Below are 54,515 nucleotides of genomic sequence, written 5' to 3' on the forward strand. Positions count from 1 at the left end.
GAAGTTCGGAATCGCGATACCGACCTGCGCCATGCCCATGAGCCCGACGTCGCCGAGCTTGTTGTGGCGTGCGGCAGCCGTCACGCCCACCAGCAGCGCGATGACGACAGTCAGGGCCATCGCCATCATGGCGAGCGGCACGGTGAGTGCGAGGCGTTCGAGGATCAGGTCGAGCACGGGCGAGCTGTAGGCGTAGCTGTCACCGAGGTTGCCGGTCAGCAGCCCACCGATCCAGTGCCAGTAGCGTGTCCATGCGGGCTGGTCGAGGCCGAGCTTGGTGGCCAGTGCCGCAACGGCTTCGGGCGAGGCATCGGGGCCCATGAGCATCTGCGCGGCGTTGCCCGGCAGGATCTCGAGCACGAGAAAGACGATGACCGAGGCGCCGATCAACGTGCCGATCAGCGTGGCGAGGCGCTTGAATAGAAACAGGCTCATGGGGCGGGGCGCAGCATAACTGACTCGTGCAACAAGTGTGCCGCGGATGTGGCCTTTGCCATTCATCGGCAGCCCGTCCGTCCGGCCCCGCGATAATCGGGGGATGGCCCTCATGATCACCGACGAATGCATCAACTGCGATGTCTGCGAGCCCGAGTGCCCGAACGATGCGATCTACATGGGTGCAGAGTTCTACGAGATCGATCCGCACAAGTGCACCGAGTGCGTCGGCCACTTCGACGAGCCGCAGTGCGTGCAGATCTGCCCGGTGGCCTGCATTCCCGTGAATCCCGAGCACGTGGAAAGCCGCGAGACGCTGATGCAGAAATACGAGCGTCTCACGGCGATCAAGGTGACGCCCGTGTCGAGCAGCGCCTAGCCGGCCGATTTCCGTTTCTTTTTCTTGCGCTCCGAGGCGTCGCCGGCCGCCCTTGAACTCTGGCCGCCGCTGAAATTCAGGCTGGACCTGCGCGGATCGCTGGCCGCCTTGCGTGCGCGATCCTTCTCCCTTTGCTCGGACAGGGCAAGCCGTCTTTCCGCCAGCGCGGCGCTCCTGGCCTCCCGCGCGGCCCGCTGATCGCGGTCGTTGGCCGCCTTTTCCTGGGACAGCCGAGTGCGTTCCAGGTGGTCGGCGTAGGTCTGGACGCTGCGTGTGCCGGCGTCGGCAGCCCGGCGGTCCTGGTCGCTGCGGTGGTCGTTCACCTTCACCGTCGTGCCGCCTTCACAAGGCTGATCGGAATAGGTGTTGCCGCATCGCCAGGTTTTTGTGGCGTTTTGGGCGGACGCGCCTATGGAGAAGGCACATGTTGCTATTGAAAATATAGCAATCACGATGCTCCTCGCTCTCGTTCTTTTTCTTTTCTTCTCGCTCATTTTTTATTTCTCTCCCTCCTGCACTCCGATGGCCGGCTAGGTGGCGGCAGGCGTGCCTCCGTCGCCGGGCTCCCGCCGCGGCGGTTTGGGCCGGGGCGGTTTGCTCGTGTGAATGACCAGCGTCGCCTTTTCCATCTCGCCCGCCACCAGCGCAGGCAGCGCGTGCAGGGTGCGGACGATGGCGTCCTCTATCGCTTCACGTTGTTCCTTGAGCGGCTTCTTGAGCACCCAGTTGACGACCTCCGACTTCACGCCAGGGTGTCCGATGCCCAGCCGCAGGCGCCAGTAGTCGCCGGTGCCCAATTGCGCGTGGATGTCGCGCAGTCCGTTATGACCGGCATGGCTGCCGCCGAACTTGAGCTTGACCTGGCCCGGCACCACGTCGAGTTCGTCGTGCGCCACGAGGATTTCCTCGGGCGCGATCTTGAAGAAACGGGCGAGGGCGGCCACCGACTTGCCCGACAGGTTCATGAAGGTCTGCGGCTCCAGCAGCCAGATGCTCTGGCCGCCGATGTTGGCGCGCGCGGCAAGGCCGTGGTAGCTGCGCTCGGGCACGAGGTTGAGTTTCCATTCGCGCGCAACGGCGTCGATCCACCAGAAGCCGGCGTTGTGCCGCGTGGCTTCGTACTCGGGGCCCGGGTTTCCGAGGCCGACAAACAGCTTGATCATGGTCGTGGATTATCTGATCCGCCAAAAGCAAAAGGCCCGCACGGGGCGGGCCTTCGAAAAGACAGACGCGAGAAGTGGATTACTTCTTGGCGGTCTTGGCAGCCGGGGTCTTGGCGGCGGGAGCAGCCTTGCCACCCTTGCCGGCCGGAGCGGCAGCTGCGTCGGCAGCGGCTGCGCCTTCGGCGGGAGCATCGGCTTCTTCGGCAGCCGGCGTCACGGCCGAAGCCAGCACCGGGTTGACCTTGCCGTGGCTGACCCACTTCACGCCCTTGGGCAGCTTGATGTCCTTCAGCGTGACGGTGCCGTTCTTCTTCAAGCCCGACAGGTCGACTTCGATGAACTCGGGCAGATCGCTCGGCAGGCAGTTCAGTTCGAGTTCGGTCGTCACGTGGTTGACCAGGTTCAGGTCGATCTTGACGGCTTCGGATTCTTCTTCACCCTTGAAGTGCAGCGGCACCTTCATGGTCATGCGGGTCTTGGCATCGACGCGCTGGAAGTCGATGTGTTGCACCAGCTGGCGGAACGGGTGGTATTGCACGTCGCGCAGCAGAACCTTGCTGACGGCGCCGCCGATTTCCATTTCGAGCACGCTCGCATGGAAGGCTTCCTTCTTCAGGGCGTGCCACAGCGCGTTGTGATCGATCTCGATCAGTTGCGGCTGGGTGTCGCCACCGTAGACGATGCCGGGGGTCTTGCCCGAGATGCGGAGACGGCGGCTCGCACCCGTGCCCTGCTTTGCGCGCTCAAAAGCGACGAATTTCATAACTAGCTCCTGTGAGAGTCCACCGCGACCAGTGCGACTCCGGTTCAAAAAGGCCTCCCGCAAAGGAGGCCCGCTTCATGCCCCGGTCAGAACAGGTTGTCCTGATCCGAGAACAAACTCATCACCGACTCGCCCTTGGCAATGCGCTGGATCGTTTCGGCGATCAGCGGTGCCACGGAGAGTTGGCGGATCTTTCCGCAGGCGTGGGCCGCGTCGGAAAGGGGAATGGTGTTGGTCACGACCACTTCATCGAGCGCGGAGTGGGTGATGCGCTCGATGGCCGGGCCCGAGAAGATCGGGTGCGTGCAGTAGGCGTAGACGCTCTTGGCACCGCGCTCTTTCAGCACTTCGGCAGCTTTGACCAGCGTGCCGGCCGTGTCGATCATGTCGTCCATGATCACGCAGTTGCGGCCGTCGATCTCGCCGATCACGTTCATGACTTCGCTGACGTTGGCCTTCGGGCGGCGCTTGTCGATGATGGCGAGGTCGCAATTCAGCTGCTTGGCCAGCGCACGCGCGCGAACCACGCCGCCGACGTCGGGCGAGACCACGATCAGGTCTTCGTAGTTCTTGGCGCGCAGGTCGCCCAGCAGCACGGGCGAGGCGTAGATGTTGTCGACCGGGATGTCGAAGAAGCCCTGGATCTGGTCGGCGTGCAGGTCCATCGTGAGCACGCGCTCGACACCCACGGTTTCCAGCAGGTTGGCCACCACCTTGGCCGAGATCGGCACGCGGCTCGAACGCGGGCGGCGGTCCTGTCGGGCATAGCCGAAGTAGGGAATCACGGCGCTGATGCGTCCGGCCGAAGCGCGCTTGAGCGCGTCGACCATGATCAGCAGTTCCATCAGGTTTTCGTTGGTCGGAGCGCAGGTCGACTGCACCACGAACACGTCGCGGGCACGGACGTTCTGGTTGATCTCGACGGTGACTTCCCCATCGGAGAAGCGACCGACGCGTGCGGCGCCCAGCGAGGTGCCGAGGTTGTGCGCGATTTCTGCGGCAAGGCCCGGATTGGCGTTGCCGGTGAAAACCATGAAATCAGGGTGATTAGCCTGCATGAGCGCGTCCCGGCAGTGCGAATTGGCTTAGGAAGCCGCCAAAGGTTTGTGATGCATGGCGGCCGGTGAGCCGCCGATTATTGCAGCGGGTGGGCTGCAAAAGAAGACTGCGGCCGTTGGGCCGCAGTCTTTGAAGATTTGGCAGGGGAGAAAGGATTCGAACCTTTGCATGCTGGAATCAAAATCCAGTGCCTTAACCAGCTTGGCGACTCCCCTACACGGGTCGATGGTTTTCACCATCAACCGATATATGTCGCATCGAACCGAATGAACGGTCCGATCATCTTCAAGTTGCCCACCCGCACAGCGGATGAACTTCCAGGTTGCTGCATTGACGAACCTGCCAGCCTTCGGGGGCTTCGAGCAGTTCCGCTTCCTGCGGCGCTTGCGGCATCTTCGCGAACACCGAACTTCCGGAGCCGGTCATCCGGGCCTTCAACCCCTGGGCGCCGAGCCATTCGATGGCGTCGGTGACGGCGGGGCAAAGTCGCTGGGCAACCGGCTGCAGGTCGTTGTGGCCGAAGTCGAAAACCGAAGAGCTCAAAACCGAGCTTTCCAGGTTTTTCGCTTCAGACAATTCGCTATCTGCAGCAAAGCCCGAGATTATAGCAACAGGCGTGGCGCGTTGAAGATCGGAAGCCGAAAAAATTAATCGGGTATCGAGTCCCTCGGGTGGTTTGACCACCGCGAAACGCGCCGAGGGCAGTGTAACCGGTCGGATCTGCTCGCCGATGCCCTCGACCCATGCGTTGCGCCCGCCAAGGAAGAAAGGCACGTCTGCGCCCAGCTTCAGGCCGATGCGGGCCAGCCGCGACAGGGGCAGGTTCAGCCCCCAAAGGCGGTTCAGCGCGAGCAGGCAGGTGGCCGCGTCCGACGATCCGCCGCCCATGCCAGCCTGCGCCGGCACATGCTTGGCCACGCCGATGTGCGCGCCCTGGCCGGGTGCGGCAAATGCCTGCAGGGCGCGGGCGGCGCGCAGGATCAGGTCGTCGGCGGGCAGTTCGGTCGTCAGGTCCTCGCGGCTCAGCTGGCCATCGCGCCGCAATTCGACGTGGAGCGTGTCGCACCAGTCGATCAGCATGAAGACCGATTGCAGCAGGTGGTAGCCATCGTCGCGCTGGCCGGTGATGTGGAGGAAGAGGTTGAGCTTGGCCGGCGCGGGAAGGTCGTGGATCGCCTTCATGACCGCTCGAACACGATGCGCAGGTCGGCCCTCGGACTCGGCGATTCGCGCACTGCCTGCAACCGCCCGTTGCCGAGTTGCGCAAGATCGGGCTTCCAGCCGGGAACGGGGTCGTTGCGGCCCGCGAGCCAGCCGAACAGCGCGCCGACCGGAATGGCGGCGCCGGTGGCGGCCTCGATCAGCGCATCGACGGAGTCGAAGCGCCGCGTCTTGCTGCCGTCTTTCAGCAGGGCCTCGCCCGGCGCCCAATGCAGTTGCGCCAGCGTGCTGCCGATGGGCGTCGTGAGCGTCAGGTCGCCGGTCTCGGCGGAGCCGCGCAGCTCGAACAGCGCAGCGAAGGTCTGCACCGGCTCGCTGTCGATGCGCAGCGACATGCGGCCGCTCCAGCTGTCCGAGGGCGTGCGGGTTGAAGGGCCACCCGAAAGCTGGGCGCAGCCCGCCACCGCAAGCAGGGCCACGCCACCCATCGCCAGAATGGCGCGCCGGCTACCGCCTTCGGCCTGCCTGGGGGCGAGCATCATCTACGGCTTCACGCGCAGGCGCTTGAGCGTTTCCTGCAGCGTCTCGTTCTCGGCATCGCTCAGCAAGGCTTCCTTCCAGACCGTGACCGCGCGGTCCTTCTGGCCGGTGCTCCACAGGACTTCGCCGAAGTGCGCACCGATCTCCGGATCGGGCCGCGTCTTGTAGGCCGCCTCGAGGATGCGGATCGCCTCGGTCGTGTTGCCGAGCCGGAACTCGACCCAACCCAGGCTGTCGGCAATGAACGGATCTTCGGGCGCCAGTTGCACCGCCTTCTGGATCAGCGTGCGTGCTTCGTCGAGCCGGATCTTGCGATCGGCGAACGAGTAGCCCAGCGCGTTGTATGCGTTCTGGCTCTCGGGCTTGAGCTCGATGAGCCGGCGCAGCAGGCGCTCCATGTCGTCGAGGCGATTGAGCTTCTCGGCGACCATGGCCTGGTCATAGACGAGGTCGCCGTCGTCCGGCGACTTCGCCGAGGCCTGGGCGAGCATGTCGTAGGCCGCCTGGTACTGCTTCGCGTCGCGCAGCAGCTGCACTTCGGCAAGGAATTTCTGCTTCTTGTCGTCAGGCGTGCGCTCGGGCAGGCCGCGGATGATTTCGCGCGCCTGGGGCAGCTTGCCCTGGCGCGCCAGCAGGGCCGCGCGGCGGGTCTGCGCGGCCACCAGCTCGTCGGCCCCGTCGACGCGCGCGAGCCAGCGCTCGGCCGCCGTGAAGTCCTTGCGCCGCTCCGCCAGTTGCGACAGCGCAAAGTACGCCTGCGTCACACCGCGCTTGCGGTCGGCGGCGTCGTCGGCATCCTTGTTGGCGCCGCGGTTGCCCGACAGCTCGATGAAGCGCTTGATCGAGGTCTCGGCCGCAGCGTCCTGCCTGGCCTGCATCTGGAGGCTGCCGAGCAGCAGCCACGGCTCCGGCAGTTCCGGGCGCGACGTAGTCAGCACCTGGAGTTGCGCGGCGGAATCGTTGTAGCGCCGGTTCTCGACCAGCACGCGCGCATAGGCAACGCGCAGGTCGGGCGCGGCCTTCGGGTTGCTGTTCAGGTAGCGCGTGACGATCGGTTCGGCAAGCGGCTGTCCGGGGTCGATCATTTCGAGCGCCAGTGCAGCGGGTGCATCGGAGGCGGGGTCGATCTCCTGGCCCTTGCGCGCAGCCTCCAGAGCGCCGGAGGCATCGCCTGCATTGAGGCGCAGGCGGCCGACGGTGGCCCAGGCCAGTCCGCCGCTGGTCGGGCTTTTCAGTTCGTCGACCAGGGCCTGCTCGACCACAGAGGCGGCCAGCTTCTTGTCCGAGGCGCGCGAGTAGTTGCGTGCGATCACGGCCATGAGCAGCGGGCGTTCGACTTGCGAGGTTGCAGCCACTTCGGCGCGCAGCGGCTCGACGGTTTCGCCGATGCGGTTCAGCGCAATCAGGATCTGAAGCTCGATGCGGCGTGCGTCGCGCGAGGTCGGCAGGGCTTCTTGCCAAGCCCGCGCCGCGGCGAGCGCCGCATCTCCGGAGCGCGATTGCAGGGCGATCTCGACTGCACGCTGGAACAGCTTGCCGTCGCGTAGCCGGCGGGCGGCATCGAGCACCAGCGCGTAGCCGGAGCCGGGGTCGCCGGAGCGGGCAGTCATCTCGCCCATCAGGATTTCGTAGAACAGGTCGGCCGTCAGCGCAGACGGCTGCGGTGCGGGTTCGCTGGCCGGCTTGGCCGCAGTGACCTTGGGCTTGGCTGCGGGCTTCGGCTGTGCCGAGTATTCGATGGTCAGCGCAGGGCCGTCGGGGGCTGCAGGGGCGGCGGATTGTGCGTGAACCGCACAGGCCAGCAAGGCGAGGGACGCGGCCGCCGCAAGGCGGTGTCGGCGGGGCGAAAGATTCATCCGACCATAATAATCGAGGCTCCCGAATGAGCGCCCCGTGGGGCCTCGTTGCCGCTGGCGTTTGCCGGAGATTTACTTTCCATGCCTGAACTACCCGAAGTCGAAGTCACCCGCCGTGGTTTTGCCGACCGCATCGCGGGCGCGCGCATCGACGCGGTGCGCATCGGCAAGCCCCTGCGCTGGGCGCTGATGGTGTTGCCCGAGGCGCTGGTCGGGCGGCAGGTGCGCGAGGTGCGGCGGCGCGGCAAATACCTGCTGATCGATCTCGACCGCGGCATCCTTCTGCTGCACCTGGGCATGTCGGGCAGCCTGCGTTTCGACGCGGCGCTGCCGCCGCCCGGGCCGCATGATCATTTTGACTTGGTCACCGACCGGGGCACACTGCGGCTCAACGATCCGCGCCGCTTCGGCGCGGTGGTCTACGTGGACGACGAGGCCGCCCCATGGGCCATCAAGCTGCTAGGCGGGCTGGGCATGGAGCCGCTGGGCGATGCCTTCGACCTCAATGCCTTCCATGCCGGCCTCAAGAAGCGCAAGAGCGCCGTCAAGCAGGTGCTGCTGGCGGGCGACGTGGTGGTGGGCGTGGGCAACATCTATGCGTCGGAGGCGCTGTTCCAGGCGGGCATCCGGCCGACGTTGTCGGCCGCGCGCATCAGCCGCCCGCGGGCGGCGAGGCTCCATGCGGCAGTGCGCGAGATCCTGGCGCGGGCCGTGGAGAAAGGCGGCAGCACGCTGCGCGATTTCTCCAATGTGGATGGGCAGAATGGCTATTTCCAGCTCGAAGCGACCGTCTATGGCCGCGCGGGCGAACCCTGTCGGGTTTGCGCAACGCCGATCCGCCTGCTGCGCCAGGGGCAGCGCTCCACCTATTACTGTCCCAAGTGCCAGAAGTAAGCTTCACAATCCGACGAGAGAAACAATATGGAAACGGTTGTTTCTTGTTCCCGATGCTATATTTGTAAGTTGTTTCTTACATATTTCCCTTGAGCCGCTCCTTCAACCAACAACTCGATCAGCACGGCGCGTGGCGGAGCAATTTCGCCCACCGGCTGCAGTGGCTGTCCCGCTGGCTGACCGAGAACGAGCTGCTCGACCAGGCCGTGGCGGAGCGCCTGCGCGGCCTTGAAACGCAGATCCGCACCAGCAAGGTCATGGTCGCCTTCGTGGCCGAGTTCTCCCGCGGCAAGTCGGAGTTGATCAATGCGATCTTCTTCGCCGGCTACGGGCGGCGCATCATGCCGGCCAGTGCGGGCCGCACCACCATGTGCCCGACCGAACTGGGCTACGACGCCGCGCTCGCGCCCAAGCTGCGCCTGCTTCCGATCGAAACCCGCCTGGAGCCGCACTCGCTGGCCCACTGGCGCGAGAAGTCCACGCGCTGGACCGAAGTCTCCATCGACGTCGGCAACGCCGAGCAACTGGCGCAGGCCATGAGCAAGGTGGCCGAGGTGCGCTGGGTCGCCAAGGACGAAGCGCGCACGCTGGGTTTCTGGAACGACGACACGCCCGACGACAACCCGGCGCAGGACGCGCAGGGCCGCGTCGAAATTCCGCGCTGGCGGCATGCGGTGCTGAACATGCCGCATCCGCTGCTGGAGCAGGGGCTGGTGATTCTCGATACCCCGGGCCTGAACGCGATCGGCGCCGAACCCGAACTCACGGTGAGCCTGATTCCGCAGGCCCATGCGGTGGTCTTCATCCTGGGCGCTGAAACCGGCGTGACGCGCTCCGATCTCTCGATCTGGCGCGAACACCTGATCACCGAGGACGAAGGCAACGACACGCGCTTCGTGGTGCTCAACAAGATCGACACGATGTGGGACACGCTGAGCACGCCCGCGCACATCGAGCAGCAGATCGAGCGCCAGCGCGAAGGCGCGGCCCGCCTGCTCGAAGTGCCGCTGGCGCAGGTGCTGCCGGTGTCCGCGCAGAAGGGGCTGCAGGCCAAGATCCAGCACGACGGACAACTGCTGCAGACCAGCCGCCTGCCGGCGCTCGAGTCCCTGCTGGCCGAAGGCGTGCTCGGCAAGCGCGAAACCATGCTGCGGCTGGCGGTCGACGCGGGCATGACCGCGCTGCGTGCCGAGGCCGAGCGCATTTTGAAGGTGCGCCAGCGCGACCTGTCCGAGCAGGCGCTCGAGCTGCAGGGGCTGCGCGGCAAGAACGTCTCGGTGATCCGCCACATGCGCGCGCGCATCGACCAGGAGCACACCGAGTTCGAAGGCAGCAACACGCGCATCCTGGCGCTGCGCTCGGTGCAGGGAAAGCTGCTGCGCGAGGTGTATGCCGTGCTCGGCCGCACCGCACTGAAGGCCGACATGGTGAAGCTCTCGGCCGCGCTCAAGCGCCCCGGTGTCAAGTTCAACGTTCGCAAGGTGTACGCCGAGACTTTCGACGCGCTGCGCAACAACCTGCGCGAGGTGCAGGCGACCACGGCGGAGATCCAGTCGATGCTGCACGCCACCTTCCGCCAGCTGAATGCCGAGCAGGGCTTCACGCTTCAGGCACCGGCCGAGCCCGATCTCACGGGCTTCGAGCAGGAGCTGGGCCAGATCGAGCGCAGCCACATCCATTACCTGGGCGTGGGCAACCTGCTGAAGCTCGCGCAGGCCGACTTCTGCGACAAGCTGGTGCGTGCGCTGGCCAGCCGGCTGCGGCTCGTCAACGAGGCGGCCATGACCGAGGTCGAGCGCTGGAGCAAGGGTGCGAGCGCGCAGATCGATGCGCAACTCAAGGAGCGCCGCCGCAATTTCAGCAAGCGCATCGAGGCGATCGAGCGCATCCAGAGCGCGGCGGGCAACCTCGACGAGCGGTTGGTCGAACTTGCCGCGCAGGAGAGCAACCTCACCGAGCTTCATGTGCAGCTGCGCGAGTTCACATCGATGATCGCGCAGCACGGAAGGCCGCAGGCCGCGGCCACTGTCGGCGAGCTGCGTGCGGCCTGAAGTTTCCGTCTCCACGGCGGCTGCGACCCTGCCATTGCCCCCCGATTTCGCCGCGCAGATCGTGAGCTGGCAGCGCAGCCACGGGCGCAGCCAGCTGCCGTGGCAGAACACCCGCGACCCGTACCGCGTCTGGCTGTCGGAAGTGATGCTCCAGCAGACGCAGGTGTCGACGGTGCTCGGCTACTTCGCGCGCTTTCTCGAACGCTTTCCCGACGTGAAGGCGCTGGCCGCCGGCACCGAGGACGAGGTGTTCGGGCTCTGGAGCGGGCTGGGCTACTACAGCCGGGCGCGCAACATGCACCGTTGTGCGCAGGATGTCGTCGCGCGCTTCGGCGGCGAGTTTCCGCGCACCGCCGCCGAGCTCGTCACCTTGCCCGGCATCGGCCGCTCGACCTCCGCGGCCATTGCGGCGTTCTGCTTCGGCGAGCGCGTGGCGATCCTCGACGGCAACGTCAAGCGCGTGCTGACGCGCGTGCTCGGTTTCGCGGGCGACATGTCTTCGGCGGCGCAGGAGCGTGCGCTGTGGGACCTCGCGACGCAATTGCTTCCTCCGGCCGACCAGAAAGAGGCCATCGCGCACTACACCCAGGGCGTGATGGACCTCGGCGCAACGGTCTGCCTGCCGCGCAAGCCGAGCTGCATGATCTGCCCGATCCACAAGACCTGCGCGGCCCTGCGGGAAGGCGCACCGGAGCGCTATCCCGTCAAGACGCGCAAGCTCAAGCGCAGCGCCCAGTCGCTCTGGGTGCTGCTGGCGCGCGATGCGCAAGGGCGGGTGTGGCTGGAGAAGCGGCAGTCGAAGGGCATCTGGGCAGGGCTTTATTGCCTGCCCGTGTTCGACAGCCGCGAAGACCTTCTGGCCGTGCTGCCGACGACCGCGCAGCGCGGCGTGCAGGACCTTCCGGCCTTCGTGCATGTGCTGACCCACAAGGACCTTCACCTGCACCCGTTGAAGCTCCAGGGCGGCCAGCCGCAAGGCGATGGCGCGCGCTGGGTCGATGCGGACGAGTGGAGCCGGCTGGGCCTGCCGGCGCCGATGCGCAAGCTGCTCGAGGGCAGCGAGGCTTAGACAGTCAGATCGCGTCTAGCTCGCGGTGCCGCTTGAGCGCACCCCAGCGCGCACCGAACGAGCGCGCCAGCTGCTCGACCAGGAATACCGAACGATGCTGCCCGCCCGTGCAGCCGATGGCCACCGTCACGTAGCTGCGATGGTCGCGCGCCAGCGCATCGAGCCAGTGCGCGAGGAACTGCTCGATGTCGTCGTACATGCGCGCCACGTCGTCGTGCTCGCGCAGCCATTCGATCACCGGCTCGTCGCGGCCCGTGAGCGGGCGCAGCGCGGGCACGTAGTGCGGATTGGGCAGCATGCGCACGTCGAACACGTAGTCCGCATCGAGCGGCACGCCGCGCTTGAAGGCGAACGATTCGAACACCAGCGTCAGCGCGCTCTGCGGCGCGGAGATCAACGACTTGATGTAGCTCTGCAACTGCGCCGGCCGGATCAGGCTGGTGTCGATCACGTCGGCGCCGTCGCGCAGGTCGGCCAGCAGCTCACGTTCGAGCTCGATCGCCTGCATCAGCACACGGTGCTGCTCGGGCACGTCGGTGCGGCCTTCCTGGCGCGAGAGCGGGTGGCGGCGGCGGGTTTCCGAATAGCGGCGCAGCAGGGCGTCGGTGGTCGCGTCGAGGAACAGCGAACGCAGCGAAATCTCGCCGTCGCGCTGCAGCGCGTCGAGCTGATGCGGAACGATCGGCAGCGAGACGCCGCTGCGCACGTCCATGGCGATGGCCACCCGCGTGGCCTGCTGCTCATGTTGCAGCGCGATGAAGGGGGTCAGCAGCTCGGGCGGCAGGTTGTCGACGCAGTAATAGCCAGCGTCCTCCAGCGCGTGCAGGGCCACCGACTTGCCGGAACCCGACATGCCCGTGATGAGCACGAGGTCGAGGCTCATGGCGCGGTCGCCGCAGTCTTGTGGCCGAGCATCTCGCGTGCGTGCGCGAGCGAGGTCTGCGAGACCTTCTCGCCGCCCAGCATGCGGGCGATTTCCCTGGCGCGGTTGTCGTCGTCGAGGCGCGACACACCGCTTTCGGTGCGCGGGCCGTCCTTGCCCGCCGCCGCCGTCTGGCGCTTGGCCACCACGAGGTGATGGTCGGCGCAGGCGGCCACCTGGGGCAGGTGGGTCACGGCGAGCACCTGGCGGTCGCGGCCGAGTTGCTTCATGAGGCGGCCGACGGTCTCGGCCACTGCGCCGCCGACGCCGGCATCGACCTCGTCGAAGATCAGCGTCTGCGCGGCGCCGAGCTGGCTGGTGGTCACGGCGATGGCCAGCGCAATGCGCGACAGTTCGCCGCCCGAGGCCACCTTGCCGATGGCCCGGGGCGTGCTGCCCGTGTGGCCGGCCACGAGGAAGGCCACGTCTTCGAGGCCCGCGCGGCCGGGCTGCGCCAGCGGCTGCAGTTCGACGTCGAAGCGTCCGCCCTGCATGCCGAGGCCCTGCATGGCGTTGGTGACGGCCTGGGCGAGGCGCGGTGCGGCCTGCTTGCGGGCCTTGCCCAGCGCCTTGGCTTCCTTCATGTAGGCCTGTTGCGCGCCTTGCTCGGCACGCTCCAGGCCTTCGAGATCGCTTTGCGCATCGAGCGCCTGCAACTCGGCCTGCCAGCCGGCCAGCAGCGCCGGCAGCTCGGCGGGTGTGCGCTTGTAGCGGCGCGCAAGCGACATCCACAGGCCCATGCGTTCGTCCAGCTCGGCCAGGCTTTGCGGATCGGTGTCGGCGTTGCGCAGGTAGCCGTGCAGCGTGTGGGCCGCGTCGGAAGCCTGCGCCACGCACGAGGCGAGCACCTCGCCCAGCGCGCGGAACTCGGGCTCGATGTGCTCGCAGTTCTGCAGCAGCGTTGCCGCCCGCGAGAGCGCGGGGAGGGCACCGCTGTCGTCGTCTTCCAGCGCCTGGCTGGCGCCCTGGGCCGCGTCGATCAGCGCTTGCGCGTTGGAGATGCGCGAGTGGTTGGTCGACAGCTCCTCCCACTCGTCGGCGCCCGGCGCGAGCTTGGCGACTTCGGAGATCTGCCACTGCAGCCGCTCGCGTTCGCGTTGCAGCGAGTCTTGCGCCGAGCGTGCATGTTCGAGCGCCGAAAGCGCTTGCCGCCAGCCCTGCCATGCGGCGTCGAGCGCGTCGGTGCGCACGCCGGCATAGGCGTCGAGCAAGCCGCGCACGGCTTCGGGGCGGGTCAGGCTCTGCCAGGCGTGCTGGCCGTGGATGTCGAGCAGGCGGTCGCCGAGTTCGCGCAATTGCGTGGCCGTGGCCGGGCTGCCGTTGATCCAGCCGCGGCTGCGGCCCTGCAGGTCGACGGTGCGGCGCAGCAGCAGCGCGTCGCCGGCTTCGAAGCCGCCCTCGTCGAGCCATGTGTCCAGGGCTGGGTCGGCGTCGAACTCGGCGCTCACGTCGAGCCGCTCGGCGCCTTCGCGCACCGCGCCGGCGTCGGCGCGGTTGCCCAGGGCCAGTTGCAGTGCGTCGATCAGGATGGATTTACCCGCGCCCGTTTCACCAGTCAATACCGTGAAGCCGCCGGACAGGTCGAGTTCGAGTGATCGCACGATCACGAAGTCGCGCAGTGCGATGCGTCGCAGCGCCATTTCAGGAGCCCCCTTCGTTCCAGTGAAGTTTTTTGCGCAGCGTGTCGAAATAGCTCCAGCCGCGCGGGTGCAGGAAGCGCACGCGAAAGTCGGAGCGGCGCACCACCACGCGATCGCCGATGGCGAGCGAGGCCAGCGATTGCATGTCGAAATTGGCGCTGGCGTCGCGCCCGCCGACCAGTTCAATCACGATCTCGTCGGCATCGGGCAGCAGCACCGGGCGGTTCGACAGCGTGTGCGGCGCGATCGGCACCAGCACCCAGCCCGGCACCGCCGGATGCAGCAGCGGCCCGCCGGCCGACAGCGCATAGGCGGTCGAGCCCGTGGGCGTGGCGATGATCAGGCCATCGGCGCGCTGGTTGGCCACGAAATGGCGGCCCACCGACACGCGCAGCTCGACCATGCCCGAGGTTGCGCCACGGTTGACGACCACGTCGTTCATGGCCAGCGCGTCGAACACCGAGGCGCCGTCGCGCACGACCTGCGCATGCATCAGGCTGCGGTGGTCCTCCTCGTATTCGCCGGCCAGCATCGGGATCAGCGTGGCCTGGTAGTTGTCGAGCGGAATGTCGGTGATGAAACCGAGCCGGCCGCGGTTGATGCCGATCAGCGGAATGCCGTAGCTGGCGAGCTGCCGGCCGATGCCGAGCATGGTGCCGTCGCCGCCGACCACCAGGCCGAGGTCGCAGCGCTGGCCGATTTCCTCGACGCTCAGGGCTTCGTAGCGCGGATGTGCGGGGGCGCCGTCATCGTCGTCTTCGCAGGTCGAGCGCTCGACGAACACCGTGCAGCCTTGCGATTCGAGGAAGGTGCCGATGCCTTCCATGACGCCGTCGCGCGCATCCGCCTGCGCTCGGGCGCCGGACGCCTGGTATTTGCCGATCAGGGCGACGTGACGAAAGCGAGAGGTCATATCTCACAAATTACAACACTAAAATCTTGCAATGCTGGACGACCGTGCCAAGTTGCTGCTCAAGACGCTCGTCGAGCGCTACATCGCCGACGGGCAACCCGTCGGCTCGCGAACGCTTTCGCGGTCCTCGGGGCTCGACCTGTCGCCCGCGACCATACGCAACGTCATGTCCGACCTCGAGGCGCTGGGGCTGATTGCCAGCCCGCACACCTCGGCCGGCCGCATCCCGACGCACCGGGGCTACCGCCTCTTCGTCGATACCATGCTGACCGCCGAGCGCGAGCAGATGAGCACGCCAAGCCTGGCGCCCGACCAGCCGCAGAAGGTGATCGCCAATGCGGCGAACCTGCTGTCGAACCTGTCGCAGTTCGTCGGCGTGGTGATGGCGCCGCGGCGCGCCTCGGTGTTCAAGCAGATCGAGTTCCTGCGGCTCTCCGAGCGGCGCCTGCTGGTCATCATCGTCTCGCCCGATGGCGACGTGCAGAACCGGGTGATCTTTCCGGAGGCCGACTATTCGCAGTCGCAACTGGTCGAGGCCTCGAACTACATCAACGCGCACTACGCGGGCCTGACCATCGAGCAGGTGCGCGATCGGCTTCAGTCCGAGATCGAGAAGCTGCGAGGCGAGATCGCTGCGCTGATGCAGGCTGCGGTGCAGGTCAGTTCCGAGGTGCTGACCGAGGCGCAAGAAGACGAAGTCGTGATCTCCGGCGAGCGCAACCTGCTGTCGGTGAGCGATTTCTCCAGCGACATGGGCCAATTGCGGCGCGCCTTCGAGCTTTTCGAGCAGAAGGCCCAGTTGATGCGTCTGCTCGATGTGTCGAGCAAGGCCGAAGGCGTGCGCATCTTCATCGGCGGCGAAAGCCAGGTAGTGCCGTTCGAGGAGCTTTCCATCGTCAGTGCCAACTACGAGGTTGACGGGCAGGTCGTGGGCACGCTGGGCGTGATCGGCCCGACGCGCATGCCCTACGAACGCATGATCCAGATTGTCGATATCACGTCGCGCCTGGTCGGCAATGCGCTGAGCCATCGCAAGTAGGCGCTACGGCGCGAATAGAATCGTGCCGCGTGGGCCGTTAGCTCAGTTGGTTAGAGCAGCGGACTCATAATCCGTTGGTCGATGGTTCAAGCCCATCACGGCCTACCACCAATATAGAACCTCGTAAGTTGTTGATCCAAAAGGGTTTTCTTCTTGCGAGGTTTTTGCTTTTGCGCTCGGTGAAATCCCGCTGTGGTGCCGGCAACCTGCATGAAGCCGACAACACGCTGGTGTTGAGGAGCCTGCCGTCGGTGGCGTCGCCCGGAATGCCGCTCCAGGTGAATGCGACGACGGCCGGAAAACTGCCCTGCGCCGCGGCCGTTACGGCCGTGTCGACCAGCAGCGTGCTGGGCTGCCAGAAGTCGAGGAAGCCGGCCACCACGCGCACGCCGCCATTGGTCTCCCTGGTCGCATAGCGCGCATCGCCGCGCTGGTTGGTCGCAACGTTGTCGACGAGAAGAGGCAGGGCAGGCTGGACCGACCGATGCGGGCGGCGCAATCTATAGATGCAAGAAGTCGTTTCAATGACTTGCCTGTCCGCTTCGACTTCCGGGTTCCACGTCATCGCATCGCCTACTGCGCAGCAGGCTTCAAATAGATTTCCACACGGCGATTCTGCGTGCGGCCTTCTTCCGAGGCATTGCTTGCCACCGGCTGAATCTGGCCTCGTCCTTCGGCGGTCAGGCGGGCCTTCGCCACGCCACGGTCGGCCAGGTAGGCTTCCACGCTTTGCGCGCGGCGTTGCGAGAGGGCCATGTTGTGCTCCGGATTGCCGGTGCTGTCGGTATGGCCGACCACGCGCGCGTTGATCCTGGGCTCCTGTGAAATGGTCTGGGCCACGCCGTCGAGCACGTTCCGGAACGAAGGCTTGATGGTCGCGCTGTCGGTGTCGAACGTGACGTTGCTCGGAATGTTGACCATCAGCGAGCCGTCCGGCTGATCGGTGATCTGCGTGCCCGTGCCGGCCGTCTGGCCGCTGAGCTTGTTGCGGATGTTGGTCCAGTTGTAGCCCACGCCGGCGCCGACCGCCGCGCCAACCGCTGCACCGATCGCCGTGCTCTTCTTGTCACGCCCGATGAGGTTGCCGACCCCTGCGCCGACAACGGCGCCGGTACCTGTGCCAACGGCTGTGTGAGTCCCTTGTTCGGTTGCGCAGCCTGCGGCGAATGCAGCTGCGAGTGCAAGCGAGATCAGCCCGAGTTTCATGATGGTCCCTTTCAGTTGTTTCATTGGATCGACGGCCTTGGCTGATGCTTTGCCAAGTGCGATCTGGAGAAGACAACTCGCGAACGGAGACAAGGGCCGACAGGCACAACCGCTTCTCTGGCTGTTGGCCCGGATCAGGTTCAACAATCGTGAAATAGGTCGCGCCAGGAACGGCTCGTTACAGGTTCGGGGTGCCGCTGGAGCAGGCGGCCCCAGCTCTCACGTGATGCTCATCTCCAAGGGCGTCGTCTGGAAGGCCAGCTGTCGCCACCTGCCTTCTTCGAACGTCCAGACCTGCATCACGCGCGAGTCGATGCGCACCGTTCCGCTGCCGTCCTTGCGAACGGCCACCAGCAGTTGGCGCCCGGTCATCAGTGCCGAGGTGCCCAGCACTCGGACCTTCAGGTCTGAACGATCGATCTGCCGGTAGTCCACGTGCGTACCACCCGAGCGGAAGTAGCTGTCGTAGTCGTCGAGTTGGCCCTTGGCGTGCACGTGCGTGAGGCCCGGGTGCAGGATCTCGCGCAGCCGCGCGAAGTCGGCGCGCTTCATCGCGTCGCAGCGATGCGCCTCCAGGGCGAGCAGTTGCGCCTCGGCGTCGGAAGAAGGGGGTGTGGGGATCATGCGGGGGCCTCGGAAGACAAGAATGAAAAATCAATCGAACGCCACGCCCAGCCGGGCGCAGGCGCGCTGCAGCAAGGCCTGGATATCGGTGGCGTCCGCCGCCACGCCGTAGACGACGTGGTCGGGCCGCACCAGCGCAGCGCGGCACCCGTGCTGTTCGAACCAGCGCGCGAGCAGGCCGCCCGCTTCCGAGAGCGCGAGCACGTCGGGCGGGATGGCACCGCCACCGGTCTCGGTGCCGATGCAGATCACCTGCGCGCCCAGCGCCGCCAGCGCGCGGGACCATGGCTGCAGATGGGCGGCGGCGGGTGCGTCGCGCAGGACCAGCAGGAAGCCGGGGCGTGCGAGGTCGTCCATCATCTGCGCGTCCACCGCGTTGGCGCCAAGGAGGCGCACGATGGGCTGGGGGAACGGCGTGCCCTCTGGCGTTTCGCCGGTGTCGAGCAGGCCGTGGCTGATTCTCGGCAGCAGGCTCTGGCGCAGTTGCACCTTTACCTGGTGGTCTTGCTGCGTGCGCAGCTCGTGATCGCGCTGCGCGGCGCGCTCCGGGTCCCGTTCGCAGATGATCTTTCCCAGGCGCTTGACGGTGGTAGTGACCTCCTCGACCTGAGGGCCGCGTTCGGCACCGTAGCTGTCGAGCAGGCTGTCCGGCACGCGGCCCTGCAGCACGCCGTCGAGCTTCCACGCGAGATTGAGCGCATCGCGAAGCCCCTGGCACATGCCTTGCGCCAGGAAGGGCGGCATCTGGTGCGCGCTGTCTCCGGCAAGCAGGACCGGGCCCTTGCGCCATTGCTCCAGCACCACGGCGTGAAAGCGGTAGGTGGCAGCGCGCCAGATGCGCGCCTCGGTTGGCGCAAGCCACGGCGCCAGCAATTTCCATATTGCATCGTGCGGCATCTCGCGCTGCTCGGCTTCGTCGGGCATCAGCAGGAATTCCCAGCGTCGGTGCGTGCCGGGTCCGACCACGTACGTGCAGGGCCGCGACGGATCGCAATACTGGATGTTGGTGGCGGGCAGCTCCGCCAGCTTGGACTCCTGCACGTGCATGTCCACGACGATCCAGGGCTCGTCGAAGTCGAGGCTCTTCAGGGACAGCCCGAGCCGCTTGCGCGTGGGGCTGGTCCCGCCGTCGCACGCCACGACATAGCGCGCACGCACCTGCGTGACTTCGCCCTGCGGCGCGCGCACGGCCAGCACGGCGCCGCCATCGTCCTCCTGCACGTCGGTCACTTCGTGGCCCAGGTGAACCTGCACGCTGGGCAGCGCCGCAACGGCGTGGCGCAACGCGGCTTCGAGCGCCGGCTGGTTGAAGGTGTAGGAGGGCGCCCAGCCGAGCAGATAGGGCGAAGGGCCCATGTCGAAATGCTGTATCGGCTCGCCGTCGCACCCTTGGTAGAGCGTGGGCCGGTACGGCGTCATGTGCGCGGCCAGCGCGCCCGCAATGCCGATCTGCTGGAAGGTGCGCATCGCTTCGTGGTCGAGGGCGAACGCGCGGGGCAGCGGATAGACCTGGTCGGACTTGTCGAAGACGGCCACGCGCCGTCCCCGTTGCCCCAAAAGGGCAGCGAGCGAGGCGCCCACGGGGCCGAAGCCGACGATGGCGACGTCAAGGGTGTCGTTTGTGGAGGAGGACATGGCTGTGGTTGTGCAGAATACATAAATTGTGCATAAAACATTCGAACATGCATTGAGGGTTCATCCTGATGCGGCTCGATTTCCTCGGAAGAAAATGCACAAAGTTGAACTTGTGCATTTTCAAAAGGAGACAAGATGCCGATGATGAAAGCAGCGCGCCTGCACCGGGTGGGCGCCCCGATGGAGATCGAACAGTTGCCCATTCCGCAGCCGGCGGCCAACGACGTGCAGGTGCGGGTCAGGGCTTGCGGCATCGTGCCGAACCTGGGCAACATCCTGGCCAACTGGACCACCTGGTTCCCCGAACTGCCCCTGCCGCCGCTGCCGGCCGTCTTCGGGCTGGACCCGGCGGGCGAGGTGACGGCGGTGGGCTCGCACGTGCATGCGTGGAAGCCGGGCGACCGCGTGTACGTCAACCCCAGCCTCTACTGCGGCGGCTGCCGGGCCTGCCGCAACGGCGACCTGATCAACTGCACCCACTATGCCTTCAGCGGCTACTTCGGTTTCTCGGAGAACTCGCTCAAGCTCTACAAGAACTATCCCAACGGCGGGTTGGCTGAATACATGATCGCGCCGCAGTACGCGCTGGTGAAGCTGCCGGACAACGTCAGCTTCAACCAGGCCGCGCGCTTCGGTTACCTGGGCACCATGTACTCGGCCATGCGCAAGGCGGGCATCGGGCCGGGCAAGAGCATGCTGGTCAACGGCATCAGCGGCACGCTGGGCATCGGCGGCGCGCTGTTCGGGCTGGCCATGGGCGCCACCCGCATCCTGGGCACCGGCCGCAACGCCGAACTGCTTGCGCGCGTGAAGGCGCTGGCGCCCGAGCGCATCGAGGTCTTCTCCAATGCGCAGGGCGAGCCCATCGACCATTGGGTCAAATCGCGCACCGAGGGCCTCGGCGTGGATGCCTTCTTCGACGCCCTCGGCCCGGGTGCATCGCACGAGGTGCTGCAGCAGGGCGTGCGTTCGCTCAAGCGCGGCGGCCGCGCCTACAACATCGGGGCCATCGCGGGCATGGTCGGCATGGACCTGCACACGATGATGGACGAACAGCAAAGCATCGAGGGCTCCGCCTGGTTCACCGCCGGAGAAGGCCAGGACATCGCCGACATGGCCGAGGCCGGCACGCTGGACCTGTCCGTCTTCGAGCACGTCTGCCATCCGCTGGACCGCGTGAACGAAGCCATTTCGGGCATTGCGGCGCGCAACGGCGGCTTCAGCAACTTCGTCATCAATCCCTGAGAGGCGCTCATGAAAATCAGACGTGTGGTGGCAGGGGTCGCGGCCGATGGCCGCTCCCAGGTGTTTCAGGATGCGCTGGCGCCGCGCGCCGTCGAGTTCGAGAGCGCGCCCGGTTTTGCGGCGACCCTGCTGTGGGCCACCGGCGCCGCCGAGCAGGTCGAGCGGGGCGCGCCGCAAGACCGCACCGCATCGGCCGCATTCGTGCCGGGGCAGGGAGAGACGCTGCTCATGTTCGTGACCTTCCCGCCCGACAGCGTGATGATGCGGGCCGACTTCGACGGCGCGGCCTTCGGCGCGGAGTTCGCGCAGAAGGTGCCCGGGTTGGCCGAGACTTTCGAGGTGGAGCATCCCGGCATGCACACCAGCGAGAGCATCGACTACGACGTGGTGCTCGACGGAGAGATCACGCTGGAGCTGGACGATGGCGTGCAGGTTGCGCTGCGCAGGCACGACGTCGCCGTGCAGCACGGCAATCGCCATGCGTGGCGCAACCTGAGCGACAGGCCTGCCACCATGCTGTTCGTCCTTATCGGGGCGAAGCGCTCGGGTTGAGCCGTGCACCGGCAAGCAGCGCGATCTCGTCCAGCAGTTCTTCGAGCGCGGCACGGATGAAATCGAGCGTCGGCGCATCGACCAGCCGGCCGTCCTGGATGCGCGAAGCCACGTTCGCGATGGCCACGTGCTGGCGCACCAGCGGGCGCGCGAGCGTGGCGGCCAGCGCGTCGCGGATCTGTGCCTGCGCCCGCACGCCGCCCGCGGTGCCGGGCGACGCCGTCATGATGAGCGCTGGCTTGCCCTTGAGCGGCGAGGCGAAGCCCGGCCTGGAGGCCCAGTCGATGGCGTTCTTCAGCACGCCTGGCATGCCGTAGTTGTATTCGGGGGAGCACAGCACGAGGCCATCGGCTCCGGCGACGGCGCTCTTGAGCCGCGCTACCGGCTCGGGGGGCGCTTCGCCGTCGAGGTCCGCGTTGTAAGAGGGAATGTCGTCCAGCGGGACGATCTGCAGTGCCACGTGGGGCGGGAGCAGGGGCTGCAGGCTGCGGAGCACTGCGGTGCAGTTCGATGCGCGGCGAATGCTGCCGGAGATGGCGACAAGCTGCGTGGTGGGTTGTTGATCGGGCTTCAATGCGTTCGACTCCTGTTTTTTGCGGGGTGAGTTTATGCATAAAATCCAAAACATGTACAAAAATGAATCGACCGCCGCGCGGGCGCTTCCGCTCGTTGATCAGGCCTTCATCCGGCTGCGCCAGGACGTGCTCTCGGGCACGTACGGCGCGGGCGCAAAGCTCAAGCTCGACGAGCTTCAGGCGGCCTACGGTTTTTCGAGCAGCCCGTTGAGGGAGGCGCTCAGCCGGCTGGCGCAGGAGGGGTTGATCCGTGCCGACGAGCGCCGCGGCTTCCGGGTAACGGACATCTCGCCGGAGGATCTCGCGGACATCACGCGCATGCGCGTGATGCTCGATGTCCCGGCCCTTCGCGAGTCCATTGCCAATGGCGACGATGCCTGGGAGGCGCTGGTGGTCGGTGCCTTCCATCGCCTCGAGAAAGTCGAGAGCCGCCTGAGCGACGGGCCGGTCGTGCTCGACGATGACTGGACGCAGCTCCACTCGGCGTTCCATGCGGCGCTGCTGGCGGCCTGCCCGTCGGAACGCATGCGCACCTGGAGCGCCAGCCTCTTCGACCAGGCGGAGCGCTATCGCCGCTATTCCGCACGCTTTCGCAAGACGGCGCGGCGCAAGTCGAACGAGCACCGCAAGATCATGGATGCCACCTTGCGCCGTGACACAAAGACGGCCTGCGCGCTGCTGGAAGAACACATCCTCAGCACGCAGCGCAACGTCATGGCCGTGCTCGGCACCGCCGCCGAGCGCGCAAGCAGAAGCTGAGCCTGCGCTGAGCCGCAACCATCGCGTGCAACTGCCTGCACGCTGAAGAGATGTGCGCGCCCGTTCGCGGCGTTCGATCGACCGGTGCTCCGCGCCGGACTCCTCCCAAGCAATTTCCTGTTCGCACCTTGGCGCTTGCCGCGCAGGGGCCGTCGGCCGTGCGCGCTCGCATCGCCACTCGGTAAAAACCACTATGCATCAAACAAGTTTTATGCACAAAAATACCTTCATGCATTAATCTGTGCATCGAGCCGGGTCGGATGCCGACCCCCTGTGCAACGTATTCCATCCGAAAGAAGCAACGCATGAAATTGATGTCCTACTCACTCGCCGGCCGCGAAACCTGGGGCGCCGTCGTCGACGGCGGCGTGGTCGAACTGGCTGCACGCACCGGCCACGCCACGCTGGCCGACTTCATCGCCAGCGCGGACTTCGCGCGCCGCGATGCACTGGTTGCGGGGCTCGCTGCCGATGCGCAGCTGTCCGACGTGCGCTACCTGCCCGTTATTCCGAAGTCCGAGAAGATCGTCTGCGCCGTGCGCAACTACATGGACCACCACCAGGAGGTGCTGGCCGCCGGCATGCACCGTGAACTCTCCGAGCAGCCGCCGATCTTCCTGCGCGTGTGGCGCTCGCAAACGCCGCATGAAGGGCCGATCGTCCGCCCCCGCGTGTCCGAGTCGCTCGACTGGGAGGGCGAGCTGGCCGTGATCATCGGCGAGGGCGGCCGCGACATCCAGGAGGCCGACGCCTGGAAACACGTGGCCGGCTACAGCTGCTACAACGACGCCAGCGTGCGCGAGTGGCAGTTCCATGCCAAGCAGATCGCGTCGGGCAAGAACTTCGAATCGACCGGCGGCTTCGGCCCGTGGATGGTGACCGCCGACGAGATCGCGCCGGGGCGCGAACTCAAGCTGGAGACGCGCCTCAACGGCGAGGTGGTGCAGTTGAGCCACACGGGCCACATGATCTTTTCGATCCCGCGATTGATCGCGTACTCGTCCACCATCTTCACGCTGGTGCCTGGCGACGTGATCGCCACCGGCACGCCGGCCGGCGTGGGCTGGAGCAAGAAGCCGCCGCGCTTCATGAAGCCGGGCGACGTCGTCGAGGTCGAGATCGAAGCCGTGGGCCTGCTGCGCAACCGCGTGGTGGCGCAAGACTGAGACCTCAACACTCCGATCCAGCATCGTGCGAGACGCCCGCAAAGGGCGCCACTTCAGGAGACAAACTTGAAACGAAGATCCCTACTCGCCGCCTGCGCGGCGACGGCTGCTGCATGGCCGCTCTCCGGGGCCTTCGCCCAGGGCTACCCTGAGCGCGCAGTGAAGCTCTACCAAGGCTTCGCGCCCGGCGGCAATGCCGATGCGATCGCCAGGGCGATCGGTGTCGAGATGGGCAAGGCGCTCGGCCAGCCGGTCGTGGTGGAAGCGCAGGCGGGCGCGGGAGGCACCATTGCGGCGGCCACCGTGGCGCGCGCCAAGCCCGACGGCTACACGCTGCTGCTCGCCACCGGCGGACACGCCGTGGCGGGGGCGCTGTACAACACGCTGCCGTACAAGACCGTGGGTGACTTCGAAGGGGTTTCCACCGTCACGTACTTTCCCTTCCTGATCGTCGTGAACGCCAGCTCGAAGGTGCAGGGGCTCGCCGAGATCATCGCGTCGGCCAAGGCCGCGCCGGGCACCATCGCCTATGGCACCGCCGGCATCGGCTCGACGCACCATCTGGCGGGCGAACTGTTCGCGAAGATGGCGGGCATCTCCCTCATGCATGTGCCGTACCGCGGCGACGCCGCCGCCCTCACCGCGCTGCTCGGCGGCGAGGTGCCTTTCATCATCGCCCCGCCGACGGCGGTGATCTCGAACATCCAGGCCGGCAAGCTGCGGGCCATTGCAACGACCGGGCCGCAGCATTGGCCGGGCCTGCCGAAAGTGCCGACGGTGGCGGAGCAGGGCGTGCCAGGCTACGACGTGCGCTCGTGGGCAGGCGTCCTGGCGCCGGCGGGCACTCCGCGCCCGATCGTCGAGCGGCTCAATGCCGAGACCTTGCGCGCGCTGCAGGCACCGTCAGTGCGCCAGCGGCTCGAGGACATGGGCGGCGAGGCGCGCGGCAGTACGCCCGAGGAGATGAAGGCCCTGGTCACCCGGGAGCTCGAGAAGTGGACCCAGGTGGTCGCCGATGCAAAGATCCCCAGGCAATGAAGAACGAACGTATGAACGAAGGAACCACGCCATGTCACTGATCGCGCTGCGCAAGCGAAGCCTGACCATCGAGACCGTCTTCCACGAGGGCGGCCCCCCGCCCGACAAGCCGCTGCGCATAGCCGCCGCCTGCGCGGTGATCCGCAACCCCTACGCCGGGCGCTACGAGCCCGACCTGATGCCCTTCATGGCGGAGTTGCGAAGCCTCGGCACGTCGCTGGCCGAGGAGCTCGTGGCCACGCTCGGCAAGGACAACGTCGAGGCCTACAGCAAGGCTGCCATCGTCGGCGTCAACGGCGAGCTCGAACACGGGGCGGTCTGGCACGAGGCGGGCGGCTGGGCCATGCGGCAGGTGCTTGGCGAGCCCAAGGCCATCGTGCCGGCAGCCAAGGCCGTGGCGGCCACCGGCTACCGGTTGATGGTGCCGCTGCACTACATCCACGCCGCCTATGTGCGCAGCCACTTCAACACCGTCGAGGTGGGCATCCAGGACGCGCCGCGGCCGGACGAGATCCTGTTCGCGCTGGTGATGGCCGACGGCGGACGCATCCACTCGCGCCTCGGCGGCCTGACCAAGGATCGGGTTTCGGTGAACGACGGGCAGCGCTGAGCATGTCGATGCACACCATGCGCGCCGTTCAGCTGTCCGAAACGGGCGGCCCCGAAGTCCTTCGGCTGGTCGAGCTGCCGTTGCCCGAGCCGGGTCCGGGGCAGGTTCGCGTCAGGGCCGCGGCCATCGGTGCCGGAGGCCCCGACGTGCTGATCCGCAACGGCACCTACAAGTGGATGCCGCCGCTGCCGGCCATTCCCGGCAACGAGATGGCGGGGACGGTCGATGCGGTCGGGGCTGGCGTCACGCGGCTGTCGGTGGGCGAGCGCGTGCTCGTGAGCGCTCGCGAGCTGTCGCAGCGCGGCGGCTGCTATGCCGAGTGCATCTGCGTGAGCGAATCGGCGCCCTTCGTGCTGCCTGCGTCGCTGGGCTTCGAGGATGCGGTGAGCTTGGGCAATTTCCAGCTGGCCATTGCATTGCTTGCGAGCAACGGGAATCTGCCGGCACGAAGCATCCTCGTGCCGGGCGCCGCGGGTGGCGTTGCCACCGCGCTGGCGCAGGTTGCGCGCGCACGGGGCCTGCGCGTGATCGGCACGGCCTCGTCCGCGCAGAAGCGCGCCTTCGCGCTGGAGAACGGCGTGAGCGAGGTCATCGACGGCGACCCCGCGACGCTTCCCGAACGCGTGAGGGCGCTGACCGATGGACGCGGCGTGGACCTGGCGTTCGACCACGTCGGCGGCGCGCTCTTCATTGCCTGCCTGCGATCGCTTGCGCCTTTCGGCATGGCGGTTTCCTACAACATCCTCGCGGGTCCGCCGGAGAGCGATGTCTTCGATGAACTGCGCAAGCTGCTGGGCAGGAGCCTGGCGGTCCGCACCTTCTCCATCCACACCGTCGACAGCGACATAGCGCAGCGCCGCGGACTGATGGAAGAAGCCATCGCCCTGATGGCCGAGGGAAAGGTGCGCGCCCCGCGCGCCACCCGCATGCCGCTGGCCGATGCGCGGCGCGCGCACGAACTGCTCGACCATGGCGGCTCGCTCGGCAAGCTCGTCCTCATTCCCTGACACCTGACACATGAACCCGGCAGAGGCCATCTTGAACGCTCCCTACATTCCCAACCTGTCGCACTGCGGCATCTTCTGCCGCGACCTGACGGTGATGAAGCGCTTCTACACCGGTGTCTTCGACATGCAGGAAACCGACCGCGGCGTGGGCGGCACCTTCCGGTACGAGCTCGTGTTCCTGAGCGGGCGCGACGACCAGCACCACCAGCTGGTGCTGGCCGGCGGCCGGGCGGCGGACGCACCGAGCACCGTGATGCAGCTCTCGTTCAAGGTCAAGACCATCGACCATCTGCGCGAGGCGCGCCGGCGCGCGCTGTCGCTCGGCGCGTCGAAGATGCGGGGCCTGAACCACGGCAATGCACTGTCCATCTACTGCATGGACCCCGAAGACAACACGGTGGAGGTCTATCTCGATACGCCTTGGTACGTGAGCCAGCCTCACGGTGACCCGCTGGATCTCCAGGAGAGCGACGAGGCAATCTGGGCCCAGACCGAACGCGTGGTCCGATCCGATCCCAGCTTCATGCCGGCAGAGGAATGGGCCGCGCGTTTTGCGCAGCGCGGCGCGGCGTTGAGGGCGGCGGGCTGAGCCCAGAAACACGCTACAATGGAAGGCTTAGCGGCTGTAGCTCAGTTGGATAGAGTACTTGGCTACGAACCAAGGGGTCGTGGGTTCAATTCCTGCCAGCCGCACCATCACTGGAAATGCCCGGAAGATTCTTCTTCCGGGCATTTTTCTTTGGTGCCTCCGCGATGGATCGACCGGTGAAGCCCGAAAGGTCGATAAAACCGGGCTATAATTGCAAGCTGTGCGGCTGTAGCTCAGTTGGATAGAGTACTTGGCTACGAACCAAGGGGTCGTGGGTTCAATTCCTGCCAGCCGCACCACTACAAGGAAAGCCCGCAACGCAAGTTGCGGGCTTTTTTCATTTGGAGGATTTTGCGATGAGCAAGGCATTCACCAAGGAAACCGACTCCGACGCAGACGACGACGGCGCCGATGGCGCGTCACCTCCGCTGCCTGCAGGCAGCAAGAACTACATTACCCCCGAAGGCTATGCGCGCCTGCGCAACGAACTGCTGCAGCTGATGGACGAGGAGCGGCCGAAGATCGTCGAAACCGTGCATTGGGCGGCCAAGAATGGTGATCGCTCCGAGAACGGCGACTACCTCTACGGCAAGAAGCGCCTGCGCGAAATCGACCGCCGCATCCGCTTTCTCACCAAGCGCCTCGAAATCGCGGAGGTCACCGATCCGTCGGTGCACCACGGCCGCGACCAGGTCTTTTTCGGCGCGACCGTTCGCTATGTCGACGAGACGGGTGACGAGCGCAGCGTCACGATCCTCGGCATCGACGAAGCGGAAAGCGCGAAGTCGCAGGTCAGTTGGATCTCGCCGATTGCGCGGGCACTGCTCAAGTCGCGCGAGGGCGACGTGGTGAAGCTTGTGACGCCCGGCGGAGCGCACGAAGTCGAGATTCTGTCCGTGAGCTATCCGGCGCCGCGCCCAGCGGCGGCGTAGCAGTCCTCAGGGGGCTGGAACCGTCCTGGAGGCGGTCAGCACCGACGCGGTGCGCCGGGCCGCGCGCAGCACCGCGTCCAGATGCGTGCGGTCGCGCACGGCGATCACGAAGCGCAGGTCGGTCGAGTCCTGCGGGGTTTCGTCGGCCATTTCCACGTGGGTGATGTCAGCTTCCGCATCGGCCAGCGTGGCAGCGACGCGTGCCAGCACGCCCTTGTCGTTGCGCACGGTGATGATCACCCCGGTCTCGAAGGCTCGCGTGGGTTCGTCCGCCCACTCGACCGCGAAGAAGCGTTCGCTGTCCTTGTGGCGCAGCCGCTGGCCGACGCCGCAGTCTTCCGTGTGCACCACCAGGCCTTCGCCATGGCCGAGGTAGCCGACGATCTGGTCGCCCGGAATTGGCCGGCAGCACAGCGCAAACCGCACCGAAGAGTTCTCGCTGCCATCCAGCGTGACCGCGCCCTGCGACACGGTTTCGTGCGAGATGAAGCGCTCGCGGCTCAGCAACAGCGCATCGGGCCGTTCGCCCAGTTCGGAAAGCATTGCCACCAGCCGCTTCGCGACGATGCTGGCGATGCGCTTGCCCAGGCCGATGTCGGTCAGCAGTTCGGAGCGGGTGCGGTTGCCGGTGAAGCGCAGCAGCTTTTCCCACAGCGCCTGGTGTTCCTCGTCTTCCTCGGGCAGCTTGCTCAGGCCTTCAGCGCGGAGTGCTTGCGCGAGCAGCTTTTCGCCAAGGCCTTCGGACTCGGCGTGCGCCAGCGTCTTCAGGTAGTGGCGGATCTTGGAGCGTGCCCGGCCGGTTCGCACGAACCCGAGCCAGGCCGGATTGGGCGTCGACACCGGCGCGGTGATCACCTCGACCACGTCGCCGTTCTTCAGCTCGGTGCGCAGCGGCACCTGGTCGCCGTTGATGCGCGCGGCCGAGGTGTGATCGCCGATGTTGCTGTGGATGGCATAGGCAAAGTCGACCACCGTGGCGCCGCGGGGCAACGCCATGATCTGGCTCTTCGGCGTGAACACGTACACCGCGTCGGGGAACAGGTCGACCTTGACGTGGTCCCAGAACTCGGCGGCGTCGCGCGTCTCGTCCTGGATGTCGAGCAGCGACTGCAGCCATTTGGTGCCCAGCCGGTCGTTGCTGGCCGCATTCGGTTCGGCCGCCTTGTACAGCCAATGCGCGGCCACGCCGGATTCCGCCACCACGTGCATCGCCTCGGTCCGCAGCTGGAACTCGACGCTCACGCCGGCAGGGCCGACGAGCGTGGTGTGCAGCGACTGGTAGCCGTTGAGCTTGGCGATCGCGATGTGGTCCTTGAACTTGCCCGGCAGCGGCTTGTACATCTGGTGCAGGATGCCCAGGCCGGTGTAGCAGGCGATCACGTTCGGCACGATCAGGCGGAAGCCGTAGATGTCGGTCACCTGGGCGAAGCTCAGGTGCTTTTCTTCCATCTTGCGGTAGATCGAATAGAGCGTTTTCTCGCGCCCCGCGATCCGCAGCGGCATGCCGGCTGCGGCAAAGGCGGTTTCGACTTCGCGCTGCACCTTCTGGATCAGGTCGCGCCGTCGGCCGCGCGCCTTGGCCACGGCTTTGGAGAGGGTCGCGTAGCGCCAGGGCTTGAGATGCCGGAACGACAGTTCCTGCAGCTCGCGATAAGTCTGGTTCAGCCCGAGCCGGTGCGCGATGGGGGCGTAGATCTCGAGCGTTTCGCGCGAGATGCGGCCCCATTTTTCACGCGGCGCATCGGCCAGCGTGCGCATGTTGTGCGTGCGGTCCGCCAGCTTGACCAGGATGACGCGCACGTCGCGCGCCATCGCCAGCAGCATCTTGCGGAACGACTCGGCCTGGTTTTCCTCACGGGTGTTGAACTGCAGCTTGTCGAGCTTGGTGAGCCCGTCGACCAGTTCGGCGACCGGGGCTCCGAAACGCTCGATGAGTTCGGGCTTGGTGACGCCGCAGTCTTCAATGGCGTCGTGGAGCAGGGCGGCCATCAGCGCCTGCGCGTCCAGTTTCCACTCGGCGCATTGCGCTGCCACGGCAATCGGGTGCGTAATATAGGGCTCGCCGCTGTTGCGCAGCTGGCCCAGGTGGGCTTCGTCGGCGAAGCGGTAGGCGCGCCGGACCAGTTCGGTGTCTTCGGGGCTCAGATAGTCGAGGCGCGCGGTCAATGCCGCAAAGCTCGCGGCGGCCGCGTTCAGCGCCGCCGGGCTCGGCTTCGGCGTGCCCTTCGGGGCATGGGACTGATGTTTGGCTACCGCGCTCATGGCTACCACTTTAGCGTGACCGCTGTGTGGACGCGTCCAGACATAAAAAAAGCACCGCTTCGCGGTGCCTTTTCGTTGCAGGGCTGCGTCAGATCAGCCCGGCACCTTCTTGAGCATTTCGAGGCCGATCTTGCCTTCGGCGATTTCGCGCAGGGCAGTCACGGCGGGCTTGTTCTTGCTCTCGATCTTGGGGGCATGGCCCTGGCTCAGCATGCGCGCACGGTACGTGGCGGCCAGGACGAGCTGGAAGCGGTTCGGAATATTGACGAGGCAATCTTCGACGGTGATGCGGGCCATGATGAGAATCTTTCGGTCTGGGAGCGGTGAACTCGGATATCAGGGGATGTTCAGTGCGGCAAATGTGTCGGCACGTGCACGGCGCTGTGCGGAATACCGGAGCCGCTGAGCGTGGACGATCGCCTTGAGATCGAAAAGCGCGCGCTCAAATAACTCGTTGATTATAACGAAGTCGAATTCCCCCGCCCGGGCCATCTCTTCGGCGGCGTTTTTCAGCCGCAATTCGATGACCGAGGCACTGTCTTCGCCGCGCCGCTCGAGCCGCGAGCGCAGTTCTTCCCAGCTGGGGGGCAGGATGAAGATCATCACCGCGTTGGTAAAGGTCTTGCGGATCTGCAGTGCGCCCTGGAAGTCGATTTCGAGAATGACGTCCGCGCCCTGGGCGATCCGTTCCTCGATGGCCCTCTTGGACGTGCCGTACCGGTGGCCGTGCACATGCGCCCATTCCACGAAGCCGTCGGCCGCGATCAGCGCGTCGAACTCCGTCGGCGATGCAAAAAAGTACTCGCGGCCATGCTTTTCCTGCCCGCGCGGCGACCGGGTCGTATGTGACACCGAGGGCTGCACGGCCGAGTCGAGCTCCATGAGCGCCTTGACCAGGCTCGATTTGCCGGCGCCGCTGGGCGCCGCCACCACGAAGATGTTGCCGGGGTAGTCCATTCTGTCGCTCGCCGTCATTCGATGTTCTGCACCTGCTCGCGCATTTGCTCGATCAGGACCTTCATGTCCACGCCGATGCGCGTGAGCTCCAGCGCCGCCGACTTCGAGCCCAGGGTGTTGGCCTCGCGGTGCAGCTCCTGGATCAGGAAGTCGAGGCGCTTGCCGATCTCGCCGCCCTTCTTGAGCAGCCGTTCGATCTCGTCGAGGTGCGAATTCAGCCGCGTGAGCTCCTCGGCCACGTCGATGCGGATCGCAAAGGCGGTGGCTTCGGTCAGCGCGCGGTCTTGCGCCGCTTCGGGCAGCGTGCCGCCCGTGCCGGCGGTCAGGCCCATGGCTTCCTGCCAGCGCTCCAGGAAGCGGGTGCGCTGCTGCTCGACCAGCTGCGGCACCAGCGGGCCGGCCTGCTGTACCAGGGTGCGCAGTTGGGCCAGGTGGGCTTCGAGCATCTTGGCCAGCCGGGCGCCTTCGCGCTGGCGGGCCGACATCAGGCCCTCGAGGGCCTTGCCTGTGACATCGAGCAGGTCGGGGCCCCAGTCGCCGCGGGCGGCGCTGTCGCCTCCGGCCAGGCGCAGCACGTCGGCCACGCTGAGATCGCGCGCGCCGGGTAGCCAGGCCTTGATGCTGTCCTGCACCCCGTTGAGCCGCTGGAGCAGCTTGACGGAGGGCTCGACCACGCCGGCCTGGGCCGTGTTCTCGATGGCGGCCCGCACCTCGACCTTGCCGCGCTTGAGCTTGCCCGTGAGCAGCTCGCGCAGCGCGGTTTCATGCTGGCGCAGCTCCTCCGGCAACTTGAAGGTGAGATCGAGGAAGCGGCTGTTGACCGAGCGGATTTCAACCCCGAGCCGGCCCGCGGCGGAGGGCCGTGCTTCGGCTTCGGAGTGGCTGCCTGCGGACCCATTTTGGCCGCTAGCGTAGCCGGTCATGCTGTAAACTGGCATTGCGCCTCACTGTGGTTTTGCTTGCAAGCACCGAGGCGTCGGCACGGCGTTCGCTTGCCGCACCATCGCCTTCGGGCGAAACTCCCGGATTATGTCAAAGGTCAAGCCTACGCCCCTGCTGCCCGATACGGTCATTGGTGGTTACCGTGTTGTACGCCGACTTTCCGCAGGCGGTTTCGGTGTCGTCTATCTCGCCATCGACCCCAGCGGACAGCAGGTGGCCATCAAGGAATACCTGCCGTCGTCGCTCGCCACCCGAGGCCCAGGCGAACTCGCGCCGCAGGTGCCGCCTGAGAAACTGTCGCTCTACCGGCTGGGGCTCAAGAGCTTTTTCGAGGAGGGCCGCTCGCTCGCGCAGATCTCGCATGCCTCGGTGGTCAGCGTACTCAATTTCTTCCGCGAGAACGAGACCGTCTACATGGTCATGAACTACCTGGAGGGCGCGACCCTGCAGGATTTCGTGGTCACGGCGCGAGACCTGAAGAAGCAGAAGGTGTTCCGCGAATCGACCATCCGCTCGCTGTTCGACGAAATTCTGCGCGGCCTGCGCATCGTGCACCAGTACAAGATGCTGCACCTGGACATCAAGCCGGCCAACATCTTCGTCACCGACGACGACCGCGCCGTGCTGATCGACTTCGGCGCTGCGCGCGAAGTGCTCAGCAAGGAAGGCATCTTCATCCGCCCGATGTACACCCCCGGCTTCGCGGCCCCCGAGATGTACCGGCGCGACTCGTCGATGGGCCCCTGGACCGACATCTACGCCATCGGCGCCTGCATCTACGCCTGCATGCAGGGCTACCCGCCCAACGACGCGCCGCGGCGCATCGAGAAAGACCGGCTCAGCCTGTCGCTGTCGCGCCTGCGCGGCGTGTATTCCGACAACCTGATCGAGGTGGTCGAATGGTGCATGTCGCTCGACCCGCTCTCGCGCCCGCAATCGGTCTTCGCGCTGCAGAAGGAACTGAGCCGCGAAGGCGAGCGCCGCTACACCAAGCTCACGGTGGGCGAGAAAGTGCGTCTCTCGATCGACAACATCCGCTCTTTCGACAAGAAGAGCCTGCCCAAGGCCGCTGCGCCCACCACGCGCCCCGCATGACATCATGAAATTCTCCGTCTTCCAGGTCAGCCGCAAGGGCGGGCGTCTCAAGAACGAAGACCGCATGGGCTATTGCTACACGCGGGAATCGGGGCTGTTCGTGCTGGCCGACGGCATGGGCGGCCACCCGGAAGGCGAGGTTGCGGCACAGCTGGCGCTGCAGACCATTGCCGCGCTCTACCAGCGCGAGGCCCGTCCGACTGTGAAGGACGTGAAGGCCTTCCTGGCCGAATCGGCCATGGCCGCGCACCAGCAGATCATGCGCTACGCGAGCCACAAGGCCATGCTCGACACGCCGCGCACCACCGTCGTCGCGGCCGTGCTCCAGGGCACCACCGCCACCTGGATGCACTGCGGCGATTCGCGCCTGTACGTCGTGCGCGACGGCCGCCTGCTGGTGCGCACGCGCGACCACTCGCACGCCGAACGACCCAAGCCGCACGGCTCTGACATGCCCGTCAACCGCAACCTGCTGCTGACCTGCCTCGGCTCGCCGACCACGCCGCTGTTCGACATTGCGCCGCCGCTGCAGCTGCAGCGCGGCGACCGCATCATGCTGTGCTCCGATGGTGTCTGGGGCGTGCTCGACGACGAACTGATCGTGCACACGCTGTCTTCCGGCAAGCCTGTGTCCGACGCCGCTCCCGACCTCGCCGAGATGGCCCTGCGCAAGGGCGGCGCCCACAGCGACAACGTCACGCTCATCGCGCTCGAATGGGAAATGCCCGACAACACGGGCGACGACCGCAGCGGCGTGTCCACCGAGACCATCGAGGACGGCGTGTTCGCCTCGACCATCCAGGCCGGCATGCCGGCGTCGGACAACGAGATCGACGACCTCGACGAAGATGCCATCGAGCGCTCCATCGCCGAGATCAACGAAGCCATTCGCCGTTCAGCGGCACGCAAGACCTGAGCGCGCCGCTCGCTCCCTTTCTTTCTCTTTCGAGTTTCAACAATGACTGCTTTCACACGAAGCGGCGGCCGCGCCGCCGACCAGCTGCGTCCGGTGCGCATCACCCGTGGCTTCACCATCCACGCCGAAGGCTCGGTGCTGATCGAGTTCGGCCAGACGCGCGTGCTGTGCACCGCCTCCGTCGAAGAGAAGGTGCCGCCGCACAAGAAGGGCAGCGGCGAGGGCTGGGTCACTGCCGAATACGGCATGCTGCCGCGCGCCACCCACACCCGCAGCAGCCGCGAGGCGGCCAAGGGCAAGCAGACCGGCCGCACGCAGGAAATCCAGCGCCTCATCGGCCGTTCGATGCGCGCCGTGTTCGACCTTGCCGTGCTCGGCGAGCGCACCATCCACCTCGACTGCGACGTGCTGCAGGCCGACGGCGGCACGCGCACTGCGGCCATCACCGGCGCCTTCGTGGCGGCGCAGGACGCGGTCAGCAAGCTGCTGGCCAGCGGCGCCATCAAGGCATCGCCCATCAAGGGACACGTGGCCGCCATCTCGGTGGGCATAGTCGGCGGCACGCCGCTGCTCGACCTCGAATACACCGAAGACTCCGCCTGCGACACCGACATGAACGTCGTCATGACCGGTGCCGGCCACTTCGTCGAAGTGCAGGGCACGGCCGAAGGCGTGGCCTTCACGCGCGAGGAAATGAATATCCTGCTCGGCCTTGCCGAGAAGGGCATCGGCGAACTCGTGACCCTGCAGAAGCAGGCACTGCTCTCGAACTGACTCATGAAACTGGTTCTGGCTTCCAACAACGCGGGCAAGCTCGCCGAACTCCAGCAACTGCTTGCGGGGTTGAGCGTCACCTTGGTGCCGCAGTCGGCGCTGGGCGTAGGCGAGGCTGAAGAACCTTTCCGCACCTTCGTCGAGAACGCGCTGGCCAAGGCCCGCCATGCCAGCGCCGCCACCGGCCTGCCGGCCATTGCCGACGACGCGGGCCTGTGCGTCGACGCCTTCGGCGGCCTGCCGGGCGTCGACACCGCCTTCTATGCCACACAGTTTGGCTACGCCAAGGGCGACGCCAACAACGTGAGGGCGCTGCTCGAACAGCTCGACGGCGTCGCCAACCGCCGCGCCGCCCTTGTAAGCACGCTGGTCGCGCTACGCAGCCACGACGACCCCGAGCCGCTCATCGCCATCGGCCGCGTCGTCGGCGAGATCGCGCCTGCACCCGTTGGCGACAACGGCTTCGGCTTCGACCCCGTGATGTACCTGCCGGCCTTCGGCAAGACCTTTGCCCAACTGCCGCCGGAGGTCAAGAACGCCAACAGCCACCGCGGCCGCGCGGCGCAGGCCATGCTGGCATTGATGCGGGAGCGCTGGCTGTAATGGCCACCGTCTTCCCCATCCAGCCGGCGCAGTCCACGGGCGCGCCGCAGGCCAACGACGTGCTGCACTGGATGCGGCCCGGTCCGCTGCAGCTCAGCGCGCTGCCGCCGCTGTCGCTCTACATCCACCTGCCGTGGTGCCTGCGCAAGTGCCCGTACTGCGACTTCAACTCGCACGAATGGCGTGCCGCGAGCGAAGCGGAGGTCGACGGCATTCCCGAACAGGCGTACATCGATTCATTGGTGGCCGACCTCGATGCCGCACTGCCGCTCATCTGGGGCCGCACCGTCCACACCATCTTCATTGGCGGCGGCACGCCGAGCCTGTTTTCGCCGCAAGCCATCGACCGCCTGCTGGGCGACGTGCGCGCGCGCCTGAAGCTCACGCCCGATTGCGAGATCACCCTCGAAGCCAATCCCGGCACCTTCGAGCGCAATCGCTTTCGCGCCTACCGCTCGGCTGGCGTCACGCGCCTTTCGGTGGGTGTGCAGAGCTTCAACGACGAGCACCTGAAGGCGCTGGGGCGCGTGCACGATCGCGCGCAGGCCATCGCCGCCTTGGAAGAGGCCGCGAGCACCTTCGACACCTTCAACCTCGACCTGATGTACGCGCTGCCGGGCCAGACGCTCGAAGACCTCGACGCCGACCTGTCGCAGGCACTGGCGCTCGCGCCGCCGCACATCTCGGTGTACCACCTGACCATCGAGCCCAATACCTGGTTCGCGAAGTTTCCGCCCGCGCTGCCAGAGGACGACATCGCCTACGCGATGCTCGACCGCATCACCGAGCGCACCAGCGCCAGCGGCATGTCGCGCTACGAGGTGTCGGCCTATGCGCGCGAAGGGCACCAGTGCGCGCACAACCTCAACTACTGGCAGTTCGGCGACTACCTCGGCATTGGCGCCGGCGCGCACAGCAAGCTGAGCTTTGCGCACCGCATCGTGCGCCAGGTGCGCTTTCGCGAGCCGCGTCTGTACATGGAGAATGCACGCGCGGGCGCAGCGGTATCTCAGAGCGACGAGGTGGCGCTGGCCGATTTGCCATTCGAATTCATGCTCAATGCGCTGCGGCTGAAGCAGGGCTTCACGCTGCCGCATTTCAGCGAGCGCACGGGGCTGGCAATGACATCGATCCAGCGTGGATTGGAAGAAGCCGAACGCAAGGGCCTCGTGGCCCGCGACCTGTTCCGCGTATGGCCGACCGAGCGCGGGCTGGATTTTCTGAGCGATCTGCAGGCGATGTTCCTGCCCGATGAAGGGTAGGGGGGCGTCGTCGGCATAAAATCGACGGTTCCGGAGAGTTGGGTGAGTGGTTTAAACCAGCAGTCTTGAAAACTGCCGACGTGAAAGCGTCCGTGAGTTCGAATCTCACACTCTCCGCAGTCTCTTCATTAAAATCAACAAGTTACGTTGATTTTCTGAAACTGTCCCACATAAAATCCCACAAAAAGCCGCAGTTCAAGACTGCGGCTTTTGTTTTTGTTGTGCTGAGGAACTTGGCCTTCCCCGGCTCAGCCGCAGGGGACTTCGCGTAGATCGTTGAGGTCTGGGCGGATCTAGAACGTGGGCGAGTGCGCGGTGGCAACCTCATAGGCGTCAATGCCATTGCTGACGGCTGTCCAACCAGTACCAGAGCCTTATCGATGCTTTCGGGACCTGTGGCTTCCATGAAAAAGCTGCGCTCCCGACGCTTGCAGTCTGCCCGTATGACTGGCGCAAAGACAATGCGCTGGCGGCGCACTTGTTGGCCATCAAGGTGGCGGAGATGTACGAGCGCCACGGATCCGACTTGGTGCTCAATCTCGTCGCGCACTCAATGGGAGGCCTGGTCTGCCGCTACTTTCTGGAATCCGGGCAGTTCTCGCAGGCCTCACATCCGGGCTTCGCTTCGGTGCGACGGCTGATCACCATCGGCACACCCCATCGCGGCGCACCGTCAGCGCAGGAGGGCCGCGCCTTCGTTGCAAAGCATGGTCGACGCTCTGGCCCTCCTTCCATGACTAGCGTCCGGTAGCTGTACACGCACAAAAAAAAGAGGACCCAAAGGTCCTCTTTCTTATTTCGCCTTGACCGCACAACCGGTGGTCGGGTCGGACCAACGGTAATAGCACTCGATCGGGAAGGTTTCCTGATATCGGCCCCGAGCATCGATCGAGACCTTGTCCTTGAAGATATCCCGAAGCGAAGCTTCCATTTCCTTCGGGTTGTAAAGAAACGAAGGCATCAGGATGCTGGCGGCAACGGAGCGATCGTCCAGAAGCCACTCGATCGCCGACGGTGTGATGGCCGACTTGTTCGTGACGGGAAACTGGATCCTCAACTTGAACGGGTGAGCCCGGCCGTAGTGGTCGCTGATTTCCTTCTCGACGCTGTCCCTGGTGTTCTTCACGGCGTCGGTGTACTTCTTCTCCCAAGAGGCGGCGCTATCCAGTTCCTGTTGGGCTTTCGCGATCGCGCCTTCGGCCTGCAGCTTGTTGGCTGGTGCTTCTTTGTCGATCTGGACTTTCAGGTCCTCGTACCGCTGCTGCATTTGCGCCAGTTGCTGCTGCGCCATTCGTTTCCATTCCGGGTTGTTGATGGGGCTTTTCATCACCGCATCGACCTCCGCCTGGTAGCCCTGCAAGGCCGTGCCCGCCGCCTCGAGATTTTTCTTCTGCTCCAGGCTCATGCCATCGCCCGAAGCCTTGGCGGCGATCAGCTTTTGCTGAAGCGCGCTGATCATTTCCGGGTACGCGCTTGCCTTTTCCCGGGCGACGATCTCCAAGTCGGCCAGGCTCTTCTTCCTGGCTTCCTGCGTGATGTCGTCGAAGGCTTGCGCCGTACAGATGTAGGTCACCACGGGGCGGCCGTTCCCATCGTCGTGGCGCTCCCACGCGGTGTCCTTGCAGCCCTTGGCGTTGTCCAAGGCCTCACCGAAAGTGAAGTCGCTGCGAGCCAGTGAGGCCTGCTTGACTGCCGTGATGTTGGAGTCGGTGCAAGCCGACAGTGCGGCGCAAAGGACGCCGAGAAGGACAAGCGTTGCTGCTCTGGTCGATTTCATATGAGATAAAAAGATGTGGCTGTCGTTGATATGAGTCCAAGCGTTCGTGGAGCTGCGGCTCCTCGGTGCGCTAGCAGCGGTGCTTGGGATTGCGAGGCCGGCGCGGATCGGTGCCGAGCACGGCCCCCTCCTTGGTCATGCACACGCCATCGGCGCAGACATACCCGGGTGTCTTCAGCACGGCGAGATCGGCGTCGCCGATCTCGCAGCGCAGTTCGTCGAAATCGAACTCCTTGTAGGCCTTCACGCGGTCGGTGGTTGTGTAGTACACGCCGTTGCCACCTGCCTGCACCTGAATCGGGTAGACCGGGTACTTGAGGTCGCGGCTCCAGCCCTGGATCTGGATCTCCATGGCCGAACGCTCGATGTGATGCCGAACGGCATCGGGATTGATGAGTGGATCAATGCCGTTGGCGAGCGCCAAGGGCGTGAAGACGATCGCGGCGAGCACCGCAAAGACGGTGCCGAGCATGGCTTTCATGAGGAGACCTCAAAGAAGATGGAATTGAAGCGGGGAGGACCGGGCCAGTCGAGCTGGGCCGAGATCGTTCAACCAAGCTTGGTGTCGGCAGGCTTGGGCGCAATCAGCTGCGGGATATTCCAGTCGGCCGGAAAGGTGTCGACAGGCATCCAGCCGTTCTTCACATAGGAGCGAGCCGAGATCCGGTTACCGAAGTGACCGACCAGGCCACAAGCGATGAGGATCGCCCAGGTCTGTGCCACCCAGTCTTCGGCCGGGTCGAGCACCAACAAGATGGCGAAGCCGACGACGAAGAAGGTCACATACAGGAAGACCGCGCACAACAGTGCCAGCGGCCATTGACCACGCATCAGGAATGCGATCGGTCCAAAGAAGAAGAGCTGCCACGAGAAGCCGTGCTTGACGAAGCGAGTTTGGTTATTTTTGTGGAAATGGATGTTCATGGTCGAAGTTCTGGAAAGAGGGCACTCCCTGCCCCCTGTACGTTGTTGAATGACGCTGCATCGGTTCCGGATGAGCTAGAGAGTTCTCACTGACGCTCACGCTCGAACCGCATTTCCCGCATCCGCGCCGATTCTTATAAAGATGTGTTTGAGACTCCTTTTTGATCGAAGAAGAAGCACTGACCTGAGAAGACAGGGTGTCCTTTCCCTCGGTCGGGTTGTTGGAAAAAGGTGCATCCGAATGTTAAAGGGTTTCAAACACCGTGGTTTCAAACACCTCGTTTTTCGAGTATCGACGGCATGCCCCGTGTCGCGCCTGCTCACCTTTCCCTTCGCCTCGTGTTTGCCCGCAACATTCGACTCATGCGGATTCATGCGGGCATGTCCCAGGAGCGCATGGCCGCCGAAGCGGGGCTGGACCGGGCCTTCGTCGGCACGCTGGAGCGCGGCCAGCGCAACATCTCCATCGACAACATCGAGTTGATTGCCAAGGCCATTGGTGCACCGGCCCATGAGCTGATGGACCCGGACTTGCCTCGGCAGCGAGACCTCGATGTGACGCTGACGCGGGCCCCGCGCACCGCTCGGCCCTACCCAGCGGCAAAACGGAGCAATCGCCGTTAGGGATTGGCTGGTGTTTCCGCCGCCGTCACCGGCGCAGCCTCGGCCCTTCGGACAACTGTCAGCTTGTGTGCCAGCTTGCCGGCGAGATCGGCTTTGCGTTCGAGTCCTGCTGGTGGTCCGGGGTCGCCACCAGACTCGGGGGGAAAAAATTCCTCCACGACCGCAGCCCCTTCTTCCTCGGATTCCTCGAACGCCCCCTGCGCGAAGCCCTGCCGTGCAGCGTCGTCCAGAGCGGCCTGATCGAAGCCAGATGCCTTGCGGGCGTCGTGCTCCGTCCGCGCAGCGTTCACGGCCTCGACCAGCGACATCCCCTCGCGAACGGTGAGGTCCACGTAGTAGATCGGCGCGCGGTGCGACTGCGTCGTCGACTTCCCCCGCAGCCGAAGCTCCAGCGGCAGGGTCGACAGCAGCCCGCCCGACACCGCATTGAAGTAGTTCAGCCTGGCCGACAGCGTCCGGATGCTGTTGAAGCCCGTCGTGCGGAAGAGGAAGCTGCCGAGTTCGTCTCCATTTCCTGTCTCCGCTCCCGCCCCTGCGATCCGTACGTTCAACCGGCCGCAGGGCTTGCACACCCCGCCGCGGGCCAACTCGCAACCCTCCGGCGCAGGACAAGGCAGCGTCTGCATGCCCGAGGGCGTTGAGCGGCGACAGGTCTCGCCGTTGCCCGCGCAAAGCGGGCGCCCGGTCTTGCGGTCGAACAGGCTGTAATTCGCCCGCAAGTTCAGATCAGGCGCATCGAAGAGCATTCGCACCGGAATCTGGCGCAGCTTGGCGCCGGGTGCCTTGCGCAACGTCTCGTCCAGCGGATGGGTGATCCAGCCGTCGCGGCCCTGTACCTGGCTGGTGACGGTGAACCCGTCGTCTTTCTCTGGAAGGCGTCGGCCGTCCTTGACGACGACCTTGCCGATGGCGATGCGCCCGATGACGGGCGGCGTCAGGGCCAGTCCCTTGAGCATGTTGCTCTCCTTTAAAAAATGAATGAATGGATGAGTGCGCGGCTGTCAGCCGAGCCGTTGCGCCAGCTTCCGGCACACCTCGACGGCGCAGCCGTGCCAGGCATGGCCGCTGACCAGGCCGGTGTCCAGGTCTTCCGGTCTGGCGGCCGAAACCAGCCTCGCGTACCGGTCGATGGCATGGACCACGAAGGCCTGGATCAGCGCACCGTGGTTCGAGTGCTCCATCAGGTCGGTGATGAACTCGACATTGGTTTGAGGTTGGTTCACGGCGCCTCCGCTGGCGAGACCGGCGTGATCTCCGCGCCGAACGCCAGTGCCGGGTTGTCCAGGCCGGCCGGACCGTTCTGGCGAACCCACCAGGCGGGCGGGTTGTACGGCATGGACATCACGCCCAGGTAGCCGCCATCCGTCGCGTAGCCGACGACCTTGGCGCGGCCAACGCCATTGAGCCAGATTACGACGTCCTCGCCGATGGCCGGGACCTCGAATTCCGCGGACCACTTGAACTGGTTCTTGGACATGAGGTCGCGGGTGTAAGCAGGCACGGTGACATGCCTTTGGAAATGAAGGTTCATGAGAAATTCGTGAACAGCCCGCCCCTTCAATCCGCATGGGGCGGGCCGATGTGAAACCCCCTGCGGAAACGGGGTGGGGCCATCGAGCCGGCCGACTCGATGGCGATGTGGAGACCTGGTGGCGTGGGCGTCGGTCTCAGTAACGCGCCCGAAGCGAGTCCGTGCGGAAGTGATCACGGAAATGCCACCCCAGCCCGAAGCCGAAGATGAGTCCTGTGGCAAGCACCATTGCGAAGGCCGTCAGGTACTCGATAGGGCCAAAGAAGACGTTCATGGCACCATGGTCCTATTCGTCAGCCGCTGGCGGAAGGTCGGCCGTCGCCAGCGCCTCATGCGGCTTGACCGTGAACCGCCGCGATCCGGGCCGAGTCATGCCGTACGCGTTCGCGAGCCCAGGCTGGTCCGCCAGCAGGCGATCGATATCGACGGCTGCCGAATCCTTGCTGCGCTTCCAGCGCACCTCGCCCGCGTCGAAACGCGCCGTGGTGGCTTCTCCCATGCGCTGCTGGATGCGCTGCTTCACCTGTGCCTCGCGGGCGATGGCGTCGGCCAGGATCTGGCGCAGCGCCAGCAGATCGAAAAAGGCGGACGACATCGCCATGTCGCCCGTGAAGTCCAGCACCTGTCCGTTGTCCCGGGGCCAGAGCGCCCGCAAGGCGATGTCCGCCGACTCGGAGCCGTCGGCCGACGGCGCGGTGTCCGTCTCGACGTGATGCCAGAACCGCCTTTCCAGCGCGATGAGCTGGGCGATCATGGTCTCGTCTCGCTCGATGCGATGGATGCGCAGCTCCTGCCCACAGATGAGCACCGCTACGTCAGCCGCCTTCTTGCCAGTGACGGCGAGCTGATGGAAGACTTGCAGCTGGACGTACTCCGGCACGCCGTCCTCCCATGCCCGGGCACCGTGGTAGCCCGCCGTCTTGCACTCCAGGATCTGCACCGCAGGAGAGCTGATGACTTCCCGGTCAATGTTCGCCAGCATCCAGGGGTGCGCGGGATGCTGCAGCACGGCATTGATGCGTCGCACCCGCAGTCCCGTGCGCCGGGTGTAGTGCGCGGCCACGATGGGCTCGAGCAGCGTGCCCCAGTACATCGGGCTGTTGGCGTCGTCGGGATCGACCTGGGGCAGCAGGTGCTCGCGCCCGGTCTTCTCCATCCAGAGCTGCAAGGGGGACTTGTATGGATGGAGACCGACGGCCGCGGCAGCATCGGAACTGCCGATGCCGCCCTTGCGCACGTCGAGCCACTGTGCGCGGCTCAGGTCCTGGGTCTTGACCAGCTTCAGGGCTGGCCGGGGCTTGGCGGGAGTTTCTCCCGCCGCTCGTGGTTCCGCCATGGCGGTGTCCTTTCTTCATGGTTGGTTGGTCACATCTCTGGGGCACCCCAGAAGCACAAAGCCCCGGTCCCTTGTGGGGAGCCGGGGCTTGTGCCGTCGGGGTGGGAAAGGTGTGGAGGAGGAGGCTTCATGACGCCAGCAGCAGGGCCGCGTCCAACGCGCGTTGCTTGAGGCCCGCTCCCTGACCGAACCAGGCGCTGTCGAGGCGATACTCCTGGCTGCGGGCGCGACGCTCGTGATCGACGAACTCGGTCACGGCGCACAGCAGGCCCCAGGCCGTGCCCTTGGCCGTCCCGAGCTCGGCACCGCGGCCACGACCTTCGTAGAGCTCCTGCACCTTCTTCAGGGCACGCTCGTTGGTGAGGGCCTGGCTGTCGGCATGGCCGTCGATCTGACAGAGAACGCGCAAAAAGAAATTCAAGGACTCGTGCGTCTTGACCTTGCGCTCCGAAAGGGTCTTCATCCGGTACATGAAGGTGTCCCAGCCAGAGACGGCGATGCCGAGCTGCTTCTTGACCGCCTGCGGATCGAAGGTGGTGCTGTGCGGCACCCGCACGGCACTGCTGGCGCCGTTGAGCGCGATCGACAGCGTGTTGTTGCACACGACCCGCACCGTCGTAGGCGTAGCCGTTGTGGCAAGCGTGCCGTCGCAGGAGGTGGCGAGCAGGATGTAGCCCTTCACCGTGTCGTTGCCCTTGAGGACAGTTTCCTTGCCCGTGCGCGCGAGCGCCCAGAACTTCCTGCCGGCCTTGAGGACCCCGGCGGTCTCCAGTTCGAAGCCGGAGACTTCGGTGAGGTCGCGGTAGAACTCCAGCACGTCACGGGGCTGCACGATCTGGTAGCGGCCACCGACGACCGACAGCGGGGCCTTGGTGTCGCTGCGGTAGAGCACCTTCTGGTCCTCGAAGGTCATGATGGAGCCGAGGGCGCCGGCCTGCTCGGCCATGTAGCGCACAGGCGTCTCGCAGATGCGCCAGTCCATGCCGGCGCTGCGAGCCCAGACCTCGAGGGGTTGTTTGGGAGGCAACTGGTTGCCCAATTCGTGCCACGGGGTCTGGCCGACGTAGGCCATTTGCTGAAGGAGATGTGCCATGGGAAGGGTCCTTTGTTGAAGCGGAGAGATGGGGGAACGAAAAAGGAAGAAGCCCGCAGGAGGCGGGCTTCGAGAGGAATGGCGTTGTGCGGCGGGAGTGAGCGATAGGCCGGCTCAGCTGACGATGTGCCCGGCGGCACGGGCCAGGCGCACGTAGGCGCTCAGAGGCTTGTCGGCGCGCCAGTGCAGGTCACGCTCGATGCCCAGCGCGCCGCGCATCAACCGGATGGAGCTCAGCTCGCGCACGGACACATGACCTGTTTCGGGGCTGCCCAGCCCCAGATCGCACAGGCCCCAGGCGAGATCCTCGTCGTCGGGGTCGAGTTCGGTGATCAGCCAGGTGGCGGCGCCACACGGGTTGAACCACTTGAGCACGGGCTGGGGGTCGAAGTGCGGGGTGTCGCTCGCGGTGTGGCCGTTGGCCAGCAGCAGGATGCGCAACTCGGGGGTGATGAGATCCAAGGGGGAGTCCTGAGTGAAGGGGGTGGAGAAGAAAAGACGATGCAAGGGCCATCAGCGTCGCGAGACGGAGAAGATGTGACCGCAGCCGAGACAGCGGCGGTTGCGCAGGATCGCGTCGTCGACGGCCTCGCCGAGTGCCGCGCCGACGGCGCAGCCAGCAATGCCGCCGCTCAGGCCCCCGAGGATGGCGCCGGCCACGAGGCCCAATGGCGTCGTGGCTGTCACGGCGGCAGCGGCCATGGCCATGCCGATCTCGGCGCCCGTGATGGCGCCGGACAGCCCACCGGAGATGCCGCCGGCCGCGCCGGCGATGGTGCCGATCGCGGCGCCGGCCTTCTTGCCGGTGTCGCGGGGAATAGTTCGCGGTGATTGGCAGGCTGGACAGGCAAGGTTCGGTGGCGTTGCAAATATCTCGCGGTGTTGAAAAGGTTCGTCCTCGAAAGCGGGGGATGTGAAGTCGTGGTCCATGAGATGCGGGATGCGGATGAAGGGCCCTGGGAAAAAAGAGAACACGCCAGGCGGAGCCAGACGGCACAAAGCCCAGCGCGGCGGTGAGGCCGGGCTGGGCTTTGTTGGACGAGGATGGACGTTCTACCGTTTATCCAAGGCAGTCATATGGGGCTGAAGATTTCTGGAATCGCTTGTCAAAGTGACGTGGGCGTGTGTTGCCCAGATGTCAGCGCATTCATACTCGAAGCTTCATCGTGGACGCCCCGAATGTCGCGGCGCGCGTCAAGGTAGTTGTCGCCTCTTTCATGCAGCCAGCGGCTGTATGTCTGATACCTGCGAATGTGTCTGGACGACGCAGTCACGTTCGGGGTTGAGGTCACCGCGCCGATGGGCGACCAGTTGCGAGTCGGACTCCGGGCGGTACTTGGCCGTGCGGAACAGCGACTCTGCGTAGGCGTTGTCGTCGCTCACGCGCGGCCTCGAGTACGACGGCTTCACGCCCAGCCAGTTGAGCATGGCCAACACGGAGGTTGCCTTCAGCGTGGAGCCGTTGTCGCCATGCAGCACCGGCTTGGCGTCGAGCGTGGCGATGCTTTCGGCGAGCGCCGTACGGCGCACCAGATGCGCGGCATGGTCGGAGTCATCCGTATCGTGCACTTCCCAAACCACGATCTTGCGGCTGTACAAGTCCAGGATCAGGTAGAGGTGGAACCAGCGTCCGAACACCTGCGCAGGCAAATACGTCATGTCCCAGCACCACACCTGTCGAGGTGCCGCTGCGATGTGTGTCGTGGGCGGGCGCACGGCTTTGGGCGCCTTGGCTCGGCCACGGTGAGCGCTCTGTCCATGGGCGCGCAGCACACGTACGAAGCTGGACTCACTGGCCAGGTAGATGCCCTCGTCGGCCAGCATAGGGACGATGCGCGCTGGGGGCACGGCCGCGAAGCGCGGCTCGTTGGTCACGGCCAGCAGCTTTGCGCGCTCGTCCTGGCTCAAGGCGTGACGAGGTATCGAGCGCACGGCCCGAGGCCTGCCATCGCCCGCCATGGGCCCCTTGTGGGCCTGCCAACGCTGCAAGGTGCGAACATCGATGCCGGCAATCTCGCAGGCCGGACGCAGCCGCGCTCCGGCGGCGTGTGCGACATCGATGTCTCGGGCCAAGGCTTGGCGATCTTCGAGGCCGATCATTCGTCCTCGCCTTTGTTGAAGATCGCCGCGACTTTTTTGTCAAGACCAGCAGGGCCGCGGTTTCTGCCAGCGCCCGGTCCTTGCGCAGCAGGTCGCGTTCGAGTTCCTTGATGCGCTTGCGGTCGGCCCGAGTGGCCTGCGGGCTGGCCCGGGCCTCCTCGGGTTCGGCCAGCGCGGCTGTCGCACTGGAGCGCCATTTGTCCAGCTCGGCGGGGTACACCCCGTGCTCGCGGCACCATGCGCTCTTCGCCGCCTCGGCCATCGCCGCCGTCGTAATCACCGCCTCAAGCCGGGCGCGCGCAGTCCATGCCCGCCCTCGGGCGGGCATGGACTGCGCATCCTCGCGCCAACGTTCCAGTGTTCCCACTCCAATGCCAACCTCACGCGCCACCACCTCCAGCGCCGAACTCTCCGGCGGAAGCAACCTTGCTACCGCTCGGTCCTTGAATGCTTGTCCGTATCGAGCCACTCTCATCTTTCATCGCCGCCCCCGGGTTCTTGGTTCTATAGAGGCGACAACTATTCTGCCGCGGGGGGGGACGCAGCCGCTGGCCGCAGACCGCTTGCTTGTCAATATCAGCCCCGAGGAGACCAAGTCCGCGCTGGCTCGCTCCTATCTTCAATCGCCCGTGGAGAACTCGGACAACGCCTACTTGGTCAACACCGGCCAGAAGCTGGTACTGATCGACGCCGGCTCGGGGAAGCTGCTGGGTCCATTGCGCGGTCAACTGCGTGCCAACCTCATCGCAGCGGGGTATCGGCCGGAGCAAGTGGACGAGATCTATCTGACACATCTGCACCCCGACCACGTCGGCGGCCTTGCCGACGGCGACACCATGGCATTCCCCAACGCCATCGTGCGCGTCGATAAGAAGGACGCTGACTACTGGCTCTCCAAGGAAAACATGGACAAGGCACCCGAACAATCGAAGCGCTTCTTCGTCGGCGCCATGGCATCGCTCGACCCCTACATCAAGGCAGGTCGAGTCAAGCTGTTTCAGGGCAACACCGATCTCGTGCATGGCGTCAGTGCCGTGGCAAGCCCGGGGCACACGCCGGGGCACAGCTTCTTCGTGGCCGAAAGCAAGGGGCAGAAGATTGTGTTCTGGGGCGATCTGATCCACGTTCTGGCCGTTCAGTTCAACGCGCCCTCCGTCGGCATTGCATTCGATTCCGACGTCGGCGGCGCGGCATCACAGCGGCTGGTTGCCCTCTCGCTGACGCCGCGAAGGGCGGCTACCTCGTCGCCGGAGCGCATATTTCCTTCCCGGGAACGGGCCGTGTGCGCAAGGTTGGCGGTACCTTCAAGTGGGTCCCTCTGAACTACGACGCGGTTCCACGCTGAGCTGCCGCGGTCGACTTCATGAGACCTCGTTTCATCCTTTCGCTCATCGCCTCCGTGTCGGGCCTGCTGGTGTCCACTCCTGCGGCCGCAGCTGAACTGCTGCTGCTGAGTACGACTTCTGCCCGGGAGGCGCTCGGCGAAATCATTCCAATGTTCGAACGGGCCACGGGCAATACCGTAGGCGGATTGCACGATTGCGTCCCGGTTTTACATGGAGATGTCTTCCAGATTGCGCGACCCGCGGGCGCCAGCGCCGCATCCGCACGCGGCAAGAATAGCCTTTTCGCGGATCGGGTTTGGCGCGACAGTCTCGCCCGACGCCGGAAGAGCATCGCCGTTCCCGGGGCAGTCTTAGGAGCAAACAGGTTCGCCAACGTGGAGCGTGGCACTTTCTAGTAGATCTGACGCATAGCTGAACGCGGCTGTCGTAGTCCCTGCATAGAGTCAAGTTGGCAGGAACTCATGGCCGAGCGTGCCCTATGAACAACGATCAACTGGAGACACACCTGATGAAGCATTCTTTGCAGAATGGATTCCTGACCCTTGCAGTGGCCTGTGCGTTGGCGGTCGTATCGAGTCAATCGGCCCTTGCTGCCGACGTCAACGCCGAACGACTGCGCAATGCGGCGAAGGAACCGGGTAACTGGATGACAGTTGGCGGCACGTATGCTGAAGCCCGATACAGCACGCTGAACCAGATCAACAGTGCAAATGTCGGGCGGCTCAAGCTTGCCTGGTATGCCGATCTTGAGACCAACCGCGGCCAGGAGGCGACCCCGCTTGTGATCGATGGTGTGTTGTACACGAGCACTAGCTGGTCTCGCGTCCATGCATATGACGCAGCCTCAGGCAAGGAGCTCTGGAAATACGACCCCAAGGTTCCGGGTTCGAAAGGTGCACATGCGTGCTGTGACGTAGTCAACCGTGGCCTGGCAGCATGGAACGGAAAGATCTATGTCGGTACGCTGGATGGGCGCCTGGAAGCGCTCGACGCAAAGTCCGGCAAAGTGGTTTGGTCCACTCCAACCTTCGACCCCAAGACGGTGATGACAATCACGGGTGCCCCGCGGGTCGTCAAGGGAAAGGTGCTGATTGGGCAAGGTGGCGCCGAGTATGGTGCGCGCGGGTTTCTCGGGGCGTATGACGCGGAAACGGGCAAGCCAGTCTGGCGGTTCTATATGACGCCGAACCCCGAGAACAAACCGGATGGCGCGGCATCCGACAAGGTCCTGATGACAAAGGCGTTCAGCACTTGGGGTGAAGGCGTTTGGAAGCAGAGCGGTGGCGGCGCAACGCCTTGGGATTCGATCGTCTATGACCAGGAGTTCGACCAAGTCATCGTGGGAACGGGGAACTCCAACCCGTGGAGCTCGAAGGCACGTGGCGGGGGCGACAACCTTTTTGTCGGATCAGTGCTCGCCTTGAACCCGGATACTGGCGAATACAAGTGGCACTACCAACAAACGCCGGGAGACGACTGGGACTTTACGTCGACCCAGCCGATTATTCTGACCGAACTGAAGATCGACAACGCGATGCGCAAGGTCTTGCTTCATGCGCCGAAGAACGGATTCTTCTACGTCATTGATCGCAAAGACGGAAAGTTGATCTCGGCAGAGAAGTTCGCCTCGGTTAACTGGGCCTCAGGCATCGACCTGACGACTGGACGTCCGATCGAATACCCAGCTGCACGCTACACGAAGACCGGACAGCGTTTCGTGGCCATGCCTGCCGCGTTCGGATCGCACAACTGGCACCCCATGGCCCACAGCCCTAAGACCGGTTTGACTTACATCCCTGTGCAGGACATCCCCTTGGACTACGCTGTGGATTCAGGCTTCAAGTTCACGGAGGGTGTTTGGAATCTGGGTATTGCATCCCAGATGCTTGCGGGGCCACAGAGCGAATCGGATCGGAAAGTCTTGGCAATGCAGACGCGGGGCTTCCTGCTGGCCTGGGATCCTGTCAAGCAGAAAGAAGCATGGCGCGTTCAGCATCCGAACGTTGCATCGGCAGGGGTTCTGGCGACGGCCGGCAACCTGGTCTTCCAGGGAACGCCGGACGGACGTTTCGTCGCGTACAAGGCCGATACGGGCGGGAAAGTATGGAGCTGGCAAGGCTTCGACGGGATCATCGCTGGCGCGATGAGTTATGCGGTTGCTGGTGAGCAGTACATTGCCGTACTATCCGGCTTTGGCGGGGCAAATGCCCTGCACGTCCCCTCTATCCAGAATCCGAAAGTCGGCCTCAACGGACGTGTGCTCGTATTCAAGCTCGACGGAAAGGCGATAGCTCCGGATAACTCGCGCCCATTGCTCGCCCCGAATGTCCCGACTGAGGTGTGGCCGACGGAGATCGTGTCCAAGGGTGCAGCCCTCTACGGCAATTGCGCAGGATGCCACGGATTCGGCACTTACGGGCATAACGCCATTCCCGACCTGCGGCGGTCTCAGATGCTCGGCTCACGCCCGGCATGGGAAGCCATCATTCTTGGTGGTGGGCTGGAGTCCAAAGGAATGCCGGGCTGGTCCGGTACGCTCAAACCCGAGGACGTTGAAGCTATCCGGGCCTATATCGCAGATCGCGCCCGTGTACTGCGCGACGACGAGCGAGTCGATGCACAAGGTCGTCGCTAGGGATGGTCTGCCGAACACGCGCAGCGCGGACGATTGAATGAATGAGGCGATGCCGATGCATCCGAACATCTAAATCGAGCTGTCGTGGCGTCGATTTGCCGCGCGGCGCAGCCATCACATAGCTCCTGTGAGCCCGATTCCGGCCTCGCAGACGCACTCATCCTTTCATCCCGATCAGCCGCCGCCGCGCCATCCATAGGTTCGACAGCGCGAACAGCGTGACGATCTGCGCAGTGTTCTTCGCCAGCCCTCGGTAGCGCACCTTGGTGAAGCCGAACTGCTGCTTGATCACACGGAACGGGTGCTCGACCTTGGCCCGGATGCTGGCCTTCATCTTTTCCACACGCTCAGCCATGAATTCCGGCTCGATGAAGGGGTTGAGCATCCTGCGCTTGCCCGGACGCATCGCCGGATCGGATTTGACATGGGCGGCTCGGGAAAAGGCAGGCGCACACCTTTCGCCGTCAAAACGGCTCCAGCCCATGCTTCTTCAGCACGGGAGCGACCACCGGTGAGCGGAGGAATTCGGAGAAGGCAGACGCTACCGCACCGCCTCTTCGGCCCGAGAATGAACTGATGCTGTAAATGATGTCTTTCCGCAGCTCCGGCGGGAGCGGGCTCACCACCTCGATGCCCGGCACCGGGAGCAGTTCACTGACCTGTTGGACACCGATCTCGGCGGCTCCGCGGGCGACGACGGAGCCCACCAGTTCACCCGGATGCGGGAGCACGGTCTTCAGCTTGACCTCGTCGAGAATCCCGAGCCGTTGCGCCAGGTCGATGAACTGCAGCCCGCTCGCGCCGCGGCTGTAGGAGATCGATCTCGCGTCCAGTAGCGCCTGTCGCAGGCTCTCGGTCGACCGAATATCCGGCTTGGACGTTCCCGCACGAACAGCGAACGCGACGACCGAACGGGCGAAGTTCGCCCGGCTGCCAGCAACGAGCTGGCCATTGGACAGAAATGGCTCGGAGAAATCGGCCGGTGAGACAAGCAGGTCGGCGTCGACGCCAGTCGCAATCCGGCTATCCAGCGCGGAACCAGGTGAAAACTCGACACGTAAGCGCAAGATCGGTAGGCCTGCGCTGTGCGGTACGTGCCGTCCTACAGAGCAATTTGTCGATGTGCACGGCCACCACCTCGCCGTGGACAAGCCAGCTCTGTTCACTTTCTCGCCATCCGAATTTCGAAACCGAACGATGTCAATGACCTTTAACGCCATTGGCGGCACGGCTTTCCCCCACACGCGGCACGTTGACCAGTTGACCGGACACGGGTGTAAGGCCGGCGAGTGGAAATTCGTCCTCCCCATGCGGAAGTGGGGTGGATGTCTGATTCATTTGGTCGCTCAGCTCGCGTGTGACCAGGTTCTAGACGAACTCGCGTGTATCGGATGCGTTCTGCAGGCTGTCCTTCCAGGCGATCGAAGAGAAGCCGATCTGTTCTGGCCGTCGCATTGGTTTTGTTCGCACCGGGTCGAACTAGGACGGCTCGATCAGCACCGAGAGTCGCAGTAGTGCTCGCGGGCACTACATGGATCGCGTGCATGAGGGCAAGTCAGGCGCGCCGGCAAAGGTGTCGATCAGCTGCCGCTTAGGCTTTCCATCTGCTCCACGTACAACCTGCAGCACGTAGACTTTTTCCAACAAAGCGCTGTTTTGTGGATTGAACCGGATGCGTCCTCTCGGGCCCTCGAAGTCCGCGTTACGCAGAGCCGAGATGAATTGGGTTCCATCAGCTGGCATCGTCCCGAGTTTTTCGAGGGTCGCAAGTATGGATTTGGCGTTGTCGTACCCCAGGGCCGCGTTCATATCCGGGTCTTCCTTGAATTTGTTGCGGTAGGCATTCACAAAATTTGTGTTGGCGGGAGTCTCCGCTCCTGGAAAGTAGCTGGCGACGAATTTGGCGCCGTAGATCACGTCGCCAAAAGAAGCCCACAATGACTCGTCGTAGACCCACTGGTCGCCGATTAAAGGCATCTTCCCTCTCAATCCGAATTCAGCGTGCTGCCTCACGACCTGCGCCGCTTCGTTTCCCGCGTACGCCGAATACAGAATCTGCGCCTCCGATGCGGACGCCTGTGTGAGCGCCGCACCCCAGTCCTTGGTCTTCTGAAATGGTGTCCAGAGCTCCAGGACCACCTTGCCACCGGCCTCTTCAAAGCCGCGCTTGAAGGCGCCAAGCGTCGCGTGGCCGTATGAGTAGTCGGGGCCGAGAAGCACCGCGGTCTTTACGCCGTGGGTCGCCCAGTACTTGCCGGCGTTGTACTGGAACCCGTTGGTGCTGAAAGAGCTTCTGCCAACATACGGACTGCAGTATTTGCCCGTGACCTCGTCGGCGAAGGCGCCGGCAAACACGATCGGTTTCTTTGCCTTGTCCGCAAGCTCAGAAAGGGCGATGGCGACGTTAGAACCGATTACCCCCGCGACGATGTCGACTTGGTCTGACTGAACAAGCTTGTTAAAGCGCTGGACTCCGACGCTTGGCGTCAGCTCGTCGTCCGCGCGAACGACCGCGATAGACCGGCCGGCGACCTTTCCGCCGTATTCTTCGATCGCCAGCATGAAACCACGGTCCAGTCGCTCGGCTATCTGGGCCCAAATTCCCCTGTAAGGCAGGATGAGCCCGATCTTCAGCGGGGGCTGCGATGCCGTTTGCGCCCGGACGCCGCATGCGGCCAGACAAAGAAGAGCTATCGCCATTGATAGACCGCGCCTGCTCACTTGCTTCATGATGTCTCCTGGCTTGTCGTTGAAAAACGTCAGGCTGCGTCTTGGTACATCGGCGCGCCGCGGGGAGCCCCCGTGGCGCCACCATCGACCACGATCTCCGCGGCGGTCATGTTGGACGAGTCGGAACAGGCCAGGAACAATGCCGCTTTCGCGACCTCCTCAGCTCGACCAAATCTCCTCAATGGGATGCCTCTCGCGATGCGCTTCTCGAGCTTCAAGAACGACTCCTCATCTGGCGCCAGACCTGCCCAGATCGGGGTATACGTTCCCCCGGGCGTGACCAGGTTTACCCTGACCGCGCGGTGAGCAAGCTCGGACGCGAACACACGGCCTAAGGCGCGGACGCCCGCCTTGCTGGCTGCGTAAGCGCCAAACCCAGACTCCCCCAGGCGCGCGTGAACTGATCCGTTGAGAATCACGGACGCACCGTCGGCCAAGTGTTGAGCGAATGCATCCATGGTGTAAAACACACCACTTAAATTGGTGTTGATGATGTCGTCGAACAGCGCGCCCTTGTCCGCTCCTAAAGGCGTTTTGCCCGCGACTCCGGCATTGGCGAACAGGACGTCAATCTTTCCCTGGTTCGTTGACACGGCGGCGGCGAGCCTGTGTAGATCACGCTGCGAGGTGATGTCCACAGGGTGACTCGAAATCTTCCCGCCAAGAACGTCACATGCGGCCTTCAGCTTTCCCTCGTCTCTGCCTGTGATGACCACGCTGGCACCCTCTTGCAGAAACAGCTTTGCAGTTTCGAAACCGATGCCACTTGAGCCGCCGGTGATCAGGGCAAGCTTGCCTTGCAGTTTCATTGTTTCGCCTTTCGGTTTAGAACTTCACGTTGCCCAATCTGACATGACGCGTCTCTTTGAAAGAGCGCAGCCCGGCATGCAAGCCGGTGCGAAATTCCGACTCTATGCGTCCGCATCCCGACCGGCGTGAGTCATAGCGCCAAGCTTCCGGAAAAGCGCCGCCACATGGGGGCAGGGTGGTCTCGATGTGCACCGGCCTGTCTATCATCTGCGTCACACGCCGAAGTCAGGAGACAGCAGCTGCCCATCTACTCGTTCCAACGAAAAATGCCTCGCATTGCATCGTCGACATGGATCAGCCCACGATGCCGTGGTCGTCGGCGACGTCGTCATTCATGAAGGCGCCAGCATTTGGTTCAACGCGTCATTCGGGGCGACAACGAGCCTATCGTTGTCGGCATGAACTCGAACCGACGATTGGATCGCGTGCGCGCAATGGACGGTCTCGCGCCGCCCTGGCGCAAAGTTCCAGACAGTTGGCTGTGAAGGCTTATGAAACTTCCCCCGAAACCGTATTTAACTCAGGAGATGACGATGACATTCAAAGCACTACTGGCGGCAAAGACGGACAAGACGATTTCGACCAGTGTGGTTGAAATGAGCGAGCAAGATCTCATGCCGGGAGACGTCACCATTGCGGTCGACTATTCAACCGTGAACTACAAGGACGCGCTCGCCATCAGCGGACGCCTTGAGGTCATCAAGAAATTCCCGCTGGTGCCGGGCATCGATCTGGCCGGCACGGTTGAGGCATCTTCTTATCCCGGCATCGTTACCGGCGATCGCGTTGTCATCAATAGCTGGGGCTTGAGCCAGACTTGCCATGGAGGCTACGCACAGAAGGCGCGCGTCAAGGGCGAGTGGCTGATCAAGATTCCGGAAGCCTTCTCGAGCAAGGACGCCATGGCCATCGGCACGGCCGGATACACGGCAATGTTATCGGTGCTGGCACTTGAGCATGGCGGCATCACGCCGCA

The 54,515-nt window shown here is 64.9% G+C and carries 57 protein-coding genes, 5 tRNA genes and 3 pseudogenes (1 of these 65 running past the window's edge); 28 read left to right on the plus strand and 37 right to left on the minus strand.

The features are described from left to right. The coding region (locus ASC92_RS08605; protein WP_162245711.1) for an ABC transporter permease at positions 1–435 on the minus strand (435 nt) is incomplete at its 3' end. Positions 436–538: 103 nt separating this feature from the next. Here ASC92_RS08605 and ASC92_RS08610 point away from each other — a divergent pair. Next, positions 539–814 carry a YfhL family 4Fe-4S dicluster ferredoxin gene (locus tag ASC92_RS08610; protein WP_056513341.1) on the plus strand — a complete coding sequence of 92 codons (276 nt, stop codon included), beginning with the start codon at positions 539–541 and terminating at the stop codon, positions 812–814. Here the strand turns inward: ASC92_RS08610 and ASC92_RS08615 are convergent. The 8 genes from ASC92_RS08615 to ASC92_RS08650 form a co-directional block, all read right to left on the minus strand. After that, a complete protein-coding gene (locus ASC92_RS08615; protein WP_056513345.1) occupies positions 811–1,308 on the minus strand; it encodes a hypothetical protein in 498 nt (165 codons plus the stop codon). The genes ASC92_RS08610 and ASC92_RS08615 overlap by 4 nt on opposite strands. A 36-nt stretch (positions 1,309–1,344) precedes the next feature. Further along, a complete protein-coding gene (gene pth, locus ASC92_RS08620; protein ID WP_007834381.1) occupies positions 1,345–1,977 on the minus strand; it encodes an aminoacyl-tRNA hydrolase in 633 nt (210 codons plus the stop codon). 79 nt (positions 1,978–2,056) lie between these two features. Continuing rightward, positions 2,057–2,740: a 50S ribosomal protein L25/general stress protein Ctc gene (locus tag ASC92_RS08625; protein ID WP_056513347.1), complete on the minus strand. Its 684-nt coding sequence runs from the start codon at positions 2,738–2,740 to the stop codon at positions 2,057–2,059. An 86-nt stretch (positions 2,741–2,826) separates the two neighbouring features. Beyond that, positions 2,827–3,798: a ribose-phosphate pyrophosphokinase gene (locus tag ASC92_RS08630; protein WP_056513350.1), complete on the minus strand. Its 972-nt coding sequence runs from the start codon at positions 3,796–3,798 to the stop codon at positions 2,827–2,829. 139 nt (positions 3,799–3,937) lie between these two features. Further along, positions 3,938–4,014: transfer RNA gene (locus tag ASC92_RS08635), tRNA-Gln, on the minus strand. Positions 4,015–4,084: 70 nt separating this feature from the next. Beyond that, positions 4,085–4,981 (minus strand): 4-(cytidine 5'-diphospho)-2-C-methyl-D-erythritol kinase, encoded by an 897-nt coding sequence (gene ispE / locus ASC92_RS08640; RefSeq protein WP_056513353.1) that lies wholly within the window; start codon positions 4,979–4,981, stop codon positions 4,085–4,087. After that, positions 4,978–5,502 (minus strand): lipoprotein insertase outer membrane protein LolB, encoded by a 525-nt coding sequence (locus ASC92_RS08645; RefSeq protein WP_056513356.1) that lies wholly within the window; start codon positions 5,500–5,502, stop codon positions 4,978–4,980. Before ASC92_RS08645 ends, ispE begins: the two co-directional genes overlap by 4 nt. After that, on the minus strand, positions 5,503–7,356 hold the full coding sequence (locus tag ASC92_RS08650) for a tetratricopeptide repeat protein (protein ID WP_056513360.1): 1,854 nt from the start codon (positions 7,354–7,356) through the stop codon (positions 5,503–5,505). It abuts the gene before it with no gap. Positions 7,357–7,437: 81 nt separating this feature from the next. On the opposite strand from ASC92_RS08650, the gene mutM reads away from it, so the two are divergent. From mutM to mutY, 3 genes are all read left to right on the plus strand, one after another. Next, positions 7,438–8,250: a bifunctional DNA-formamidopyrimidine glycosylase/DNA-(apurinic or apyrimidinic site) lyase gene (gene mutM, locus ASC92_RS08655; RefSeq protein WP_056513364.1), complete on the plus strand. Its 813-nt coding sequence runs from the start codon at positions 7,438–7,440 to the stop codon at positions 8,248–8,250. An 89-nt stretch (positions 8,251–8,339) separates the two neighbouring features. Beyond that, complete coding sequence (locus tag ASC92_RS08660) at positions 8,340–10,301, plus strand: dynamin family protein (RefSeq protein ID WP_056513367.1); 1,962 nt, start codon at positions 8,340–8,342, stop codon at positions 10,299–10,301. A 34-nt stretch (positions 10,302–10,335) separates the two neighbouring features. Then, positions 10,336–11,370, plus strand: a complete 1,035-nt coding sequence (mutY, locus tag ASC92_RS08665; protein ID WP_157609008.1) for an A/G-specific adenine glycosylase — start codon at positions 10,336–10,338, stop codon at positions 11,368–11,370. Positions 11,371–11,374: 4 nt separating this feature from the next. Here the strand turns inward: mutY and rapZ are convergent, their stop codons facing one another. The 3 genes from rapZ to ASC92_RS08680 are packed head-to-tail and all read right to left on the minus strand — an operon-like array spanning position 11,375 to position 14,845. Further along, positions 11,375–12,253, minus strand: a complete 879-nt coding sequence (gene rapZ / locus ASC92_RS08670) for an RNase adapter RapZ (protein WP_056513372.1) — start codon at positions 12,251–12,253, stop codon at positions 11,375–11,377. After that, positions 12,250–13,932 (minus strand): DNA repair protein RecN, encoded by a 1,683-nt coding sequence (gene recN / locus ASC92_RS08675; protein WP_056513375.1) that lies wholly within the window; start codon positions 13,930–13,932, stop codon positions 12,250–12,252. The genes rapZ and recN overlap by 4 nt, the downstream gene beginning before the upstream one ends. 1 nt (position 13,933) lies before the next feature. Continuing rightward, positions 13,934–14,845, minus strand: a complete 912-nt coding sequence (locus ASC92_RS08680; protein ID WP_007834361.1) for an NAD kinase — start codon at positions 14,843–14,845, stop codon at positions 13,934–13,936. 31 nt (positions 14,846–14,876) lie between these two features. Here ASC92_RS08680 and hrcA point away from each other — a divergent pair, with 31 nt between their 5' ends. Continuing rightward, on the plus strand, positions 14,877–15,884 hold the full coding sequence (gene hrcA / locus ASC92_RS08685) for a heat-inducible transcriptional repressor HrcA (protein WP_007834354.1): 1,008 nt from the start codon (positions 14,877–14,879) through the stop codon (positions 15,882–15,884). 31 nt (positions 15,885–15,915) lie between these two features. Next, a tRNA-Ile gene (locus ASC92_RS08690) sits at positions 15,916–15,992 on the plus strand. 103 nt (positions 15,993–16,095) lie between these two features. On the opposite strand, the pseudogene ASC92_RS29240 reads toward ASC92_RS08690, so the two are convergent. The 4 genes and pseudogenes from ASC92_RS29240 to ASC92_RS08710 form a co-directional block, all read right to left on the minus strand. Then, positions 16,096–16,347, minus strand: a pseudogene (locus ASC92_RS29240) (hypothetical protein); the annotation flags it as partial. 110 nt (positions 16,348–16,457) lie between these two features. After that, complete coding sequence (locus ASC92_RS08700) at positions 16,458–17,090, minus strand: OmpA family protein (protein ID WP_056513381.1); 633 nt, start codon at positions 17,088–17,090, stop codon at positions 16,458–16,460. A gap of 219 nt (positions 17,091–17,309) precedes the next feature. Beyond that, positions 17,310–17,714 (minus strand): nuclear transport factor 2 family protein, encoded by a 405-nt coding sequence (locus ASC92_RS08705; RefSeq protein ID WP_056513384.1) that lies wholly within the window; start codon positions 17,712–17,714, stop codon positions 17,310–17,312. Between the two features lie 30 nt (positions 17,715–17,744). Next, entirely contained in the window at positions 17,745–19,349 is a 1,605-nt protein-coding gene (locus ASC92_RS08710; RefSeq protein ID WP_082519532.1) for a bifunctional 3-(3-hydroxy-phenyl)propionate/3-hydroxycinnamic acid hydroxylase, read from the minus strand. A gap of 135 nt (positions 19,350–19,484) precedes the next feature. Here ASC92_RS08710 and ASC92_RS08715 point away from each other — a divergent pair, with 135 nt between their 5' ends. Together ASC92_RS08715 and ASC92_RS08720 are read left to right on the plus strand one after the other, a co-directional pair. Then, a complete protein-coding gene (locus tag ASC92_RS08715; RefSeq protein WP_056513390.1) occupies positions 19,485–20,594 on the plus strand; it encodes an alcohol dehydrogenase catalytic domain-containing protein in 1,110 nt (369 codons plus the stop codon). A 9-nt stretch (positions 20,595–20,603) separates the two neighbouring features. Beyond that, positions 20,604–21,146 (plus strand): cupin domain-containing protein, encoded by a 543-nt coding sequence (locus ASC92_RS08720; RefSeq protein WP_056513395.1) that lies wholly within the window; start codon positions 20,604–20,606, stop codon positions 21,144–21,146. On the opposite strand, the gene ASC92_RS08725 is transcribed toward ASC92_RS08720, so the two are convergent. Further along, the gene (locus ASC92_RS08725; RefSeq protein WP_235505745.1) at positions 21,121–21,720 is read right to left on the minus strand and encodes an NADPH-dependent FMN reductase; all 600 of its coding nucleotides are present in this window, start codon (positions 21,718–21,720) and stop codon (positions 21,121–21,123) included. The two genes, ASC92_RS08720 and ASC92_RS08725, sit on opposite strands and share 26 nt — an antisense overlap. Before the next feature lie 34 nt (positions 21,721–21,754). Between ASC92_RS08725 and ASC92_RS08730 the strand changes: the two genes are divergently transcribed. From ASC92_RS08730 to greB, 9 genes are all read left to right on the plus strand, one after another. Further along, positions 21,755–22,480, plus strand: coding sequence for a GntR family transcriptional regulator (locus ASC92_RS08730; protein WP_056513398.1), 726 nt, complete (start codon positions 21,755–21,757; stop codon positions 22,478–22,480). Between the two features lie 305 nt (positions 22,481–22,785). Beyond that, complete coding sequence (locus ASC92_RS08735) at positions 22,786–23,646, plus strand: fumarylacetoacetate hydrolase family protein (RefSeq protein ID WP_056513402.1); 861 nt, start codon at positions 22,786–22,788, stop codon at positions 23,644–23,646. Positions 23,647–23,712: 66 nt separating this feature from the next. Next, entirely contained in the window at positions 23,713–24,684 is a 972-nt protein-coding gene (locus tag ASC92_RS08740) for a tripartite tricarboxylate transporter substrate binding protein (protein WP_056513406.1), read from the plus strand. Between the two features lie 31 nt (positions 24,685–24,715). Beyond that, positions 24,716–25,294, plus strand: a complete 579-nt coding sequence (locus tag ASC92_RS08745; RefSeq protein ID WP_056513410.1) for an amino acid synthesis family protein — start codon at positions 24,716–24,718, stop codon at positions 25,292–25,294. Positions 25,295–25,296: 2 nt separating this feature from the next. Then, a complete protein-coding gene (locus ASC92_RS08750) occupies positions 25,297–26,301 on the plus strand; it encodes a zinc-dependent alcohol dehydrogenase family protein (RefSeq protein WP_056513413.1) in 1,005 nt (334 codons plus the stop codon). 31 nt (positions 26,302–26,332) lie between these two features. Continuing rightward, the gene (locus tag ASC92_RS08755) at positions 26,333–26,890 is read left to right on the plus strand and encodes a VOC family protein (RefSeq protein ID WP_082519545.1); all 558 of its coding nucleotides are present in this window, start codon (positions 26,333–26,335) and stop codon (positions 26,888–26,890) included. 30 nt (positions 26,891–26,920) lie between these two features. After that, positions 26,921–26,997: transfer RNA gene (locus tag ASC92_RS08760), tRNA-Arg, on the plus strand. A 115-nt stretch (positions 26,998–27,112) separates the two neighbouring features. Further along, positions 27,113–27,189: transfer RNA gene (locus ASC92_RS08765), tRNA-Arg, on the plus strand. A gap of 57 nt (positions 27,190–27,246) precedes the next feature. After that, positions 27,247–27,822, plus strand: a complete 576-nt coding sequence (gene greB / locus ASC92_RS08770; protein WP_056513764.1) for a transcription elongation factor GreB — start codon at positions 27,247–27,249, stop codon at positions 27,820–27,822. Between the two features lie 6 nt (positions 27,823–27,828). Here greB and ASC92_RS08775 read toward each other — a convergent pair whose 3' ends face one another. The 4 genes from ASC92_RS08775 to ASC92_RS08790 form a co-directional block, all read right to left on the minus strand. Then, positions 27,829–30,084, minus strand: coding sequence for a RelA/SpoT family protein (locus tag ASC92_RS08775; protein WP_056513419.1), 2,256 nt, complete (start codon positions 30,082–30,084; stop codon positions 27,829–27,831). Positions 30,085–30,177: 93 nt separating this feature from the next. Then, complete coding sequence (gene rpoZ / locus ASC92_RS08780) at positions 30,178–30,381, minus strand: DNA-directed RNA polymerase subunit omega (RefSeq protein ID WP_007835875.1); 204 nt, start codon at positions 30,379–30,381, stop codon at positions 30,178–30,180. A 39-nt stretch (positions 30,382–30,420) separates the two neighbouring features. Then, positions 30,421–31,041: a guanylate kinase gene (gene gmk / locus ASC92_RS08785; RefSeq protein WP_056513422.1), complete on the minus strand. Its 621-nt coding sequence runs from the start codon at positions 31,039–31,041 to the stop codon at positions 30,421–30,423. 14 nt (positions 31,042–31,055) lie between these two features. Next, positions 31,056–31,979, minus strand: coding sequence for a YicC/YloC family endoribonuclease (locus ASC92_RS08790; protein WP_056513424.1), 924 nt, complete (start codon positions 31,977–31,979; stop codon positions 31,056–31,058). Positions 31,980–32,070: 91 nt separating this feature from the next. Here ASC92_RS08790 and ASC92_RS08795 point away from each other — a divergent pair, with 91 nt between their 5' ends. The 7 genes from ASC92_RS08795 to ASC92_RS29635 all read left to right on the plus strand — a co-directional run bounded on the left by ASC92_RS08795 (position 32,071) and on the right by ASC92_RS29635 (position 37,384). Continuing rightward, entirely contained in the window at positions 32,071–33,078 is a 1,008-nt protein-coding gene (locus ASC92_RS08795) for a serine/threonine protein kinase (RefSeq protein ID WP_042673779.1), read from the plus strand. Positions 33,079–33,082: 4 nt separating this feature from the next. Next, positions 33,083–33,994 (plus strand): PP2C family protein-serine/threonine phosphatase, encoded by a 912-nt coding sequence (locus tag ASC92_RS08800; RefSeq protein ID WP_056513427.1) that lies wholly within the window; start codon positions 33,083–33,085, stop codon positions 33,992–33,994. A 42-nt stretch (positions 33,995–34,036) separates the two neighbouring features. Beyond that, on the plus strand, positions 34,037–34,768 hold the full coding sequence (rph, locus tag ASC92_RS08805) for a ribonuclease PH (RefSeq protein WP_056513431.1): 732 nt from the start codon (positions 34,037–34,039) through the stop codon (positions 34,766–34,768). 3 nt (positions 34,769–34,771) lie between these two features. Continuing rightward, positions 34,772–35,371, plus strand: coding sequence for a non-canonical purine NTP pyrophosphatase (locus ASC92_RS08810; RefSeq protein WP_056513434.1), 600 nt, complete (start codon positions 34,772–34,774; stop codon positions 35,369–35,371). Further along, positions 35,371–36,633, plus strand: coding sequence for a radical SAM family heme chaperone HemW (gene hemW, locus ASC92_RS08815; protein WP_056513436.1), 1,263 nt, complete (start codon positions 35,371–35,373; stop codon positions 36,631–36,633). Before ASC92_RS08810 ends, hemW begins: the two co-directional genes overlap by 1 nt. Before the next feature lie 32 nt (positions 36,634–36,665). Then, positions 36,666–36,750, plus strand: a tRNA-Ser gene (locus tag ASC92_RS08820). 235 nt (positions 36,751–36,985) lie between these two features. Continuing rightward, positions 36,986–37,384, plus strand: a complete 399-nt coding sequence (locus tag ASC92_RS29635) for a lipase/acyltransferase domain-containing protein (protein ID WP_082519533.1) — start codon at positions 36,986–36,988, stop codon at positions 37,382–37,384. 42 nt (positions 37,385–37,426) lie between these two features. On the opposite strand, the gene ASC92_RS08825 is transcribed toward ASC92_RS29635, so the two are convergent. From ASC92_RS08825 to ASC92_RS08835, 3 genes are all read right to left on the minus strand, one after another. After that, positions 37,427–38,410: a hypothetical protein gene (locus ASC92_RS08825; RefSeq protein ID WP_056513439.1), complete on the minus strand. Its 984-nt coding sequence runs from the start codon at positions 38,408–38,410 to the stop codon at positions 37,427–37,429. Positions 38,411–38,480: 70 nt separating this feature from the next. Then, on the minus strand, positions 38,481–38,891 hold the full coding sequence (locus tag ASC92_RS08830) for a hypothetical protein (protein WP_157609009.1): 411 nt from the start codon (positions 38,889–38,891) through the stop codon (positions 38,481–38,483). Between the two features lie 68 nt (positions 38,892–38,959). Next, positions 38,960–39,334, minus strand: coding sequence for a hypothetical protein (locus ASC92_RS08835; RefSeq protein ID WP_056513444.1), 375 nt, complete (start codon positions 39,332–39,334; stop codon positions 38,960–38,962). A gap of 339 nt (positions 39,335–39,673) precedes the next feature. On the opposite strand from ASC92_RS08835, the gene ASC92_RS08840 reads away from it, so the two are divergent. Next, positions 39,674–39,958: a helix-turn-helix domain-containing protein gene (locus tag ASC92_RS08840; RefSeq protein WP_235505746.1), complete on the plus strand. Its 285-nt coding sequence runs from the start codon at positions 39,674–39,676 to the stop codon at positions 39,956–39,958. On the opposite strand, the gene ASC92_RS08845 is transcribed toward ASC92_RS08840, so the two are convergent. The 9 genes and pseudogenes from ASC92_RS08845 to ASC92_RS27970 form a co-directional block, all read right to left on the minus strand. Then, positions 39,955–40,914, minus strand: coding sequence for a hypothetical protein (locus ASC92_RS08845; RefSeq protein ID WP_056513448.1), 960 nt, complete (start codon positions 40,912–40,914; stop codon positions 39,955–39,957). The genes ASC92_RS08840 and ASC92_RS08845 overlap by 4 nt on opposite strands. A gap of 45 nt (positions 40,915–40,959) precedes the next feature. Continuing rightward, the gene (locus tag ASC92_RS08850) at positions 40,960–41,181 is read right to left on the minus strand and encodes a hypothetical protein (protein ID WP_056513452.1); all 222 of its coding nucleotides are present in this window, start codon (positions 41,179–41,181) and stop codon (positions 40,960–40,962) included. Next, positions 41,178–41,459 carry a hypothetical protein gene (locus tag ASC92_RS08855; protein ID WP_235505748.1) on the minus strand — a complete coding sequence of 94 codons (282 nt, stop codon included), beginning with the start codon at positions 41,457–41,459 and terminating at the stop codon, positions 41,178–41,180. Before ASC92_RS08855 ends, ASC92_RS08850 begins: the two co-directional genes overlap by 4 nt. Before the next feature lie 166 nt (positions 41,460–41,625). After that, positions 41,626–41,763 (minus strand): hypothetical protein, encoded by a 138-nt coding sequence (locus ASC92_RS29020; RefSeq protein WP_200935961.1) that lies wholly within the window; start codon positions 41,761–41,763, stop codon positions 41,626–41,628. 12 nt (positions 41,764–41,775) lie between these two features. Beyond that, positions 41,776–42,825 carry a YqaJ viral recombinase family protein gene (locus ASC92_RS08860; protein WP_056513457.1) on the minus strand — a complete coding sequence of 350 codons (1,050 nt, stop codon included), beginning with the start codon at positions 42,823–42,825 and terminating at the stop codon, positions 41,776–41,778. A gap of 127 nt (positions 42,826–42,952) precedes the next feature. After that, positions 42,953–43,918, minus strand: a complete 966-nt coding sequence (locus tag ASC92_RS08865; protein ID WP_056513459.1) for a DUF932 domain-containing protein — start codon at positions 43,916–43,918, stop codon at positions 42,953–42,955. Positions 43,919–44,032: 114 nt separating this feature from the next. Next, the gene (locus ASC92_RS08870) at positions 44,033–44,380 is read right to left on the minus strand and encodes a DUF2958 domain-containing protein (protein WP_056513461.1); all 348 of its coding nucleotides are present in this window, start codon (positions 44,378–44,380) and stop codon (positions 44,033–44,035) included. Positions 44,381–44,431: 51 nt separating this feature from the next. Then, a complete protein-coding gene (locus ASC92_RS08875) occupies positions 44,432–44,848 on the minus strand; it encodes a hypothetical protein (protein WP_235505750.1) in 417 nt (138 codons plus the stop codon). A gap of 393 nt (positions 44,849–45,241) precedes the next feature. Then, positions 45,242–46,487 (minus strand): annotated as a pseudogene (locus tag ASC92_RS27970) (IS3 family transposase); the annotation flags it as partial. Positions 46,488–46,581: 94 nt separating this feature from the next. Between ASC92_RS27970 and ASC92_RS08885 the strand changes: the two are divergent. Beyond that, complete coding sequence (locus tag ASC92_RS08885; RefSeq protein ID WP_235505751.1) at positions 46,582–47,340, plus strand: MBL fold metallo-hydrolase; 759 nt, start codon at positions 46,582–46,584, stop codon at positions 47,338–47,340. Between the two features lie 502 nt (positions 47,341–47,842). Next, the gene (locus tag ASC92_RS08890; RefSeq protein WP_235505752.1) at positions 47,843–49,999 is read left to right on the plus strand and encodes a PQQ-dependent dehydrogenase, methanol/ethanol family; all 2,157 of its coding nucleotides are present in this window, start codon (positions 47,843–47,845) and stop codon (positions 49,997–49,999) included. A gap of 157 nt (positions 50,000–50,156) precedes the next feature. Here the strand turns inward: ASC92_RS08890 and ASC92_RS08895 are convergent. The 4 genes and pseudogenes from ASC92_RS08895 to ASC92_RS08910 all read right to left on the minus strand — a co-directional run. Beyond that, positions 50,157–50,363: pseudogene (locus tag ASC92_RS08895) on the minus strand (transposase); the annotation flags it as partial. A gap of 100 nt (positions 50,364–50,463) precedes the next feature. Continuing rightward, positions 50,464–51,066 carry a substrate-binding domain-containing protein gene (locus ASC92_RS08900; RefSeq protein WP_056513471.1) on the minus strand — a complete coding sequence of 201 codons (603 nt, stop codon included), beginning with the start codon at positions 51,064–51,066 and terminating at the stop codon, positions 50,464–50,466. Between the two features lie 460 nt (positions 51,067–51,526). Continuing rightward, positions 51,527–52,729 (minus strand): ABC transporter substrate-binding protein, encoded by a 1,203-nt coding sequence (locus ASC92_RS08905; RefSeq protein WP_082519536.1) that lies wholly within the window; start codon positions 52,727–52,729, stop codon positions 51,527–51,529. Between the two features lie 29 nt (positions 52,730–52,758). After that, positions 52,759–53,538 carry an SDR family oxidoreductase gene (locus ASC92_RS08910; RefSeq protein ID WP_056513477.1) on the minus strand — a complete coding sequence of 260 codons (780 nt, stop codon included), beginning with the start codon at positions 53,536–53,538 and terminating at the stop codon, positions 52,759–52,761. A gap of 534 nt (positions 53,539–54,072) precedes the next feature. On the opposite strand from ASC92_RS08910, the gene ASC92_RS08915 reads away from it, so the two are divergent. Then, positions 54,073–54,515, plus strand: partial view of an MDR family oxidoreductase gene (locus ASC92_RS08915; RefSeq protein WP_056513773.1) — the 5' portion only. The gene runs 544 nt beyond the window's last position; 443 of the gene's 987 nt are visible here — the first part of the coding sequence; the start codon lies at positions 54,073–54,075; its stop codon lies beyond the right edge, outside the window.

This window comes from Variovorax sp. Root411, assembly GCF_001425205.1.
Taxonomy (GTDB): Bacteria; Pseudomonadota; Gammaproteobacteria; order Burkholderiales; family Burkholderiaceae_C; genus Variovorax.

Coding starts and splice junctions, on each gene's coding strand:
- ASC92_RS08610 (WP_056513341.1), top strand. CDS start 539: ATGGCCCTCATGATCACCGACGAATGCATCAACTGCGATGTCTGCGAG.
- ASC92_RS08615 (WP_056513345.1), bottom strand. CDS start 1,308: ATGAGCGAGAAGAAAAGAAAAAGAACGAGAGCGAGGAGCATCGTGATT.
- pth (WP_007834381.1), bottom strand. CDS start 1,977: ATGATCAAGCTGTTTGTCGGCCTCGGAAACCCGGGCCCCGAGTACGAA.
- ASC92_RS08625 (WP_056513347.1), bottom strand. CDS start 2,740: ATGAAATTCGTCGCTTTTGAGCGCGCAAAGCAGGGCACGGGTGCGAGC.
- ASC92_RS08630 (WP_056513350.1), bottom strand. CDS start 3,798: ATGCAGGCTAATCACCCTGATTTCATGGTTTTCACCGGCAACGCCAAT.
- ispE (WP_056513353.1), bottom strand. CDS start 4,981: ATGAAGGCGATCCACGACCTTCCCGCGCCGGCCAAGCTCAACCTCTTC.
- ASC92_RS08645 (WP_056513356.1), bottom strand. CDS start 5,502: ATGATGCTCGCCCCCAGGCAGGCCGAAGGCGGTAGCCGGCGCGCCATT.
- ASC92_RS08650 (WP_056513360.1), bottom strand. CDS start 7,356: ATGAATCTTTCGCCCCGCCGACACCGCCTTGCGGCGGCCGCGTCCCTC.
- mutM (WP_056513364.1), top strand. CDS start 7,438: ATGCCTGAACTACCCGAAGTCGAAGTCACCCGCCGTGGTTTTGCCGAC.
- rapZ (WP_056513372.1), bottom strand. CDS start 12,253: ATGAGCCTCGACCTCGTGCTCATCACGGGCATGTCGGGTTCCGGCAAG.
- recN (WP_056513375.1), bottom strand. CDS start 13,932: ATGGCGCTGCGACGCATCGCACTGCGCGACTTCGTGATCGTGCGATCA.
- ASC92_RS08680 (WP_007834361.1), bottom strand. CDS start 14,845: ATGACCTCTCGCTTTCGTCACGTCGCCCTGATCGGCAAATACCAGGCG.
- hrcA (WP_007834354.1), top strand. CDS start 14,877: ATGCTGGACGACCGTGCCAAGTTGCTGCTCAAGACGCTCGTCGAGCGC.
- ASC92_RS08700 (WP_056513381.1), bottom strand. CDS start 17,090: ATGAAACTCGGGCTGATCTCGCTTGCACTCGCAGCTGCATTCGCCGCA.
- ASC92_RS08705 (WP_056513384.1), bottom strand. CDS start 17,714: ATGATCCCCACACCCCCTTCTTCCGACGCCGAGGCGCAACTGCTCGCC.
- ASC92_RS08710 (WP_082519532.1), bottom strand. CDS start 19,349: ATGTCCTCCTCCACAAACGACACCCTTGACGTCGCCATCGTCGGCTTC.
- ASC92_RS08715 (WP_056513390.1), top strand. CDS start 19,485: ATGCCGATGATGAAAGCAGCGCGCCTGCACCGGGTGGGCGCCCCGATG.
- ASC92_RS08720 (WP_056513395.1), top strand. CDS start 20,604: ATGAAAATCAGACGTGTGGTGGCAGGGGTCGCGGCCGATGGCCGCTCC.
- ASC92_RS08730 (WP_056513398.1), top strand. CDS start 21,755: ATGCATAAAATCCAAAACATGTACAAAAATGAATCGACCGCCGCGCGG.
- ASC92_RS08735 (WP_056513402.1), top strand. CDS start 22,786: ATGAAATTGATGTCCTACTCACTCGCCGGCCGCGAAACCTGGGGCGCC.
- ASC92_RS08745 (WP_056513410.1), top strand. CDS start 24,716: ATGTCACTGATCGCGCTGCGCAAGCGAAGCCTGACCATCGAGACCGTC.
- ASC92_RS08750 (WP_056513413.1), top strand. CDS start 25,297: ATGTCGATGCACACCATGCGCGCCGTTCAGCTGTCCGAAACGGGCGGC.
- greB (WP_056513764.1), top strand. CDS start 27,247: ATGAGCAAGGCATTCACCAAGGAAACCGACTCCGACGCAGACGACGAC.
- ASC92_RS08775 (WP_056513419.1), bottom strand. CDS start 30,084: ATGAGCGCGGTAGCCAAACATCAGTCCCATGCCCCGAAGGGCACGCCG.
- rpoZ (WP_007835875.1), bottom strand. CDS start 30,381: ATGGCCCGCATCACCGTCGAAGATTGCCTCGTCAATATTCCGAACCGC.
- gmk (WP_056513422.1), bottom strand. CDS start 31,041: ATGGACTACCCCGGCAACATCTTCGTGGTGGCGGCGCCCAGCGGCGCC.
- ASC92_RS08790 (WP_056513424.1), bottom strand. CDS start 31,979: ATGCCAGTTTACAGCATGACCGGCTACGCTAGCGGCCAAAATGGGTCC.
- ASC92_RS08795 (WP_042673779.1), top strand. CDS start 32,071: ATGTCAAAGGTCAAGCCTACGCCCCTGCTGCCCGATACGGTCATTGGT.
- ASC92_RS08800 (WP_056513427.1), top strand. CDS start 33,083: ATGAAATTCTCCGTCTTCCAGGTCAGCCGCAAGGGCGGGCGTCTCAAG.
- rph (WP_056513431.1), top strand. CDS start 34,037: ATGACTGCTTTCACACGAAGCGGCGGCCGCGCCGCCGACCAGCTGCGT.
- ASC92_RS08810 (WP_056513434.1), top strand. CDS start 34,772: ATGAAACTGGTTCTGGCTTCCAACAACGCGGGCAAGCTCGCCGAACTC.
- hemW (WP_056513436.1), top strand. CDS start 35,371: ATGGCCACCGTCTTCCCCATCCAGCCGGCGCAGTCCACGGGCGCGCCG.
- ASC92_RS08825 (WP_056513439.1), bottom strand. CDS start 38,410: ATGAAATCGACCAGAGCAGCAACGCTTGTCCTTCTCGGCGTCCTTTGC.
- ASC92_RS08830 (WP_157609009.1), bottom strand. CDS start 38,891: ATGAAAGCCATGCTCGGCACCGTCTTTGCGGTGCTCGCCGCGATCGTC.
- ASC92_RS08835 (WP_056513444.1), bottom strand. CDS start 39,334: ATGAACATCCATTTCCACAAAAATAACCAAACTCGCTTCGTCAAGCAC.
- ASC92_RS08845 (WP_056513448.1), bottom strand. CDS start 40,914: ATGCTCAAGGGACTGGCCCTGACGCCGCCCGTCATCGGGCGCATCGCC.
- ASC92_RS29020 (WP_200935961.1), bottom strand. CDS start 41,763: ATGAACGTCTTCTTTGGCCCTATCGAGTACCTGACGGCCTTCGCAATG.
- ASC92_RS08860 (WP_056513457.1), bottom strand. CDS start 42,825: ATGGCGGAACCACGAGCGGCGGGAGAAACTCCCGCCAAGCCCCGGCCA.
- ASC92_RS08865 (WP_056513459.1), bottom strand. CDS start 43,918: ATGGCACATCTCCTTCAGCAAATGGCCTACGTCGGCCAGACCCCGTGG.
- ASC92_RS08875 (WP_235505750.1), bottom strand. CDS start 44,848: ATGGACCACGACTTCACATCCCCCGCTTTCGAGGACGAACCTTTTCAA.
- ASC92_RS08890 (WP_235505752.1), top strand. CDS start 47,843: ATGAACAACGATCAACTGGAGACACACCTGATGAAGCATTCTTTGCAG.
- ASC92_RS08905 (WP_082519536.1), bottom strand. CDS start 52,729: ATGAAGCAAGTGAGCAGGCGCGGTCTATCAATGGCGATAGCTCTTCTT.
- ASC92_RS08910 (WP_056513477.1), bottom strand. CDS start 53,538: ATGAAACTGCAAGGCAAGCTTGCCCTGATCACCGGCGGCTCAAGTGGC.